Origin of the sequence: Phreatobacter sp. (assembly GCF_051860605.1) — a bacterium.
In the GTDB taxonomy this organism is placed as follows: domain Bacteria; phylum Pseudomonadota; class Alphaproteobacteria; order Rhizobiales; family Phreatobacteraceae; genus Phreatobacter.
Map to the genome: position 1 here is coordinate 277612 of NZ_JBHYDR010000005.1, position 56456 is coordinate 334067.

The following is a 56456-nucleotide window of genomic DNA, read 5'->3' on the forward strand; positions in this document are numbered from 1 at the left end:
CAATCAGAACCCACCAACGATCAGCTTCCGCGATTCGTCAAGACGAGCGCGAGTAACGGCCACAGCTTTCCGGGACATAAGGAAATCCTTATGCGGGAATATCTAGCCTTCCCTTGGGGATGACTTCCTGAACTTGCGACGTATCAGACGGATGCCGGCCTTGCGGAAGAAGCGCTTCAAGGTGGTATCAATCGCACCCGTGCGAGTCAGGCCGCCGATAGGTGAGACGCTTGCCCACGATGCCGGGGATCGAGGCTGAAAAGCGCTCGTAGTCGGTTACGGTGCGGTTGTTGTAGCGGAAGTCGAACTCCGCGAGATAGCGGTGCAGGTGGGCTTCCGAGACGTGGTGGAACGAGCCCGTGATGCCGCGTTTCACGAGGCTGAAATAGCTCTCGGCGGTGTTGATGTGGATGTAGCCGCCGAGGCGGGCATATTCGTTCGCTGAGTGGTTCACGGTGCTGTGGCTGGCGAACTTCTTGCCGATGCCCGGATAGACCGTGCTCTCGTCCGTCATCAGGGCCGTGGCCTTATCGACGTTGGCATTGATGATTGGGCCAAGGGTGGCTGCGGTCACAGCCGGGACATGGAACGAGCGGACCTTGCCGTCACGCTCGATGAGGGACAGCACGGGCTTCTTGGGTGCGGGCTCGCGAGTGACGCGGTTCTTGGCCTTGCCGCCAACCCACGTCTCGTCAGCCTCAACGGTTTTGCCGCCACCGCCGAGGGGGCCGGTGTGGACCTCGCGCAGGCTCTCGCGGATACGGTGGCAGAGGAACCAGACGGTCTTGTAGGGCTTGCCGATCATGCGGCTGATCTGCAGGGCTGACATGCCCTTCTTCGACGCCATCATGAGGTGAGTGACGGCCAGCCACGTATGCAGCGGAACCTTGGAGCGCTCATAGAGCGTGCCCACGGTGACCGTGAAGGGTTCGCGGCAGGCATTGCACTGGTAGAGGCCGGGACGGTGGCTCTTGCCCTTCATGAGGGTGGCGCGATTGGCCTCTTTGCAATGAGGGCAGACCGGGCCGTTCGGCCAAACCCGTGCTTCAAGCCACTCGCGGGCTTTGGTCTCGTCGTGAAAGATCGGGTTGGACAGGTTCGACATGGATAGGCTCCGGTATTGAGCCCATCATACAGGTAGAGCCTACTACGTCAAGGTGATAATTGCCAGTATACGTCTTGGTTTTCGGACGATGAAAAGTATAATGATTTAAGAAAGATGCCAGAATACTTGAAATTAAAACAAGAATTCGGCGAGTCGTTCCAAGAGCAGAGGGGCATTGCGCAGATGACCGAATATGGCCGGAACTTAGCCAAAGCGGTCAGCTAAATAGCATCAGGCCACCGCTTCGCGGGCCTTCTCGGCGCGCTTGCGGTCGTTCGGGTCCAGATGGGTCTTGCGCACCCGGATCGACTTCGGCGTCACCTCGACCAGTTCGTCGTCCTGGATCCAGGCCAGCGCCTTTTCCAGCGTCATCCGGATCGGCGGGGTCAGGCGCACCGCCTCGTCCTTGGAGGTCGTGCGGATATTGGTGAGCTTCTTGCCCTTCAGCACGTTCACTTCGAGGTCGTTGTCGCGGTTGTGGATGCCGATGATCATGCCGCGATAGACCTTGACGCCCGGGTCGATGATCATCGGGCCGCGGTCCTCGAGGTTCCACATGGCATAGGCGACGCTCTCGCCGATGTCGTTGGAGATCAGGACGCCGTTGATCCGGCTCGGAATCTCGCCCTTGTAGGGCTCGTAGGCCTTGAACAGGCGGTTCATGATCGCGGTGCCGCGGGTGTCGGTGAGAAGCTCCGACTGGTAGCCGATGAGGCCGCGCGTCGGGGCGTGGAAGACCAGGCGCAGGCGGTTGCCGCCCGAGGGCTTCATCTCGACCATCTCGGCCCGGCGCTCGCTCATCTTCTGCACGACGACGCCGGAATGTTCCTCGTCGACGTCGATCAGCACCTCCTCGACCGGCTCCAGCGTCTCGCCGCCCTCGCCCTTCTGGAAGACGACGCGCGGCCGCGAGACGGCGATCTCGAAGCCCTCGCGGCGCATGGTCTCGATCAGGATGGCCAGCTGCAATTCGCCGCGGCCGGAGACGAAGAACGTGTCCTTGTCCGGGCTTTCCTCGATCTTCAGCGTGACATTGCCCTCGGCCTCCTTGAACAGGCGGTCGCGGATCATGCGGCTGGTCACCTTGTCGCCTTCGGTGCCGGCGAGGGGCGAGTCATTGACGATGAAGCCCATCATGACGGTGGGCGGGTCGATCGGCTGGGCCTGGATGGCGGTGTCGACCGAGGGGTCGCAGAAGGTGTCGGCGACCGAGCCCTTGGACAGGCCGGCAATGGCGACGATGTCGCCGGCGACGCCTTCGTCGATGGGCTGCCGCTCGATGCCGCGGAAGGCGAGGATCTTGGAGACGCGGCCGGTCTCGATCAGCGAGCCGTCGCGGGCCAGCACCTTGACCGACTGGTTCGGCTTGATGCTGCCGGACGCGATGCGGCCGGTGATCATGCGGCCGAGGAAGGGATTGGCCTCCAGCAGCGTGCCGAGCATGCGGAACGGGCCGGGCTCGACATTCGGCTCGGGGACGTGGCGCAGCACCAGGTCGAACAGGGGGGAGAGGCCCTGGTCCATCGGACCTTCCGGCTTCTCGGCCATCCAGCCGTCGCGGCCGGAACCGTAGAGGATCGGGAAGTCGAGCTGGTCGTCGGTGGCATCGAGCGCCGCGAACAGGTCGAAGACCTCGTTGATGACCTCGATGTGGCGGGCGTCCGGACGGTCGATCTTGTTGATCGCGACGATCGGCTTCAGGCCGATCTTCAGCGCCTTGCCGACCACGAACTTGGTCTGCGGCATCGGCCCCTCGGCCGCATCCACCAGCACGATGGCGCCATCGACCATGGAGAGGATGCGCTCGACCTCGCCGCCGAAATCGGCGTGGCCCGGCGTGTCGACGATGTTGATGCGCGTGTCCTTCCAGACCACCGAGGTGGCCTTGGCGAGGATGGTGATGCCGCGCTCCTTCTCCAGGTCGTTGGAGTCCATGACGCGCTCGGCGACGCGCTGGTTCTCGCGGAACGAGCCTGACTGCTGCAGCAGCTTGTCGACGAGCGTGGTCTTGCCATGGTCGACATGGGCGATGATGGCGATGTTGCGCATGCTCATGGGGGCGGCGTCCGGTCGCTGGAAAGCAAAGCGCGGGCCCCCGTGAAACGCGGACCCGCATGCTCGTGTTGCGCTGCACTTATAGGAGGGGCGGCCCCATGGCAACGGAAACGGCACGGACCGTGGCAATGGCGTGCGGTCTCGCGTTCTGCAAGGCCATTGCAGAATGCATCGGTCAGAGCGGGAGAGGCCCGGGCGGGGGCAGGGCCCCGCGATCAAGATATTGATGGGGACGCTGCGCCAATCACCATATGCGGTGTTGGCACGGCTCATGGCCGCTCTGGCACCGGTCCTGCTGAATAGGTTGCGAACCGGCGTCAGGTATTGCGTTGCCGGATCACTGGCTCGGACGGGAGGGGACCGCAATCTGCGACCCCTTGAACGTGGTCTCCTCCCGCTCCACCCTGCCGCCGCGCCCATTTTGGGCGGCCCGGACGGCCAATGCCACCCTGCATTTCGCGTCGATTGCGCAAAGTCTGCGGCTCCGCAGCTGACCTAGGGTCATTACGGGCTTGCGGCAGGATGCCGCTCTGGTTCACACTCCGGTTTGGAATCGTTCCATGTGGCTGCATGCGCAGCCGCGACGGGAGCATGTGATGACCGATCAGAAACCCAAGAAATCGCTGGCGAAGCCCGCCCCCGAGGGTGGCGTGGAGCCGAAGCTCGACCGGCGCCTGTTCATGTTCAAGACGCTCATGGGCGGCGCAGCCATTGCCGCCGCAGCCACCGTGACCACGGCGACGCCGGCCGAAGCGCAGCGGCGCCGGGTGACCGACAGCGACCCCTATGACCGTGAGGGCCGCGGCCGCGGCCGCGTCGTCATCCGCCGCGGCACCGACAGCGACCCGTGGGACGATCCGGGCCGTGGCCGGCGCCGCGTGATCCGCCGCCGCGTGCGGGTGACCGACAACGATCCGTGGGATGCACAGGGCCGCGGTCGCGGCTGGTAGGCGCCCGGCAGGCGGTCGGATCATGACGCTGGCAGCGGATGCGTTTGCGCTCGCCTTCGGGCGGATGTCGGTCGAGGACGGGTTGCAGCTGCGGGAGGCCTGCGCGCCGCGCCACCTGAAGTTCAGGAGCGCCAGGCGGTTTGCGCAGGTCCTGTCGATCGCCGATCTCGACGGGTTCCTGAACACGGATGCCGCCCAGGCGCCGCGCGTCGCCATGGCCGACAGCGGCCGCAACGGCAGCGCGGCCGTGCCGGACGAGGACTTCACCCACGAGGATGGCCGGGTCGACCCGGTGCGCCTGTTCCGCCTGTTCGATGGCGGAGCGACGCTGATCGTCTCGCAATTCCACGAGTTGCACCGTCCGCTTGCCGGCTTCTGCCGCGGGCTGGAGCGGGTGTTCCTGCATCCGGTGCAGGCGAACATCTATCTGACCCCGCCCGGCGCGCAGGGTTTCCGCACCCATTTCGATTCACACGACGTGCTGGTGCTGCAGGTCTCGGGCGAGAAGAAGTGGCGCTACTGGGACCATCAGCCGGTCCCGTTCGCCACCAACCGCACGCCCTGGGACGGACAGGCCTATGCGCCGGACGCCTCCAAGGCGAAGCATCTGACGCTGAAGGCGGGCGATGCGCTCTACCTGCCGCGCGGCGTGCTGCACGATGCCGCCGCGCAGCCTGGAGGCGAGCCCTCGCTGCATATTACCGTCGGGCTGATGGAGCCGACCTGGGGCGATGCGCTGAAGGCCATGATCGACCAGCTCGAGGCGACGACCCCGGCGCTGCGCGAGGCCTTCCCGGTCTGGCGCCTGGCGGAGGAAGCGCCGCGGGCGGCGCTGGCCGGCCTTGCGGCCGAGCGGCTGCAGGGACTTGCCACCGACGAGTCGCTTGACCTCGCCTCTATGTTCTTCCTCGAGCGCCTGGCGCTGGATCGCCTGCCGCTGCCGGGCCGGGGGCTGGTCGTCGCCGATCCAAAGGCCTCGGAGCGGCTGGTTCTGGCCGATTCGCTCCACCACTATGTCGTGCCGCTCGGTGATGGCGCCGAACTGCGATGGGCCGGCGGAACCGTGCCGCTGACGGCCGTCGAGCTGGGCTGGCTGCAGAAGCTGGAAACGGGTGCAACCGCCAAGGCGCTTGGCGGCGCCGCCGCCCTGGACTTCTGCAAGCGGCTGGTCAGGCAGGGCATTCTCGTGCGGGCAGTCTAGGCCGGCCTAGGCTGGCCATGCGCCGGCCGCTTGTCCGGCCATCCTTCGCGAGCCTCTTGCGATCCGCGCCATGACGCGCCAAGTTGCGCCGCGCAGGGCACCCCGGCGGTCGCACTCTGTCCGGACGGGACAGGGGCAGGCCGCGGGCAGGCCTGCCGGCCGGAGAGGCGGAAATCCGGACCCTATCGTGCCTGCCAGGCAAGCGTGATCCTGGCCACCCCCACCGGTGCCGTCCGTCCGGCGGCACAGGGGCCTTGGAGCATTGACCGTGTCCAGTCCCGTCCGGCGCGTGATCGCCGTTGTTCTTCTCGCCGGGCTTGCTGCCGGCGGGTATTATCTGTGGACGTCCGGACACATGGACCGCCTGGTGGCGTCCGTGGCCCAGACCCGCGCCTCGGCGCCGGCCGCGCCGCCGGCCGCCCCGCCGCCGCCGGAAGTCGGCGTCGTCGAGGTGACGGTCGAGAACGTGGCGCTGCCGGTGCAATATGCCGGGCGTGTCGCCGGCTTCCGGGTGGTCGAGGTCCGGGCCCAGATCGGCGGCATCCTCCTGAAGCGGGAGGTGCCCGAGGGCGCCACGGTGTCGGTCGGCGATATCCTGTTCCGCATCGACCCGCGCCCCTACGAGGCCGCGCTGCAGCGCTCGCAGGCCCAGGCCGCGCAGGCGCAGGCCTCTTTGCGCCTCGCCGAGGAGAATTTCACCCGCATCGAACAGCTCGTTCAGCGGCAGACGGCAACGCCGAAACAGCTCGACGATGCCACCGCCGCGCGCGACCAGACGCGGGCCGCCCTCCAGGTGGCCGAGGCCGATGTCGCTACGGCACGGCTGAATCTCGAATATACGGTGGTCAAGGCGCCGGTCGCCGGTCCGACCAGCCTCGGCATGCCGCCCGAGGGCACGCTGGTGCAGGCGCAGCAGACTCTGCTGACGACGATCACCCAGCTCGACCCCGCCTATGTGAACTATTCGACCACTGACCGGGAGTTCCGCGAGTTCCAGGAGATGGACCGGCAGCGTGCCTCGCCGCTGGTCTGGGAGGATCTCGCCGTCCGCCTGCAGTTCGGGGATGGCGCCGTCTATGGCCAGCCGGGGCGCCTCGACACCCGCTCGCGCACGGTCGATCCGCGCACCGGTACCATCCAGATCCGGGCGGTGTTCCCCAATGCCGGCGGCGAGCTGCTGCCCGGCCAGTTCGTCCGGGTCAATATCGAGGGCGTCACCATGCCCAATGCGGTGAAGCTGCCGAAACGGGCGATCAATCAGGGTCCGCAGGGGCCCTTCGTCTATGTGGTCGATGGCCAGTCCAACGCGCAGGTCCGACCCGTGCGGCTCGATCGCGAGCTGAATGACGGCTGGGTGTTGCGCGAGGGCCTGAAGGCCGGCGAGCGGATCGTCGTCGACGGCGTGATCCGCGTCCGGCCCGGCGGTCCGGTCCGGCCCGTGCCCTACGCGCCGCGGCCGCCGGGTGCCGCCACCGCCGCGGCGGGGACCCGGCCATGATGTCGCGCTTCTTCATCGACAGGCCGGTTTTCGCGACCGTCCTGTCGGTTGTCATCGTGCTCGCCGGCCTCGTCGCGATGCGCGCGCTGCCGGTCTCGCAATATCCGCAGATCGTGCCGCCCGACGTGGTGATCACCGCGAACTATCCGGGCGCGACCGCCGAGACGGTGGCAACCACGGTCGCCGCGCCGCTGGAGCAGCAGATCAACGGCGTCGAGCGCATGCTCTACATGCGGTCGACCTCGACCGGTTCGGGCACGATGAGCCTGACGGTGACCTTCGAGATCGGCACCAATCCGGATCAGGCCGCCATCAACGTCAACAACCGCGTGCAGCGCGCCATGGCGGCCCTGCCGGCCGAGGTGACGCGCCAGGGCGTCACCGTCGCCAAGCGCTCGACCTCGATCCTCCAGGTCATCACGCTGTCCTCGCCCGGCTCCCGCTTCGACACGATCTTCATGTCGAATTTCGCGCTGGTGAACATCATGGACGAGCTGCGGCGCGTGCCCGGCGTCGGCGATGCCCAGCTCTTCGGCGCCTCGGACTATTCGATGCGCATCTGGCTGCGGCCGGACAAGGTCGCCCAGTATGGCCTGACCCCCAGCGACATTGCCGCCGCCGTGCGCGAGCAGAACTCGCAATATGCCGCCGGGCGCTTTGCCGAGGAGCCGCTGACCCAGGCCCAGGCCTTCACCTATTCGGTGACCACGCCCGGCCGGCTGGTGGACCCGGCCCAGTTCGAGAACATCATCATCCGCTCGGACGAGAATGGCGGGGCGCTGCGCCTGAAGGATGTGGCGCGGGTCGAACTCGGCGCGCTCTCCTATGGCTTCACCGGCACATTCAACGGCAATCCGGCCGTGCCGATCGGCGTGTTCCTGCAGCCCGGTGCCAATGCCCTGCAGGTCGCCGAGGCGGTGCGCACCACGATGGAGACCATCGCCCGGCGCTTCCCGGAGGGCCTTCGCTACGACATTCCGTTCAATACCACGCGCTTCGTCGAGGTCTCGATCCGGGAGGTGATCAACACTTTCATCGAGGCCATCGTGCTGGTCACGCTCGTGGTGTTCATCTTCCTGCAGAACCTTCGGGCCACCATCATCCCGATCCTGGCCGTGCCGGTCTCGATCATCGGCACGTTCGCCGGCATGTTCATGCTTGGCTTCTCGATCAACCTCCTGACCCTGTTCGGGCTGGTGCTGGCCATCGGCATTGTCGTCGACGACGCCATCGTGGTGCTGGAAAATGTCGAGCGCATCATGCGCACGCAGAACAAGGGACCACGCGAGGCGGCCATCCAGGCCATGGAGGAGGTGACGGGGCCGATCATCGCCATCGTCCTGACGCTGTGCGCCGTGTTCATCCCGGTCTCCTTCCTCGGCGGCCTTGCCGGCGAGCTCTACCGGCAGTTCGCCGTGACCCTGTCGGTCTCGGTCACGGTCTCGGGCATCGTCGCGCTGACCCTGACGCCGGCGCTCTGCGCGCTGATCCTGAAACCTGGTCATCAGGAGCCCTGGGCGCCGTTCCGCTGGTTCAACCGTGGCTTTGACTGGGTGACCAACCGCTATGTCGCCGGCGTGTCGTTCTTCCTGCGCCGCGCGGCCGTGGGGGTGATGCTGTTCGTCGTCCTGCTCGGCAGCCTCTGGCACCTGTTCCAGAGGGTGCCGTCGGGTCTCGTGCCGAACGAGGACCAGGGCTATGTCTTCCTCGTCACCGTGCTGCCGCCGGCCGCCTCGATCTCGCGCACCCGCGAGGTGACCGGCATCGCCAACCGCGAACTGCAGCAGAACCCGGCCGTGGCGGCCGTCGTCACCTTCGCCGGCTTCGACCTGCTGTCCGGCGGCCAGAAGACCAATGCCGGCATCTCCTTCGTGACGCTCAAGGACTGGGCGCAGCGCCGCGACCCCGCCCAGGACGCGCGCAACCTCGCTCCGCGCCTCGGAGCCATCAACGGCCAGTTCCGTGACGGCATCGTCATCGGCTTCAATCCGCCGCCCATCCAGGGCATGAGCACGACGGGCGGTTTCGAGTTCTACCTGCAGGACCGCACCGGCGGATCGCTGGCAAGCCTTGCCGACGCGGCCGGCCGGCTGGTTCAGGCGGCGGCCCAGCGGCCGGAACTGGCCGGCGTGCAGAACATGTTCTCCACCTCGGTGCCGCAGTACCAGATCACCGTCGACATCGAGAAGGCCAAGGCGATCGGCATTCCGATCGCCACCATCTTCGAGACCATGCAGTCCTCGTTCGGCAGTCTCTATGTCAACGACTTCTCGCTGTTCGGGCGGACCTACCGCGTCAGCCTGTCGTCCGAGGCCGATTTCCGCATGACGCCCGACGATCTCAGGCACGTCTTCGTCCGCTCCAGCACCAGCGCGATGGTGCCGCTGAGCGAGCTCGTACGGGTGGAGCGCATCGTCGGTCCCGACCAGGTCGACCGCTTCAACATCTTCCCCTCGGCCAAGGTCATGGGCCAGCCGGCGCCCGGCTATTCGTCCGGACAGGCGATCGCGGCCATGCAGGAGGTGGTGCGCCAGACCCTGCCGGCCGAATACACGATCGGCTGGACCGGCTCGGCCTATCAGGAACTGGCCACCGCCGGCACCGGCTATCAGGGCTTCATCTTCGGCCTGATCATGGTGTTCCTGATCCTTGCCGCGCAGTACGAGCGCTGGTCGCTGCCGCTCGCCGTCATCACCGCCGTGCCGTTTGCGGTCCTCGGCGCCTTGCTGGCGGTGTGGGCGCGCGGCCTGGAGAACGACGTCTATTTCCAGATCGGCCTGGTCACGCTCATCGGCCTGTCGGCGAAGAACGCCATCCTGATCGTGGAGTTCGCACTGCAGCGCTACCAGCAGGGCCTGAGTGTCTATGACGCGGCCATGGAGGCGGCCCGCCTGCGGTTCCGGCCGATCATCATGACCTCGCTGGCCTTCATCCTCGGCGTGGTGCCGCTTGCCATCTCGACGGGCGCCGGTTCTGCGAGCCGGCATTCCATCGGCACCGGCGTCATCGGCGGCATGCTGGCGGCGACCTTCGTCGCCATCCTGTTCGTGCCGATGTTCTTCCGCCTGCTGACGCGCGAGCGGAAGCGGCCGGAGGTCAAGGCGGGTCCGGCGCAGGCGGGCCAAGCGGCGGAATAGCCCCGACGGAACGGCTGATTTAAGCCGATCTTAGGGTTTCCGGCGCACGGATGAAGGGGAGTCTTCCCTAAGGTCATCGCGTGCGTTCCCCGCGTTCGAAAGCGCCCGTCCTGCCGCATCGTGCGACGATCGTCGTCGCCGACGATCAGGCGTTCGCCCGCCGTCTCGTGCGCGCATCGCTGGCCGGGCTGGGGCGCATCATCGAATGCCGCACGGGCTTCGAGGCGCTGGAGGCGACCGAACAGCACCGGCCCGCCGTGCTGGTCATGGCGCGTCAGCTCTACGGGCTCGACGGCTATGAGGTGACCCAGTTCCTGCGCCGGACCAGCGGCGATGTCCGGTTCACGCCCGTGGTGCTGGTCAGCGGCGACACGCGCTATTCCTCGGTGATGGGCGCGCTCAGCGCCGGAGTCCACGAATTCGTCGCGCGGCCGTTCAGCCTCACGGGCCTGCGCCTGCGGGTCGAGAAGGTGCTGCGCGAGGCCCGGCCCTTCGTCCGCACGGGCTCGTATTTCGGGCCGGTTCCGCGTTCCAAAACGGTGGTTTCCGAGATGCTGCCCGGAGGTGACAAGGCGCTCGACGCACTCACCTGCGTGCTGCGCCGCGAGCGGGCGACCCCGGCCAGCTGCCCGCTCGGCAGCGCCTGCAAATGCCGTCCGTTCTCGCGGCAGACGCCGGACCTGGTCGAGCTCTAGGTCTTCCGCTCAGCCGGTCGCGGCACGCCCGCCGGGCAGCGCGATGCGGCTTGCCAGCCAGTCCTCCAGCGCGGCTGCGGGCAGGGCCGGAGAGAACAGGAAGCCCTGCAGGACATCGCAGCGCAGGGCCTCCAGGAAGCGCCTCTGGGCGGCCGTCTCCACGCCCTCCGCAACCACCGTGAAACCGAGGCTGCGGCCGATGCGGATGACGGTTGAGGCAACCTCGCGGGCGTTCCGGTCCGTCTCCAGGCCCTGCATGAAGCTGCGGTCGATCTTGATCTCCTCGATCGGCAGGCGGGTGATCGAGCCGAGGCTCGAATAGCCGGTGCCGAAATCGTCGAGCGACAGGCGCACGCCCAGATCGTGGATCGCCCCGACGGTGGCGGCCGTGGTCGGGCAGTCGTCCATCATCAGGCTTTCGGTGATCTCCAGCGTCAGGGCGCTCGGCCTCAGCCGGTGGCGGTTCAGCGCCTCGGCCACCTGGATCGGCAGGTCGCGGCTGCGGAAGTTGAGCGGCGACAGGTTGATGGCCACTCCCGGAATATCCAGCCCGCGCAGATGCCAGTCGGCAAGCTGGCCGCAGGCCTCGTCGATCGCCCACAATCCGATGGCCTCGACCAGACCCATTTCCTCGGCAAGCCCGATGAAGCGCGACGGCGGCACGTCGCCGAAGACGGGATGGCGCCAGCGGGCCAGCGCCTCGACCCCGTGGATCCCGCCGGTCTCGCCGCTGATCTGGGGCTGATAGGCCAGCGTCAGCTGCCGCTCGCGCACCGCCTCCTTCAGCGCCGAGCCCATGACAAGACGCTCCTGGGCGATCACGTTCATGGCAGGGCTGAAGAAGCGATGGGTGCCGCGCCCCGAATTCTTGGCGTCATACATGGCCGTGTCGGCATGTTTGAGCAGGGCTTCCCGGTCCTTGCCATCCTCCGGATAGAGGCTGATGCCGACGCTCGCCGAGACCGGCAGCGCCATGCCTTCCACCGTCACCGGCACAGCCAGGGCCTGGCGGATGCGTGCGGCGATGCCCGATGCGTGATCGGCCGAGCAGTCGGCGAGCAGAACGACGAATTCATCGCCGCCGAGGCGGCTGACGAGATCGCCGGTGCGGGTCTGGGCCTTCAGCCGCTGGGCGATCTCGATCAGCAGCGTGTCGCCGGCCGAATGGCCAAGGCTGTCGTTGACGTCCTTGAAATGGTCGATGTCGAGGAACAGCAGCGCAAGCGAGCCGTCGGCACCGGCTTCCGCGATGGACTGGTCGATCCGCTCGCCGAGCAGCGTGCGGTTCGGCAGGCCGGTCAGCGTGTCGTAATAGGCGAGCTGGGCGATGCGTTCCTTGGCCTCGTGGCGCTCGAGGGCGAGGGCGCACAGGTGCACGCAGGATTCCACCAGCCGCTCGTGCCAGGCGCTCGGGCCGCGCTTCTCCCGGAAGTAGAAGGCGAAGGTGCCGGCGACGCGGCCATCCTTGAGCTTGATCGGGCTGGACCAGCAGGCCAGCAGCCCGAGTGGCAGCGGCAGTTCCTTGTAGGGCGCCCAGAGCGGATCGGTCTCGATATCCTCCACCAGCACGGGCTCCCCGCGCCAGGCGGCCGTGCCGCAGGAGCCGACATCCGGGCCGATGGCAAGGCCGTCGAGGGCATCGGAATAGAATTGCGGCAGGCTCGGCGCCGCCATCGGGCGGACCTTGCACTCCTCGTCGATCCGCAGGATGGAGCAGACGACACCCGGCGCGATGGTCTCCACCTGCCGGCAGACGATCTCGCCAATATCGGCCAGGCTCCGGTCATTGGCGACCGCCTCCAGCACCGCCTGCTGGAGCAGCTGCATCTGGCGGGTCTCGGTGATGTTGGCGATGAGCGAGACCGAGTGGCGGAACGTGCCGGCCTGGTCGTGGATGGGATTGACCGTAACCGAGATCCACAGCTCCCGCCCGGCCTTGTCATAGGCCATGGCCTCGACATGCAGGCCGGACTGCATCTGGCGCAGGGTGTTCAGCCGCTGGAGGATCGAGGGATCGGTGTGCCGGCCGGACAGAAGCTCGGTCGGCCGCTGTCCCCTGACCTCCTCAACGCCGTAGCCGAACATGTCTGAGAAGGCGCGGTTGCAATAGACGATGCGATGCCGGTCGTCGGTGATGATGACGGCCCGGTCCGTCTCGTTGGCAACGAGGGAGAGGAGATAGAGCTCCTCGCGCTGCGCCACCTCCGCGGTCACGTCCTGGACGAAGGCCGAGTAGAAGGTGCGCCCGTCGATCTGGACGCGCGACAGCGACAGCGAGCCGTGGCGCAGCGTGCCGTCGGGGCGCTCGATCGGCACTTCCAGGCTGGTGCCCACCAGCCTGTCGGCGCGGCCATTGCGGTTGTGCGCGATGTGGGCGTCGTGATCGGGCCGGACGGCCTCCGGCACCAGCGCCTTGACATTGCGACCGATGACCTCGGCGCGGCTGCGGCCCCACAGCTTCTCGGCCGCGGCGTTGAAGAACACCACGTCATTGGTGTCGTCGATGATGACGACGGCGTCGACGGCCTGCTCCAGGACAGGCGCCAGCAGGCTGGCGCACGCGATGGCGCCAAGGCTCCCGTGCGCCCTGGATGCGGCGCGGTCGAGATCGGTCAATCCGACGTGCTCGTCCATGCGGTGATGGCGCTCCGGCTGAACTGCCCGGCACCCTGAAAGTGCCTGCAGACCTGTCTCAAGACTGAATGAGAGCCCAAACAGGTAAACAAAACCGCCATTTTGGCCCGCGCCTGCCCGAATTGGTTGCCGGGCGATGAACGCGCGACTGCTGGTGGCAGGGGGATGCAGCGGGTCCTCAGATACCAGTTGACAGATAGTCATATTCGTATATTTGAATAACATATAACCAAAAGCGGAGACCTGATCATGCAGAATGTCGGTGGCGCAGATCGCCTTGCCCGGATCGTCCTCGGGCTCGTCCTGCTCGTGGCGCCGTTCCTGCCCCCCGTGGCAGCGGCGCTGTCGGGCCTTGGCACGTTCCTCTGGGTGGTTCCGATCATCGGCATCGTGATGGTGCTGACGGCCCTGTTCCGGTTCTGCCCGGCCTACACGTTCTTCGGAATCAACACCTGCCGGCGCTGAAGGGCAGGCGCACTACACGTCACAGGAGGTCTGTGGGAACCATGTCGATCGGATCAACAACCTATTCACCGGCGGGGGATCGCGAGAGCCTCGCCATCGACTGGACGCCCTACCTGATCGGCGCCGGGATCGGCGTGCTGAGCTGGGTGGTCTTTGTCGTCGTCAACACTCCGCTGGGCATCACGACGGCGCTGTCGCAGGTGGCCGGCGGGGCCGCCACGCCCATCCTCGGTGCCGAAACGGTGGCCCGCAACAGCTATTGGGCGCGCAACGCCTTCGTGCTCGACTATGGCACGCTGTTTCTGGTCGGCACGCTGATCGGCGGCTTCCTCTCGGCGGTCCTGTCCGGCCGCTTCCGGTTCGAGCAGGTGCCGACGGTCTGGGCCGAGCGCTTCGGTCCTTCGCCGGCCAGGCGCTATGCGGTCGCCTTCCTCGGGGGCGCCATCGCCATGTATGGCGCGCGCCTCGCCAATGGCTGCACCAGCGGCAACGGCATATCCGGCGGCCTGCAGCTGGCGCTGAGCGGCTGGGTGTTCCTCGCCGTGATGTTCGCCACCGGCATTGTCACCGCCTTCGCCCTCTACCGTCCAGCCAGCCGCTGAGAAGGACCTCGCCATGACTTTTCCTGTCACGGGCAGTTTCGCCCTCGTCCTCGCGGTCGTCTTCGGCGCCGCCTTCGGCTTCCTGCTGCATCGCGGCCGGGTGGCCGACTACAACACCATCGTGCGCCAGTTCCTGTTCCGGGACTTCACGGTGCTGAAGATCATGATGACCGCCATCATCGTCGGCGGCGTCGGGGTCTTCCTGCTGACCCAGGCGGGCTATGCGAAGTTCCACATCAAGCCGGCTGACCTGCTTGCGGTCAGCCTCGGCGCCGCGCTGTTCGGCATCGGCATGGTGCTCTACGGCTACTGCCCGGGCACGGCGCTGGCCGCCATCGGCGGCGGCAGCCTGCATGCCCTGGTCGGCGCCTTCGGCATGATCGCCGGCGGCATCGCCTATGCCCTGACCTTCGACTGGGTGAAGGCCACGATCCTGCCGGTCGGCGCGCTTGGGCGGGTCCAGCTTCACCAGCTGCTTGGCATCAGTCCCTGGCTGATCTTCGCGGCGCTGGCCGTCATGGCCCTGGCGATGTTCGTCGCCGTCGAGCGCACCGCCGCCGTCCGGCGCTGACACTCAGGCCGGCGCTCCTCCCCGCAACTGCCGGCCGACGAAGGCGCCGTTCCGACAGGGGCGGCGCCTTCAATCCATGTGATTGCATACAATAGATCACGACTGATCATTTATTGGGCATAATGGGTGGCTGTTTGTGCGGCCAGCTCCACCATATGCCGTTGGAACGGGCCTTGCTGGTGTCCGTCCAGTCTTCGTCCAGGTGGTCTGGATCGACGCAATGACAGGACGCGGGCCGTGCGTGCATTTCCAGCCATTGCCGAACTGCATGGGCGCTACGCCGGGGGCGAGGCTGCGGCCGACGTGATTGCCGCCGCTTATGCCCGTCTCGCCGAGGTGAACGATCCGGGCATCTTCATCCACCTCGTTCCCGAGGCGGAGGCGCGCGCCGCCGCCGATGCGCTGGGCACGTTCGACCCTGTCGACAAGCCGCTCTGGGGCATTCCCTTCGCGGTCAAGGACAATGTGGATGTCGCCGGCCTGCCGACCACCGCTGCCTGTCCCGCCTTCACCCATGTGCCCGGCACCACCGCCTTCGCCGTGCAGCGCCTGATCGAGGCCGGGGCCATCCTTCTCGGCAAGACCAATCTGGACCAGTTCGCCACCGGCCTCGTCGGGGTCCGGACCCCCTGGCCGGCGCCGCGCAATGCGGTGGATCCGCGCTATGTGCCGGGTGGGTCAAGCTCCGGATCGGCGGTTGCCGTTGCCCATGGCATCGTCAGCTTCGCCATCGGCACGGACACGGCGGGGTCGGGGCGGGTGCCGGCCGCCCTCAACAACATTGTCGGCCTCAAGCCCTCGGTCGGCAGCCTTTCGGGCCGCGGCATGGTGCCGGCCTGCCGGACCCTCGACACGCTGTCGGTCTTTGCCGGCACCGTTCAGGACGCCGATCGCGCCTATCGCGTCATGCTCGGCTATGACGGTGCCGACCCGTTCTCGCGCAACCTGCCGGTGGGGCCGGTTCCGGAAGCCTTGCCGGACGGACTGCGCGTCGGCGTGCCGGATGCGGCCGGGCGGCGCTTCGGGGGCGACAGCCTGTCGGAGGCAGCCTTCAACGCCGCGCTCGGCGATGTCGCGACGGTCACCGGGGCTGCGCCCGCCGCCGTCGACATGGCGCCCCTGTTCGAGGTGGCCGCGCTCCTCTACCAGGGGCCGTGGGTTGCCGAGCGCTACCAGGCCATCCGCTCGATCATCGAGACGCGGCCGGATGTCCTCCACCCCACCACCCGAGCGGTGATCGGGGCTGCCGCCGGCATGAGCGCGGCCGATGCCTTTGCCGGCCTCTACCGTCTCGCTGAGCTGAAACGGGCGGCCGAGCCTTTATGGGAGACCATCGACGTGCTGGTCGTGCCGACCTATCCGCGGCCGCGCACCGTGGAGGCCCTGCAGGTGGATCCGATCGGGCCGAACAGCGAACTCGGCACCTACACGAATTTCGTCAACCTGCTGGATCTCTGCGCACTCGCCGTTCCCGGCCGGCTCCGCGCGGACGGCTTTCCGTTCGGCGTGACGCTGATCGCTCCGCGCGGGCACGACGGGCTGCTGGCCGCCGTCGGCAGTCGCCTTCATGCAGCCTCGGGCGCGGGGATCGGCCCCCGCCGCCATGCCCTGCAGACGATTTGAGCCGACCTGGACGATCAGCGCGCCTGGCGCGCGATGATCCGGGCCTGAATGTCGTCATAGACGTTCTGGGGGATGATGGAGCGGCGGGTCAGCTCGTCCTTGCCGCGATACGGACGGCCCCGGATGATCGCATCCGCGCGCGCCTCGCCGATGCCGCGCAAGGCCATCAGCTCCTGCCGGGTGGCCGTGTTGATGTCGATCAGCGTGGCCGGCTGGGTGGCGGGCGCTGGCGTCGTCGCCGGCGCGGACGGGCGGGTCGCCGGCTGGGTGGCGGTCTGGGCGAGAGCCGTGCCGGCTGCAAGGCTGAGTATCGTGGCGGCGATCAGGCTCTTGAACATGTGTCGGGCTCCCTCGGTGCAGTCCGGCTGCGGCATCCGCCCGTGCGACGCGTCATGCGCTGGCGGGAGAATCGGCCGGACGATCGGGACCCATGCAATCATCGACACGTCGGTGGCTCAAGCGCCCGGTGGCGCGCGCTCTCCAATCGACCGAACTGTGACGGGCGTCACAGCCTGCCGGCCGGCTGTGCGCCATTGTGCAGAGGTCGGACGGACGGAGCTTCCAACGCCCCCGGGTTCCTCCCCTGACACCAGGTCGAGCCGGGAGATTGCGGACTGGGTCCCCGCTTTCTCCCGGCCGATCCATTTTCGCCCCAGGAGCACGCCGGGCCGCGTTAACTGTTCGCCAATCTGTCTGATAAAAGCGAACGTTCATTCTTTTTTGCATTGCACTATGCAGTGGTTCCGGTTATGGGAACCTCGGTCAACCCCGGACCCCTTCCATGCCACGTATCGACGACGTCCAGCGGACGGATCGCAAATCGGCCATCCTCGATGCCGCCGAGCGCTGTTTCGTGCGCTCCGGATTCCACGGCGCCTCGATGAGCGAGATCTGCGCCGAGGCCGGCATGAGCCCGGGCAACCTCTACCGCTACTTCCCCTCCAAGGAAGCCATGATCGAGGGCCTGTGCGAACGGGACTTCGACGAGGTGGGCGACCAGTTCTCCCAGCTCGAACGGGCGTCCGACATCTGGCAGGCCTTCGAGGCGATGGCGCGCCATCACCTCGTCGAGGAGCCGCGCGAGCACTGCGCGATGTGGATCGAGACCATGTCGGAGGTGGCGCGCAATCCGCAGATCGCGGCGCTGCGGGAGAAGGTCGACAGCTTCATCCACGACAAGATCTACGGCGCGCTCGACCTTGCACGCTCGCGCGGGCAGACCTCGCCGCATGCCGATATCGAGCGGACGGCGCAGTTCCTCATCACCTTCGCCGACGGGTTGATGCTGCGCCGCGCCCGCGATCCCGGCTTCGATCCCGTGCCGCATGTCGACATCATGTTCTCCGTGCTGCGCGACATGCTTCTGCAGCGGCCCCCCGCATCCAACGACAACAAGACCTGAGCCCTTCCGATGGTTCGCATCGCGTCCCCCGTCCTTGCCCTTGCCGCGCTGATCGCAGCGGGGCTGCCCGCCACCGCCCAGCAGCCGGCCGCCCAGGCGCCGTCGGTCACGGTCGCCACCGCCGTCCGCGACACGATCCGCGAGGTGGTCGTGGCCTCCGGTTCGTTCGTCGCCCGCGACGAGGTGCTGGTCCTGCCCGAGGTCGATGGCCTCGCCATCATCGCGATCCTCGCCGAGGAGGGCGACCGCGTGACGGCCGGCCAGGTGCTGGCCCGCCTCAACCGCGAGATGCTCGACGTCCAGCTGGCCCAGAACGCGGCCCAGATATCCCGCGCCGAGGCGGCGATCGCGCAGACGCGCGCGTCTATCGCGGAGGCCACCGCCTCGCGGGCGCTGGCCGACCAGCAGCTTGACCGCACCCGCCAGCTCCAGCGCAGCGGCGCGGCCACGGTCGATGTCCTGGACCAGCGCACCATGGCGGCCACCACGGCCGCCGCGCGGGTCGAATCGGCGACCAATGCGCTCGCGCTTGCCGAGGCCGACCTGACGCTTGCCCGCGCCCAGCGGCGCGACATCGAACTGCGCATCAGCCGCACGGAGATCCGCGCCCGCGTGGGGGGCAGCGTGTCGCGCCGCACGGCCCGGCTCGGCGCGCTGGCCATGGCGGCCGGCGAGCCGCTGTTCCGGATCACGGCGGATTCCGCGGTCGAACTGGAGGCCGAGGTGCCGGAAACGACCCTCGCCCGACTGCGTCCCGATCAGGCGGCCCCGGTCGAGGCCGCCGGCTTCGACGCGGCCCTTGAGGGCAAGGTGCGGCTCGTCGCGCCCGAGGTCAGCCGCACCAACCGGCTCGGCCGGGTGCGGATCGCGGTGATCGCGGAGCGGATGCCGCCGCTCGGCTCCTTCGGCCGCGCAACCGTCGAGGTGGCACGCACCGAAGGCGTTCTGGTGCCGCTGTCGTCGGTCATGTTCGGTCGGCAGACTTCGGTCCAGGTGGTGAAGGACGGCGTCGTCGAGACGCGGCCGGTCGTGACGGGCCTGCGGGCCGAGGGACGCATCGAGATCCGCGAGGGGCTGAAGGAAGGCGAGCAGGTTGTTGCCGTCTCCGGCAGCTTCGTGCGCCATGGTGACCGGGTGACACCGGTCGCGCTGGCGGCGCGCTGAGGGGGCGGGCGATGTCGTTCAACGTCTCCGCCTACTCGATCCGCCAGCCGGTCCCCTCGATCGTGCTGTTCGTGGTGCTCTGCTTCCTCGGCTGGATGAGCTATCTCAACCTGCCGGTGACGCGCTTTCCCAATATCGACGTGCCGCTGATCCAGGTGACGGTCGTGCAGGCGGGTGCCGCTCCCGCCGAGCTGGAGACACAGATCGCCAAGAAGGTCGAGGACGCGGTCGCCAACATCACCGGCGTCAAGAACGTCATCTCGAACCTGACGGACGGCCAGTCGACGACCATCGTCGAGTTCCGCCTGGAGGTGAACACCGACCGCGCGCTGAACGACGTCAAGGATGCCATCGCCAAGGTCAGGGCCGATCTGCCGCGCAACATCGAGGAGCCGATCATCGAGCGGCTCGACGTGGAGAACCAGCCGATCATGACGGTGGCGGTGGCGTCGCCGTCGAGCACGCTGGAGCAATTGTCCTGGTTCGTCGACGACACGGTGAAGCGCGAGTTGCAGGGCCTGCGCGGCATCGGCCGGGTCCAGCGCAACGGCGGCGTCGCCCGCGAGATCCGCATCTCTCTGGACCCCGACCGGCTGATGGCGCTCGGCATCACGGCCGGCGAGGTCAATGCGCGCGTGCGCGCGACCAATGTCGACCTGGCCGGTGGCCGCGGCGATGTCGGCGGGCAGGAGCAGTCGATCCGCACGCTCGCGGGCGCGCGAACGGTCGAGGATCTTGCCAATACCCGCATCGTCCTGTCCGGCGGGCGCGAGGTGCGGCTCGCCGATCTCGGCAAGGTGGAGGATCTCTACGAGGAGCCGCGCGCCTTCACCCGGCTCAACGGCGAGACGCCGACCGTCGCCTTCCAGGTGTTCCGCTCCAAGGGCGCCTCGGACGTGCGCGTCGCCGCGCTGGCGCGCGCCAAGATCGACGAACTGCGCAAGGCCCATCCCGGCATCGCCTTCAGCGAGATCGACAATTCGGTCAACTACACCGCCGGCAACCACAAGTCGGCCATGACCATGCTGATGGAGGGCGCCGGCCTCACCATCATCGTGGTGTTCCTGTTCCTGAGGGACCTGAGGGCGACCATCATCTCGGCCATCGCCCTGCCGCTGTCCATCATCCCGACCTTCTGGGTGATGGAGCTGATGGGCTTCTCGATGAATCTCGTCTCGCTGCTGGCGATCATCCTCGTCACAGGCATCCTCGTCGACGATGCCATCGTCGAGATCGAGAACATCGTCAGGCACATGAAGATGGGCAAGTCGCCCTATCGGGCCTCGATGGAGGCGGCCGACGAGATCGGCCTCGCCGTCATCGCCATCTCGCTGACCATCGTCGCGGTGTTCGCGCCGGTCTCGTTCATGGGCGGCATTGCCGGGCAGTATTTCAAGCAGTTCGGCCTCGTGGTGGCCGTGGCGGTGCTGTTCTCGCTGCTCGTCGCGCGCCTCATCACGCCCATGGTGGCGGCCTATTTCCTCAGGCCCCATGCGCACAAGGAGCCGAAGGACGGCCTGCTGATGCGCGGCTACCTGCGCTTCCTGTCAGGAACGCTCCGGTTCCGCTACCTGACGCTGCTGGCGGGCATCGGCGTTTTCGCCCTGTCGATCTGGGCCATCAAGTTCCTGCCCACCGGCTTCATCCCCTTCCCGGACGAGGCGCGCTTCGTGATCTCGGTGGAACTGCCGCCCGGCTCGACGCTGGACGACACGCGCCGGCGCACGGACGAGCTTGCCAAGCTGATCCGCAAGGAGATCGCGGAGGTCGAGTCCGTGCTCACCATCGGCGGGTCCAATCCCGTGGGGACGCGCGAGATCCGCCGCGCGACGATGATCGTGCGCCTGTCCCACAAGACCAAGCGCGAGCGCAAGCAGCGGGAGATCCAGCAGGTCACCTCGCCGCTGTTCACCCAGGTGCCGGACATCCGCGCCTGGTACGTCAACGACCGCGGCGAGCGCGAACTCTCGATCATCGTGCGCGGCACCGATACCGACAACCTTGCGCGGGCCGTCGCCAATATCGAGGCGGAGATGCGCCAGATTCCCGGCTTCGTGAACGTGGCGGCGACGGCCGGCCTCGAACGGCCGGAGATCCGCGTCGTGCCCAAGGCCGACGAGGCGGCGCGCTATGGCGTGACCACCGACCAGATATCGGAAGCGGTGCGCATCGCCACCATCGGCGACGTGGCGGCGAACCTTGCCAAGTTCAATGCGGGCGACCGGCTGGTGCCGATCCGCGTGCAGCTCGACACGGATGCCAGGGCCCAGCTCGACCTGATCACCGCCCTGTCGATCACCACCACGACCGGCCAGCAGGTGCCGCTGACCGCGGTCGCGGATGTCTCGTTCGGACAGGGGCCCTCGTCGATCGAGCGCTACAACCGCGTGCGCCGCGTCAATATCGGCACGGACCTCGCGATCGGCCTGGAGATCGGTCCGGCCCTCGAACAGGTCTTCGCCCTGCCGGCGGCGCGCAGCCTGCCGCCGGGCGTCTCGTTCCAGCGCGGCGGCGATGCCGAGGTGATGGAGGAGGTGTTCCAGGGCTTTGCCATCGCCATGGGCACGGGCCTGCTCATGGTGCTCGGCGTGCTGGTGCTGCTGTTCCACTCGGTGTTCCAGCCGCTGACCATCCTCATGTCGCTGCCGCTGTCGCTGGGCGGCGTCATCATCGGGCTGCTGCTCACCGGCAATGCCATCTCCATGCCGGTGGTGATCGGCATCCTGATGCTCATGGGCATCGTCACCAAGAACGCCATCATGCTGGTGGATTTCGCGGTGGAGAAGGTGCGCGAGGGCGTCGACCGGAAGACCGCGATCCTCGATGCCGGCCGCAAGCGCGCCCGCCCGATCATCATGACGACGCTCGCCATGGGCGCCGGCATGATCCCGCCGGCGCTCGGATCGGGCGACGGCGGCGAGTTCCGCGCGCCCATGGCCATTGCCGTGATCGGCGGCCTTCTGGTCTCGACCGTGCTCAGCCTCGTCTTCGTGCCGTCCTTCTACACGGTGATGGACGATGTCAGCCGCTTCTTCTCCTGGGTCTTCGGCCGCTTCGTCGGACCCGTCGACGAACCGGACGATGAGGCCGCTGCCGGCCACGGCCGGCCGCACGGCCATCCGCCGGCACCGGTAACCGTGCAGCCATCACCGCCACCACCGATCCGCGTCGCCGCGGAATAGGATGGGCTGGTTCCGCACATCTGTACGGAACCAGCCCGAGCCCGGCGTCGGGGGTCCGCCCCCCCGACGCCGGGCTCCCTTTTCGAGGGCTGACAGGCCGCGCATCCTCTCCTAGAGCTTGGGGATGCGGGAGGGTTCGATGGGCGACCATATGGAAACCGGCAGGCCGGTGATCAGCCTGCGGATCGACTTCGCGCCGGGCGTGCGGCTCGGCCCCGGCAAGGCCGATCTGCTGGACGGCATCCTCGCGACCGGGTCGATCGCGGCGGCGGGCCGGCGCATGGGCATGAGCTACAAGCGCGCCTGGCTGCTGGTGGAAACCATGAATGCGATGTTCGCCGAGCCGCTGGTGACCTCGTCCAAGGGCGGGCGTGCCGGCGGCGGAGCGGAACTGACCGCACTCGGCCAGCAGGTTCTGGGATGCTACCGGCGGGTGGAGGCGCGCACCCGCGCAGATGGTGCGGCGGACCTTGCCTGGCTGGATCAGGTGTCGCGCAAGGGCGATTGACAGGGCGCAGGGGGAAAGCGATATTTCCGTCCGTACATATCGAATGGATGGCCCCAATGATCCTCTCGCGTCGCCTGTCCACTGCCCTTGCCGGCCTTGCTCTCGCCCTGGCCGTGGCTGTTGCCTCTCCGGGGCTGGCGCAGCAGGGACAGGTCATCGCCGTTGCGGCCAGCGCCAAGCCGGCCATGGATGACCTCGTTGCCGCGTTCCGCGCCGAGACGGGCCGCCTCATCACGCCGGTCTATGGGTCGTCCGGCAATATCACGCGCCAGATCCGGCAGGGCGCGCCGTTCCAGCTGTTCCTGTCCGCGGATGAAGGCTTCGTCTTCCAGCTGTCCGATGCGGGCCTGACGGAGGATCGCGGGGTGATCTACGCCGAGGGCCGGCTGGTGCTGTTCGTGCCGAAGGGCTCGCCACTGAAGGCTGATGCGGCCCTGGCCGATCTGCGCGCCGCGCTGGCCGACGGGCGCCTCACCCGCTTCGCCATCGCCAGTCCGGAACATGCGCCCTACGGCCGGGCTGCCGAGCAGGCGCTCAAGAGTCAGGGCCTCTGGGACGCGATCCAGCCGCGGCTGGTAATCGGCGAAAACATCGCCCAGGCGACCCAGTTCGCCACGACAGGCGCCGCGCAGGGCGGGATCGTCGCCTATTCGCTGGCGCTGACACCGCAGGTGCGGGCACTTGGCGACTTCGTGCTGCTGCCGGCCGACTGGCATGTGCCGCTGCGCCAGCGCATGGCACTGCTGAAGACAGCCGGACCGGATGTCCGGGCCTTCTACGCCTATCTGCAAAGCCCCGCGGGACGCGTGATCTTCCGGCGCCACGGCTTCCTCGTCGCCGGCGAGAGTTCCTGAGCCCGGCCATGGACTGGACGGCGCTTTCCCTGTCGCTCCAGCTGGGGGCGGCGACCGTTGCCGTGCTCGGGCCGCTGGCCTTCGTCGTCGCGCGCTGGCTCGCCTTCCGTGCGGCTCGCGGGCGCGGGCTGGTGGAGGCGCTTCTCGCCCTGCCGCTGGTGCTGCCGCCGACCGTGCTTGGCTACTACCTGCTCGTGGCGCTGGGCGCGGCCTCACCAGTCGGCCAGCTCTGGCAGGCCCTGTTCGGCCGGCCGCTGGTGTTCAGCTTCGAGGCCCTGCTCGTCGCCTCGGTGATCGCCAACGTGCCGTTCGCCGTTCAGCCGATGGTGCAGGCGTTCCGCGCCATTCCCGCCGAGGTGCGCGAGGCAGCGGCGGTGTCGGGCATGGTCCCGGGCACCGTGCTCAGGCGGATCGACCTGCCGCTGGCCTGGCCCGGCATCGTCACCGGCATGATCCTCACCTTTGCCCATACGCTCGGCGAGTTCGGCGTGGTGCTGATGGTCGGTGGCTCGATCCCCGGCGAGACGCGGACGCTGTCGATCGCCATCTATGACCGTGTGCAGGCCTTCGACGACCGGGGCGCCGGGATCATGTCGGCGGTGCTGATGGCGGTCTCGGTTGCCGCCCTGCTCGCGACCACGCGCCTCTCGGGACGGGTTGCGCGACGCCATGGCTGAGGCATCCGGCATTGCCATCACGCTCCGACAGGATCACCCGATCCCGCTCGACGTCTCGCTCGCCTGTGCCACCGGCGAAATGGTCGCGCTGGTCGGTCCCTCCGGCAGCGGCAAGACCACCACGCTGCGCGCCATCGCCGGGCTCTACCGTCCGGCTGGCGGGCTGGTCAGGGCCGGCGACGCGGTGTGGCTCGATACGGCGGCCGGGATCAACCTGCCGCCGCATCTGAGGCGGGCCGGTCTTGTCTTCCAGAACCATGCCCTGTTTCCGCACATGACCGCGCTCGGCAATGTCATGGCCGCGATGGGCCATCGGCCGAAGATGGAACGGCGCGAGGAGGCCCTGCGCCTGCTCGCCCTGGTCGATCTCCATGGCCTCGACGGGCGCTTTCCGGCGGAACTGTCGGGAGGGCAGCAGCAGCGGGTGGCGGTGGCGCGCGCGCTCGCCCGCGAACCCGAGATCCTGCTGCTGGACGAGCCGTTCTCCTCCGTCGACCGGCGGGTGAAGCGCACCCTTCATGCCGAGCTCAAGGCCCTGCGCGAGGCCATCGCCGTGCCGATCCTGCTGGTCACGCATGATCTGGACGAGGCGGCCGGCCTCGCCGACACGATGGCCGTCATCGATCGCGGAGAGATCATCCAGACGGGGCCGCCGGCAGAGCTGCTGCGCCATCCGGCCAGCGCCCGGGTCGCCGAGGCACTCGATCTGGATCTGACGGACAGGGCCGCCCGGCCGCGCCGCGTCTAGCCGAACAGTCCGCCCGCGGCCGCGACCTCCTCGACCAGGAAGCGATAGGCCTCGTCGATGCGGGCGATGCGGCGGGTATCGACATGGGCGACGAGGTGGTAGGTCCGGCGGATGACAAGGTCCGGCAGCACGCGCTTGAGGCCGGCGCTGTCGCGGGCGGCGTAGTCGTGCAGCACGCCGATGCCGACGCCGGCCTTCACGGCCTCCATCTGGGCGAGGACGCTGGCGCATTCGAACCGGCGCTGGGTGGCCGCGAAGGCGGGCGGGTAATAGGTCAGCGATTCCGAATAGTGCAGTTCCTGCACCGAGGTGACCATCAGGTGGCGGGCGAGGTCGTCCGGGACGGACGGTGTGCCGTGGCGCGCCAGATAGGCCCCGCTCGCATACATGCCGAGGCCGTAATCGGTCAGCTTGCGGACGGTCAGGCGGCCATCGGCCGGCGGGTCGATGACGACGGCCAGATCCGCCTCGCGCTTGGATAGCGACATGGTCCGCTGCAGCGGCACGAGCTGGATCGTCAGGTCCGGATGCCGGCCGGCCAGCCGGCCGAGGCGTGGGCTGAGGAACAGCGCGCCAAATCCCTCCGGCGCGCCGATCCGGACGGTTCCCGAAATCACCCGGTCGACCTGCGAGATGCCCGCCTGGGCGTCGAGCCAGGCCGTCTCCATCGCCTCGGCGGCGCCGAGGAACTTCTCGCCGGCCAGCGTCAGGGCGATGCCGGCTGTGGAGCGGGCGACGAGCTGCGTGCCGAGCGCCTCCTCCAGCAGCGAGATGCGGCGGGCGACGGTGGCGTGGTCGAGGGCAAGCGCACGGCCGGCGGCCAGGAACTGGCCGGAGCGTGCCACCGCGAGAAAGACCCGGACATGATCCCAGTTTGGCGTCATCCGCCGATCTTACGCCAATTTGCGCACAACGCATGCGCCAACTTGGCTCTTGGTCGGCGGAGGGCTCCGCACTAGGGATGGCGTCAGCCACAGGAACATCCAAGGGAGACAAGGTCATGCGCAGCTACGGTCATTTCATCGGCGGCAAGCATGTCGCCGGCACGTCCGGCCGCACCGCCGAGGTGTTCCAGCCGCTCGACGGTTCGGTCTTTGCGCATGTGGCCCTCGCCTCCAAGGCGGAAGTCCGTGCGGCGGTGGAGAACGCCAAGGCCGCGCAGCCCGCCTGGGCCGCGACCAATCCGCAGCGGCGCGCCCGCGTGCTGATGAAGTTCCTGGAGCTCTGCGCCCGCGACAACGACAAGATGGCCGAACTGCTGGCCCGCGAGCACGGCAAGACGATTGCCGATGCCAAGGGCGACATCCAGCGCGGCCTCGAAGTGGTCGAGTTCGCCATCGGCGCACCGCAGATGATGAAGGGCGAATACACGGAAGGCGCCGGCCCCGGCATCGACATCTATTCGATGCGCCAGCCGCTGGGTGTCTGCGCCGGCATCACGCCGTTCAATTTCCCGGCCATGATCCCGCTGTGGAAGGCGGGTCCCGCGATCGCCGCCGGAAATGCCTTCGTGCTGAAACCCTCCGAGCGCGACCCGGGCGTGCCGCTGATGCTGGCCGAGCTGTTCCTCGAGGCCGGCCTGCCGCCGGGCATCTTCAACGTCGTCAACGGCGACAAGGAAGCGGTCGATGCGGTGCTCGACGACCCGGACATCAAGGCGGTGGGCTTCGTCGGATCGACCTCGATCGCGGAGTATGTCTATTCGCGCGGCTGCGCGGCCGGCAAGCGGGTGCAGTGCTTCGGCGGTGCCAAGAACCACATGATCATCATGCCCGACGCGGACATGGACCAGGCGGCCGATGCCCTGATCGGCGCCGGCTACGGCTCGGCCGGCGAGCGCTGCATGGCGATCTCGGTGGCGGTGCCGGTCGGAGAGGAGGCCGCCAACCAGCTGATGCAGCGGCTGATCCCGCGCGTCGAGAGCCTCAAGATCGGTCCCTCGACCTCTGCGGATGCCGATTTCGGCCCGCTGGTCACCGCCCAGGCGCTGGAGCGCGTGAAGGGCTATGTCGATATCGGCGTGAAGGAAGGCGCCAGCCTCGTCGTCGATGGCCGCGGTTTCAAGATGCAGGGCTACGAGAGCGGCTTCTACATGGGCGGCTGCCTGTTCGACAACGTCACGAAGGACATGCGGATCTACAAGGAAGAGATCTTCGGGCCGGTCCTCTCCGTCGTGCGCGCCAAGACCTATGGCGAGGCGCTCTCGCTGGCCAACGACCACGAATATGGCAACGGCGTCGCGATCTACACCCGTGACGGCGATGCCGCCCGCGACTTCGCGGCGAAGGTCGAGGTCGGCATGGTCGGCATCAACGTGCCGATCCCCGTGCCGCTGGCCTATTACACGTTCGGCGGATGGAAGCGCTCGGCCTTCGGCGACCTGAACCAGCACGGCCCGGACGCCTTCCGCTTCTACACCAAGACCAAGACGGTGACCTCCCGCTGGCCTTCCGGCATCAAGGACGGCGCGAGCTTCGTCATCCCGACCATGGGCTGACGGGCGACCGTTCGCATCGTTTCCGGGCGGCCGGAACCCTCGCCCTCGCCGGCGAGGGTTCCTGTCGTTGCGGCATTGCGGGCGTGCGTGCGACGCCGTGTGCCGCTTCCCGTGACTGTTCTCGCGCTGCGCGACCGGCTATGCCTCTGCCGCCGGATGGGTCATCCCGACGGGAGTCGGATCGCCCGGCACAGCTTTCTCGACAAACAGATGAACAGGATCGCTGCGGCAGGCGTTACGTCCTGCAGCCGTGATGATGGAGCCCCCCGGACATGCGCCGCCCCCTTCTTGCAACGACCTGCCTTGCCATCGCCTGCATCGCCCTCGCGGGCGTGGCCTCGCCGGCCCAGGCCCAGGCTCCCGATCCAGGCTCCTATTACAAGCTGAGCACGCAGTTCCGCGGCGCGGGCATGCCCATGGACGTGTTCAATGGCGGGCGACGGAACAATCAGGCCCGGCTCGACACCGCCCAGAATGTCACCGGCCAGAACTGGCAGTTCGTGCCCGTCGGCAACGGCTCCTACCGCCTGCGCACCGAGTTCCGCGGCCCCGACATGTGCCTCGACATCAATCCGCCGACGAACCGGCCGGAACTGCGCGACTGCGGCAATTATACCGGCCAGTTCTGGCAGATCGTGCGGGCCGGCGAGTGGGTACGGCTGACCACGACCTTTCGCGGGCGTGACATGTGCCTCGATATCGATCCGGACAGCAACCAGCCGGAGCTGCGCAGCTGCGGCAATTATTCCGGCCAGTTCTGGCGTCTGGAGCGGACCGGTCGCCAGGTCCGCTGACGCCCGACGGTGTCGTGACAGTGGCTGCATCGCAGGCAAGCCGGCGCGGGGGATGACAGCCCCTGCGCGGGCGGCAAAGAATGCCCGCCCTTTCCACGCAGAAGGTTCCCCATCATGCGCATCGCCGTCGGCGGCTTCATGCACGAGACCAACACCTTCGTCCCGGAGCCGACGCCCTGGGCCATGTTCAACCAGGAGGGCGCCTGGCCGGGCTTCACCCGCGGCCCCGAGGTGCTGACCAAGTTCCGGCCCTTCAACATCGCGGTGTCAGGCTTCATGAAGGTGGCGGAGGCGGCCGGCCACACGATGGTGCCGCTGTCCTGGTCCTTCGCCCAGCCCTCGGGGCGGGTGGAGGACAAGGTGTTCGAGCGGGCGGCCGCCTACATCCTGGCCGACATCGCCGATGCCGCGCCTGACGCCGTGTTCCTTGAACTGCACGGGGCCATGACCACCGAGACCATCGAGGATGCCGAGGGCGAGCTGCTCGCCCGCGTGCGCCGCCTCGTCGGGCCGGATGTGCCGATTGTCGCGTCCCTCGACCTGCACGCCAATGTCACGCAGCAGATGGTCGACAATGCCTCGTTCATGTCGGCCTACCGCACCTATCCGCATATCGACTGGCGGCAGACCGGCGAGCGCGTGGCCGAATGGTTCGACCGGGTCGTGGCCTGGGGGCCGCACCCGGCCCGGGCCTTCCGCCAGATGCCCTTCCTCATCCCGATCGCCTCCGGCTGCTCGATGATCGAGCCGATGAAGGGGCTCTACGCGCTGCTCGGCACGATCGAGGCCGAGACGGGCGTGCACCTGTCCCTGTGCCCGGGTTTTCCCTCTGCCGACATCTTCGACATGGGTGCGACGGTCATCGGCTATGGACCGGACCCGGATCAGGTCGACGCGGCCGTCGGCCGTCTGACCGAGGCGGTGCTGCGCGCCGAAGCCGCGTTCCTCGAGCATCTGGCCAAGCCGCAGAACGAGGCGATCGCGCTCGCCTTCACGCGGGCGGGCCCCGTCTCCAGGCCGGTCATCATCGCCGACACGCAGGACAATCCCGGTGCAGGTGGGTCCTCGATCACCACCGGCTTCCTCAAGGCCATGATCGGGCGAGGCGCCAGGAACACGCTCATGGCGCTCTATCACGAGCCGGAAATCGCCCTGGCCGCGCAGTCGGCGGGTCAGGGGGCGACGATCGAGGTCACGTTCGCCGCCCAAGGCAAGGGGCCCGGCGAGGAGCCACTGACGACGAAGGCGGAGGTCGTCGCCGTCTCGGACGGGCGGTTCACCGGGACGGGGCCGATGGTGGGCGGCCAGCCGATCAATATGGGACCTTCGGCCTGGCTGAGGATCGGCGGCATCGACGTCGTGGTCGGATCCGTGCGCCAGCAGCCGCATTGCGTGGCGGTCTGCACGCATCTGGGCATCGACATCACCGGCTACGACGTGGTCGTTCTGAAGAGTTCCGTGCACTTCCGCGGCGACTGGCAGCCCTATGCCGATTCGGTGGTGGTCGGCGCCTCGCCGGGCGCGGCGCTGGACGATACCGGGGTGATCCCGTTCCAGCACCTCAGGCCGAACGTGCGCCGGCGGCCGATGTCGAACCAGTAGCGGTGAGCGAGGCGCCCTGCATTCCGGCAGTGCGTCCTTCGAGGCTCGGCTATCGCCTCGCACCTCAGGATGAGGAGGCGAGAGAATCGCATCGAGGGGGCCAGAGACCACGACGGCAACTGTCTCTGCGCCCACGGCAGGCCACCGGCTCCCTCATCCTGAGGTGCGAGGCGATAGCCGAGCCTCGAAGGACGCAGTCAGGTCGTGCAGGACGACGGGCGGCTCGGATGGTGTTCTCCGCGCGCCGGCCTCACACCTTGACCGGCGGCCGGCTGACCGCCGCGTCGAGCGCGCGCAGCAGCGGCAGCACCCCGTCGATGGCGGGCGTCGGAATCTCGTTCTCCCGGCCGAAGGCCTGGAGCTGCCCGACAATGGCCTCGACCTCCATGGGCCGACCGGCTTCGGCGTCCTGCAGCATGGATGGCTTGCCCCCCGGACGCCCCGGCCGGGCCGGAACGGCGGCGACGGGATCGACCTCCTCAGTCAGGTCCCAGCCGAGGGCGCGGGCGACGTCGAGCATCTCGCGGATGAGCGTGACGCCAAGCTCGCCGATGCCGGGCACCTCGTGCCAGCGCCCGAGCGGCAGGCGCGAGAGCGCGCAGAGCGGGTTGGCCGCGATGTTCAGCACCAGCTTCTGCCACATGGCCCGGCGGATGTCGGGGGAGACCTCGCCCACCAGCCCGGCCTCTCGGAAGACCTCGGCCGCAGCATCGGCGCGCGGCGAGATGTCGCCGGTCGGCTCGCCGATGATCCAGCGGTTGCCGGCCGTATGGGTGATGACGCCGGGCTCCGTCACGGCGTTGGCCGAGTAGACAACGCCGCCGAGAACGCAGTCCGGCCCGAGATCGCGCCACAGCCTGCCTTCGGGGTCGAGGAGAGCCAGCGAACCATCCTCGCTGAGGCCGTGGTTCCACCACCAGGGCACGCCGTTGGTGAAGAACAGCACCGCCGCGCCCGGCTTCAGCAGCGCCTTGAGCTGCGAGGCGACGGTCGGCAGCGAATGAGCCTTCAACGTGACCACCACCAGATCCTGCGGCGGCAGGCTTGCCGGATCGTCGGTTGCCGCATGGGGCTTGCCGCCGAGCGTCTCGCCATCGGCGTGGAGCGTCAGGCCGGTGTCGCGGATGGCGTCGAGATGGGCGCCGCGGGCCACCACCGAGACCTCGGCCCTGCCGGCGGCAATCAGTCTTGCCGCGGCATGGCCGCCAACAGCTCCGGCGCCGAAAATGCAGACCTTCATCGGGAAACCTCCGGGGGCAGGGATCGGGACAATGCCTCAGATCACGTTGAGTTCGCGCACGGGCGCGTTCGCGAGGATGCGGTCGAAACCGAAGACCGACAGGTCCAGGCTGCGCCAGCCGCCATGGACGATGTGTTCGGCCACGGCCCGGCCGGCGGCCGGGGCCTGCTGCAGGCCGTGGCCGGAAAAGCCGTTGATGAACATCAGATTGGCGATCCCGGGATGGGGGCCCAGAATGGCGTTGTGGTCGAGCGTGTTGAAGTCGTAGTGCCCGGCCCAGGCGCGGATCTGGCGCAACTGCTCCATGGCCGGGACGCGGGCGGCGAAGGCCGGCCAGACATGAGCCTCGAACTCGTCATGGGCCGGCTCAAAATCGCCATGGGCCGGCGGATCCGGGTCGTCCTCGCCCGGCCCCCAGCCGCCGATGACGAGATCGCGCTCGGGCCGCATCCACACGCCCGAGGGGTCAACGATCAGCGGCATGCCGGGGAAGACCTGCGGGCATTTCACCACGAAGACCGTGCGCTTGCGCGGCTCCACGGGCAGCGGCACGTCAATGGCATTGGCGAGGCGCCCGGACCAGGCGCCGGCGGCCAGCACCAGCGTGCCGCACTGACGAGTCGCGCCATTGGACAGCGTGGCGCCGGTGATCCGGTCGCCGGCGCGGGTGAGGGCGGCAACCTCGGCCTTCTCGTAGGTGGCGCCGGCGGCGCGCGCCGCCTTGCGGAACAGGTCGAGCAGCATGGCCGCGTCGAACCAGCCTTCTCCCGACTGACCGAAGGCGCCGAGCGCGAGGCCCTCTGTCGACAGCCAGGGAAAGCGCCTGCCCATCTCGTCCGGGCCGAGCAGCACGATGTCGGCGCCCTCGGCGGTCTGGATGCGCCAGTTGGTCTCCAGAACCGGCCGGCCCTCCTCGCTCGCGAGGATCAGATAGCCACCCTCGCGAAAGCCGATATCGGCGTCAGCTCCGAACCGTTCCTTGAGTGAATGGATGACCTCGATGCCGAACCGGCTCATCCGGATGTTCTCCGGCGTGGAGAATTGCTGGCGGATCGAGGCGGCCGAGAGGGTGGTGGACGCCTCCGCATAGGTCGGATCGCGCTCGATGACATGCACCGAGCCGGCATAGCCAAGCTCCTTCTTGAGAAAATAGGCGGTGCAGGAGCCCATGATCCCGCCACCGACGATCAGCACATCCGACCTGTCCACGCCCTGCCCGCCCGTCCCTCTGGACCATCAGCCTCGTTCTCAAGGACGATGGCACCGATGCTGCAATGCAGCTAGCCTCGCGGCCACATAGCCCGTCTTCAGGTGATCCGCCATGGCCGTCCGTCCCCGTCGCTCTGTGCTCTACATGCCCGGCTCCAATGCCCGCGCGCTGGAGAAGGCCCGTTCGCTTCCCGCCGATGCCGTCATCCTCGACCTTGAGGACGCGGTTGCGCCCGACGCCAAGGAGACCGCCCGCGGGCAGGTTGCCGAGGCTGTGCGGCAGGGCGGCTTCGGCCACCGTGAGGTCATCGTGCGCATCAACGGATTGGCAACCCCCTGGGGTCGCGACGATCTCGATGCCGTGGCGGCCACCGGCGCGGATGCCATCCTGATCCCGAAGGTCGATGACGGTCCCGACCTGATCGCCTTCGGGCGGGCCATCGCCGGCGCCGGCGCGCCGGACAAGACCGTCGTCTGGGCCATGATGGAGACGCCGCTGGCCATGCTGAATGCCGGCGCCATCGCCGCCGCGGCGAAGGATCGCACAACGCGGCTCGCCGCCTTCGTCATGGGCACCAACGATCTGGCCAAGGAGACCGGCGCACGCATCGTTCCCGGCCGGATGCCGATGCTGCCCTGGCTGATGATGTCGATCGCGGCCGCGCGCGCGCATGCACTCGCCATCATCGACGGCGTGTTCAACGACATCGCCGACGAGGCCGGCCTTGCCCGCGAATGCCAGGAGGCGCGCGAGATGGGCTTCGACGGCAAGACGCTGATCCATCCCAACCAGATCGGCCCGTGCAATGCCGCCTTCTCGCCGGGCGAGGCGGAAGTGGCCTGGGCGCGCACGGTGATCGCCGCCTTCGACCGGCCGGAAAACGCGGCAAAGGGCGCCCTGCAGGTCGATGGCCGCATGGTCGAGCGGCTCCATGCGGAGATGGCGCGCCGGCTGGTGGCGGTCGCCGATGCGATCGCCGCCCGCGCGGCCTGATCCTGCTGGCCCGGTTGCCCTCGTCCGGTCTTCGTGACAGAGGGATCACAGACGGGAAACGCCATGGCGGAGACGGCCACCGAAAGCGACGCGAAGCGCCTGCGCGAGGCCCTGGGGGCCCGCTCGGTCGTGCTCGTCGGACTGATGGGGGCCGGAAAGTCCTCCATCGGCCGGAGACTGGCCCATCGCCTCGGCCTGCCCTTCGTCGATGCCGATACCGAGATCGAGCGGGCCGCCGACCTGACCATTCCGGAAATCTTCGAGCGCCACGGCGAGGCCTATTTCCGCTCCGGCGAGGTGCGCGTCGTCTCGCGCATCCTCGATAGCGGACCGCAGGTGCTGGCCACCGGCGGTGGTGCCTATGTCAACCCGGAGACCCGCGCGCGCATCCGCGAGAAGGGCATCGCGGTCTGGCTGAAGGCGGAGTTCGACGTGCTGATGAAGCGGGTCCGCCGGCGCAACGATCGCCCGCTGCTGAGGGCGGACAATCCCGAGGCGGTGCTGCGCCGCCTGATGGACGAGCGCTATCCGATCTATGCGGAGGCCGACCTGACCGTGCTTTCGCGGGAGGCCTCGCACGAGGAGATCGTGGAGGACGTGCTGGCGGCCCTTTCGGCGCATGTGTCGGCGAGCGGGCAGGGGGACGCTGTGGGATGCACGACATGATGACGGCGGTCGAACCTGCCGAGCGTGTGGCGGTCGCGCTTGGTGCGCGCGCCTATGACATCCTCATCGGCCCCGGCCTTGTCGCCTCGGCAGGCGCCGAGATTGCCCGCCGCTTTCCGGGCCGGGCGGTCGGCATCGTCACCGACGCGACGGTCGGGCCGCTGCATGCTCCGGCCGTGGAGGCCGGCCTCGAGGCTGCCGGCATCCGCGCCGTGCGCATCACCGTGCCGGCCGGCGAGGCCACGAAGCGCTTCGCCATGCTGGAAGAGGTGGTCGACCAGATCCTCGCCCACAGGCTGGAGCGCGGCGACCTCATCCTCGCCCTCGGCGGGGGGGTGGTCGGCGACCTGGCAGGCTTTGCCGCCGCCATCGTCCGGCGTGGCATGGCCTTCGTGCAGATGCCGACGAGCCTGCTGGCGCAGGTGGATTCCTCCGTGGGCGGCAAGACCGGCATCAATTCGCGCCATGGCAAGAACCTGATCGGCGCCTTCCACCAGCCGGGCCTCGTCATCGCCGATACCGACGTGCTCGACACGCTGTCCACGCGCGAGTTCCGCGCCGGCTATGCCGAGGTCGCCAAATACGGACTGATCGACGATCCCGGCTTCTTTGCCTGGCTGGAGGCCAACTGGCGCGGCGTGTTCCAGGGCGGGCGCGACCGCGTCCAGGCGATCGCCACCTCCTGCCGCGCAAAGGCGGCGGTGGTGGCCCGCGACGAGACCGAGACCGGCGATCGCGCCCTGCTCAACCTCGGCCACACGTTCGGCCATGCGCTGGAGGCCGTCACCGGCTATGACAGCGCCCGGCTCGTCCACGGCGAGGCGGTGGCCATCGGCATGGCGCAGGCCTTCCGCTTCTCGGCCCGCCTCGGCCTGTGCGATGCGCAGGTGCCCGTGCGCGTCGAGGCGCATCTGAAGGCGGTCGGCCTGCCGACGCGGCTTGCCGACATTCCCGGCGGGGCGGGCGAAGCCGGCACGCTGATGGCCGCCATCGGCCAGGACAAGAAGGTTGCGCGCGGGCGGCTGACCTTCATTCTCGCCCGCGGCGTCGGCGAGAGCTTCATCGCCCGCGACGTCGATGCGGCGGGCGTCGAGGCCTTTCTCGCCGACGAACTCGCCGGACGCTAGCGGCGGGACAGGCGATGGCAGCCGACGTGATCATCCGCCCGGCGGGGCCGGCCGATGCGCCCGCCATGGCCGACCTGCTCAATGCCATCATCGCGAGAGGCGGCACCACCGCGCATCGCACTCCGTTCAGCGCGGAGCGGATGGTCGCCCACTATGTCGCGCCGCCGCGCGCCATCAGCTGCATGGTCGCGGAGGCCGATGGCCGCATCCTCGGTTTCCAGCCGCTGGAATGGTGCGATCCGGACTGGACCGGTCCCCATCCGCTGCCCGCGGACTGGGCGGTGATCGCGACCTTCGTCGCCATCGGCACGCAGGGGCAGGGGATCGGCGCGCGGCTGTTCGCCGCAACGCGGCAGTCGGCAAAGAAGGCCGGCGTGAAGGCGATCGACGCCACCATCCGCCGGGAGAATGCCGGCGGGCTCGCCTTCTACAGCCGCATGGGCTTTCAGGACAGCTGGTCGGACGCGACTGTGGTCGCGAAGCTGCGCGCGCCCTGAACCGCCGCGCCGGCCCGCTGCCGGTATCTCCCGCCGCTTCCTTTGCGAAGCCGGGCAAAAGCATTAGGTCTAGGGAGGGGGAGGACGGTCCTTCCCGATCGCGACAGGGAACCGGGCAGCTGCGGCCCGGATCATCATGGACGACCTCGGCATCAATCCCTTTCTGGCCCTCGGGCTGATCCTGTTCTGCCTGCTGCTCTCGGCCTTCTTCTCCAGCGCCGAGACCGCCATGTCGGCGGCCTCCAAGGCCCGCATGCTGGCGCTGGAAGGCGCCGGCGACCACCGGGCCGGCATCGTCAGCCGCCTTCTCGACACCCGCGAACGGCTGATCGGCGCCATGCTGGTCGGCAACAACATCGTCAATGTCGGCGTCTCCGCCTTCGCGACGACCCTGTTCGTCGCGGTGCTCGGCGCCGAAGGCGTGCTCTGGGCCACGGCCGTCATGTCCGTGCTGCTGATCGTCTTCGCGGAGGTGCTGCCGAAGACCGTGGCCATTGCCCGGCCGGAGCAGATGGCGCTTGTCTATGCGCGTCCGGTCTCCTGGGCGGTCGCGCTGTTCGGACCGGTGCTGGTCGGGGTGGAGGCGGTCGTGCGGCTGGCGCTCCGGCTGTTCGGCCTGCGCATCGACGAGAACCAGAACGTGCTCACCGGCGCGGAGGAACTGCGCGGCACTGTGGATCTCATGCACAAGGAAGGCTCGTTCGAGAAGCTGGACCGCGACATGGTGGGCGGCATTCTCGACCTGAAGGATCTCACGGTCTCGGACATCATGGTCCATCGCACCAAGATGGTGACGATCGACGTCGGCGACCCGTCCGACAAGGTGGTGCGCGACGTGCTGGCGGCGCCCTATACCCGCATCCCGCTCTGGCGCGACAACCAGGACAACATCATCGGCGTGCTGCACGGCAAGGATCTCCTGCGCGCGCTGGCGGCGGCCGGCGGGGATACGACGAAGATCGATCCGGAGAGCCTGGCCCTGCCGGCCTGGTTCGTGCCGGAATCGACCAGCCTGCAGGAGCAGCTCAAGGCCTTCCTGCGGCGCAAGACCCATTTCGCGCTGGTGGTGGACGAATATGGCGTGGTGATGGGCCTGGTGACGCTCGAGGACATCCTCGAGGAGATCGTCGGCGATATCCGCGACGAGCACGACGTGCATGTCTCGGGCGTCCGGCCGCAGGCCGACGGGTCGGTCAATGTCGACGGCTCCGTGCCGGTGCGCGACCTCAACCGGGCGATGGACTGGCGGCTGCCCGACGAGGAGGCGACCACCATTGCCGGCCTCGTCATCCACGAGGCACGCTCCATTCCCGAGGCCGGGCAGACCTTCACCTTCCACGGCTTCCGGTTCCAGGTGGTGCGCAAGCAGCGCAACCGCATCACCGTGCTGAAGATCACGCCGCTGGAGCGCAAGGCCTGATCCGGCACGGGCCGCTCGGCCGAACGGCCGCTCGCATGACCTGCATCATCCGGGGCAGGATTGCCGGGCCAGCCGCCAGGGAGACGGGGACATGAGCGGGATCATCGACGCCTGGGGCCAGCATCCGACCCTGAGGATGCTGAACGAGGACATGCTGTCCTCGCTGCGTCGCTGGACCGGCGATGCCATGCCGACCGCCGAGCTGCCGGTGGCGACGACCCTCGCCGCAATGGACGCCGCCGGCGTCCACCGGATGCTGATCAGCGCCTGGAGCGCGCCCTACCGCACGCTGATCTCCAACGACGAGGTGGCGGAGTTCTGCCGGCAGTCGGGCGGGCGGCTCGTCGGCGTCGGCTCGGTCGACATCTCGAAGCCGATGAAGGCGGTGGCCGAGATCCGCCGCTGCATCACCGAACTCGGGTTCCGGGCGATCCGCGTCCTTCCCTGGCTGTGGGAGGCGCCGCCCACCGACCGGCGCTACTATCCCGTCTATGTGGCCTGCTGCGAACTCGGCGTGCCGTTCTGCACGCAGATCGGTCATGCCGGCCCGCTCATGCCCTCCGAGGTCGGCCGGCCGATCTATCTCGACCAGGTGGCGATCGACTTCCCCGACCTCGTCATCGTCGGCGGCCATATCGGCTATCCGTGGACCGAGGAGGCGGTTGCGGTCGCGACCAAGCACCGCAACGTCTACATCGACACCTCGGCCTATACGATCCGCCGCTATCCGCGCGAGATCGTCGCCTATCTGAAGGCGCACGGGCGGCGGAAGGTGCTGTTCGGCTCCAATTATCCGATGATCCAGCCGGCGAAGGCGCTGGAGGAGCTCGACGGCCTCGGCCTCGATGTGGAGACGCAGCAGTTGTTCCTGTCGGGCAATGCAGAACGGGTCTATCGGCTGTAGGGTGGCCCCATGACGGACCCTGCCGGCCGCGCCATCGCGCTGATCGCCCACGACCAGAAGAAGCCGGACCTGCTGGCCTGGGCCAGCCGGAATCTCGACAGGCTGCGCCGGCATCCGCTGGTGGCGACCGGCACGACCGGCTCGCTGATCGCCAGGGCCCATCCGGGCCTTGCCATCACCCTGATGAAGAGCGGGCCGCTGGGCGGGGACCAGCAGATCGGCGCGCTGATCGTCGAGGGCAGGATCGGGCTACTGGTGTTCCTCGTCGATCCGCTGTCGCCGCATCCCCACGACGTTGACGTCAAGGCCCTGACGAGGCTTGCCGTGGTCTATGACGTGCCGATGGCCTGCAATCTGGCGACGGCCGACATTCTCATCGGGCAGTTCTGAGGGGGACTGATGGTCTCTCCCTCCCCGCTTCGCGGAGAGGGGACGACCGCGTCGCGCATCATCTCGTCCGGTGGTGCCAGGCACCGCGGAGGACAGCCGGGACGGGAGGCCATAGTCCCCCTCTCCGCGCGGAGCGCGGGGAGGGTAAGGGTGGGGCATCGTCAATCAAGGCAGCGACCCGGAGGAATCAAGCCAGCGACCCGGAGGCGTGCGCCCCTATTCGCCCGGCGCCCGCGCCTCGATGGCGAGGGCATGGACGCGGCCCTTCAGTTCGGCATCGAGCGCCTGGTTGATCATCCGGTGGCGGTCGATGCGGGACTTTCCGGCAAAGGCCTCGGAGACCAGCTTCACCCGGAAATGCGTCTCGCCGCCCTCGCGCCAGCCGCCATGGCCGCGGTGGTTCTCGCTCTCGTCGATCACCGCGAGGGAGACGGGGGCGAAGGCTGCGGTGAGCTTGTCGGTGATGGTGCCGTGAACGGTCATGATCTGCCTCCGGTGACCGTGCATAGGGCCTGCGGGGGCACGGCTGCAAGCCGGTGGCGCTCAAATGCAGGACCGGCCGCCGTCCGGCCGCCTTGCCGCAGCCATCGCCCCTCTGTTACATGCCGGCAACGACCATCAGGGGGAAACCCATGCAGAAATTCACCGTGCTGACCGGGGTGGCCGCGCCGATGCGCACCATCAATGTCGATACCGACATGATCATCCCGAAGCAGTATCTGAAGACCATCAAGCGGACCGGCCTCGGCAAGGGCCTGTTCTCGGAGATGCGCTACAACGACGACGGTTCGGAGAACCCGGATTTCGTGCTGAACAAGCCGGCCTATCGCAATGCGCAGGTTCTGGTGGCCGGCGACAATTTCGGCTGCGGCTCCTCGCGCGAGCATGCGCCCTGGGCGTTGCTCGACTACGGCATCCGCTGCGTGATCTCGACCTCGTTCGCCGACATCTTCTACAACAACTGCTTCAAGAACGGCGTCCTGCCGATCACGGTCTCGCCGGAGGACCTGGAGAAGCTGTTCGAGGACGCCGACCGCGGCTCCAATGCCACGCTCACCGTCGATCTCGAGGCGCAGGAGATCCGCGGTCCCGACGGCGGCACGATCACGTTCGACATCGATCCGTTCCGCAAGCATTGCCTGCTGAACGGCCTCGACGACATCGGCCTGACCATGGTCAAGGCCGAGGCCATCGACAGCTTCGAGAAGACGGCCGCGACCGCGCGCCCCTGGATGTGATGCCGGAGAACGCCATGGAACGCCGCCTCATCTCCACGGGCTCCCCCTTCGAGAAGACGGCCGGCTATTCGCGCGCCGTCGTCCAGGGCGGCTTCGTCTTCGTCGCCGGCACCACCGGCTACGACTATTCCACGATGGTGCTTCCCGCCTCGGTGGAGGAGCAGACGCGCAACTGCTTCAGGACCATCGCGGCGACCCTCAAGGAGGCCGGCACCTCCATGGCGGACGTGGTGCGCGCCACCTACTACATCACCGATCCCGCCGATGCCGAGAAGGTGTTCCCGATCTTCGGCGAGATCTTCGGCGATATCCGTCCGGCCTCGACGCTGCTCGTCGTCGCCGGCCTGTTCAAGCCCGAAATGAAGATCGAGATCGAGGTGACCGCCGCCATGCCCGGCATCGCCTCGGCCGGCGCCCTGTTCTCCTGACCCGAAGCCGGACATGACCCAGCCCAGCCTCTCCGACCTGCGCGCGGAGATCGACCGCATCGACGATGCCATGCACGACCTGCTCATGGAGCGGGGCCGCATCATCGAGCAGCTGATCGCGGTGAAGCAGACCGCCGAGACGGGTTCGGCTTTCCGGCCGGCCCGCGAGGCCGATGTCGTGCGCCGGCTGCTCGGGCGGCATACCGGGCGCCTGCCCGCCGAGCTCGTCGTGCAGATCTGGCGGCAGATCATCTCGACCTTCACCTATATCCAGGCGCCCCATTCCATCCATGTGCTGATGGGTCCCGAACAGGAGAATGCGCGCGAGTTCGCCCGTTTCCATTTTGGCTTCGGCGTGCCGCTGGTGCGCCATTCCTCGCCCGCCTCGGTGATGGATGCGATCCTGCGCGACCGCGGCGATCTCGGCCTGATCGGTCTCGGGCCGGCGCGCGAGGCCTGGTGGGAGCGGCTTGGCCGCGACGGCCAGCCGGTGGCCATGGCGGCGGCACCGGCGGTGACGCCGGCCGGCCTTGCTCGGCTGCCGCAGGCCCTCGTCATCGGCCATCCCTCGATCGACACGGCCGGGCTCGATACGCAGCTGGTGGCCGCCGTGCTGACCGGGGTGTCGGAGGGCCATGACGGGGCCATTCTGGCGAGCTCGGGCGAGGGCGGCCGGCACCACGTGCTGGTCTGGGGCGAGCGCGAGGCCGATGCGGTTGCCATTGCCGCGGGGATTGCCGGCAGTGTCGCTGTTGAAGAGGCCCGAACGGTCGGCTACACGGCTAGGCCCATCGCCGCCTGATCGTCTTCCGCGCGGCACAAGCGTTCCGGTGCTGACATGACCTCGCAAGCCTCGCGTCCCGTTCCCCGTCCCGGCGTGCTGGCGATCGACGCCTATGTGCCGGGCAAGTCCGGCGCGCCGGGCGTCGCCAAGGTCTACAAGCTGTCCTCCAACGAGACGCCGCTCGGGGCGAGCCCTAGGGCCATCAGGGCGTTCCAGGACCTTTCGGCCCATCTGGAGCTCTACCCGGAGGGCTCCTCGGCGGTGCTGCGCGAGGCCATCGGCCGGCTCTACGGGCTCGACCCCGACCGCATCCTGTGCGGCTCCGGCTCCGACGAATTGCTGTCGCTGCTGACCAATGCCTATCTCGGGCCGGGCGACGAGGGCGTGTTCACCGAGCACGGCTTCCTCGTCTACAAGATCGCGATCCTGGCGGCCGGCGGCACGCCCGTGATCGTGCCCGAGACGAACCTCACGGCCGATGTCGATGCCATCCTGAAGGCGGTGACGGACCGCACGAAGATCGTCTATCTCGCCAACCCGAACAATCCGACCGGCACCTACCTGCCGTTCGACGAGGTCAAGCGCCTGCATGCCGGCCTGCCGAAGCATGTGCTGCTGGTGCTGGATGCCGCCTATGCCGAATATGTCCGGCGCAACGACTACGAGAGCGGGCTGGAACTGGTGGCCACCAACGAGAACGTCGTGATGACGCGCACGTTCTCGAAGATCTACGGCCTTGCCGCCCTGCGCATCGGCTGGATGGTCGGCCCTGCGCACCTGATCGATGCGGTCAACCGCATCCGCGGACCGTTCAACGTCAATGCGGCGGCGATCGCGGCGGGCGCGGCCGCCATCGAGGATCAGGCCTTCCTGCAGCAGGCCATCGAGCACAACGAGCGCTGGCTGCCGTGGCTGACCGCCGAGATCGAGGCCCTTGGCCTCAAGGTGACGCCCTCGGTCGGCAATTTCCTGCTCATCCATTTCCCGAAGGATGCCGGCCGGACAGCCGGCGAGGCCGACGCCTTCCTGGTCTCGAAGGGGCTCGTGCTGCGCAGGGTCGGCGCCTATGGGCTGCCGGACGCGCTTCGCCTGACCATCGGGACCGAGGAGGCGAACCGCCACCTCGTCGCATCCCTCGCCGAGTTCATGGGCCGGTGACCGGCGAACCGCATTTCGGCAAGGTCACGCTGATCGGCATCGGCCTGATCGGCTCGTCGATCGCGCGCGCCCTGCGCCAGTTGCCGCTGGCCGGAACGGTGGTGGCCGCCGACCGGTCGGAGGAAGTCATCCAGCGGGTGCGCGAGCTCGGCTTCGCCGACGAGGCGACCACCGACATGGGGGCCGCCGTCGCGGATGCCGACCTCGTCATCGCCTGCGTGCCGGTGGGAGCCATGGGCGCGGTGGCGGAGGCTATCGGTCCGCATCTGAAGGCGGGCGCCATCGTGTCCGATGTCGGCTCCACCAAGGGATCGGTGGTCGCGCAGATGCAGCAGCACCTGCCGGCCGGCGTGCACTTCATCCCGGCCCATCCGGTGGCCGGCACCGAGCATTCCGGTCCCGATTCCGGCTTTCCCGAGCTGTTCCACGGCCGCTGGTGCATCCTGACCCCGCCGGAGGGCGAGGATGCCGCGGCGGTGGAGAAGCTCGCCGCCTTCTGGCAGGCGCTCGGCTCGAAGATCGAGGTGATGAGCCCTGAGCATCACGACCTGGTGCTGGCGATCACCAGCCACGTGCCGCACCTCATCGCCTACAACATCGTCGGCACGGCCTCGGATCTCGAACAGGTCACCGAGGGCGAGGTGATCAAGTTCTCGGCCGGCGGCTTCCGCGACTTCACGCGCATCGCGGCTTCCGATCCGACCATGTGGCGCGACGTGTTCCTGCACAACAAGACCGCCGTGCTGGAGGTGCTGGGGCGCTTCACCGAGGACCTGATCGCGCTCCAGCGGAACATCCGCTGGGGGGAGGGGCAGGAACTGTTCGACCTGTTCACCCGGACGCGGGCGATCCGCCGGTCGATCATCGATCAGCGGCAGGACACGGCCGATCCCGATTTCGGCCGCGGGCGCAAGTGACAGCCTCCACCATGACGGCTTCCACCATGACGGCTTCCAGCATGACCGCAGACGAGATCATCGCCCTGCTCGGCCTCAAGCCCCACCCGGAAGGCGGGCATTTCCGCGAGACGTTCCGCGACGAGGCTGCGACCGGCGGCCGCGCGGCCTCCACCGCCATCTACTTCCTGCTGAAGCGCGGCGAGCGCTCGCACTGGCACCGGGTCGATGCGGTCGAGGCCTGGCACTGGCATGCCGGCTCGGCTCTGAGGCTGTCGCTGGCCCCGACCGATGCCGGGCCGGTGACGCATGTCACGCTCGGGGCCGACCTTGCCGCCGGCGAGCGGCCGCAAGGCATCGTGCCTGCCCATCACTGGCAGGCGGCCGAGAGCCTCGGCGACTGGACGCTGGTCGGCTGCACGGTGGCGCCCGGCTTCGATTTCGCCGGCTTCACGCTGGCCCCGGCCGGCTGGGCGCCCGGATCGTGAGCGGTGGCGTGGCCGAGATGGACCTGGCCGCGATGGACCTGGTTCTCGTCCAGGCGCTTGAAGAGCGCATGTTCAACGCCTGGCCGGCGCTTCAGACCATCTACATGGACGGCTGGCTCATCCGCATGGCGGGCGGCCACACCAAGCGGGCCAACGCCGCCAGCGCGTGGGTGCCCTCCGATCTTGCGCCCGATGACCTGATCGCGGCGGTGCGCCGCCTCTATGCGAAGGCCGGCATCGAGCCGATGGTCCGCATCACGCCGCTCGCCTCGCCCGGTGTCGATGCGGCGCTGGAGGCGGCCGGCTGGACCTTCTACGACCCGACGCTGGTCATGGCGGCGCCGCTCGGCGAGAGCGTGGCGATCGGGGGCGATGCGGCGGCGGAGGTGCTGCTGGAGGACGCGCCCTCCGATGCCTGGGTGCGGGGCGCTGCGATCGCCTATGAACTGGCCGACTGGCAGCGCGACATTCTCGGGCGCATCGTCGCCAGCATCCGCGTCGATACCGCCTTCGCCACCGTGTCCCTGGACGGCGAGGCGCTGGGCTATGGCCTGGCCGTTGCGGAGCGTTCCCATGTCGGGCTCTACGATCTGGCCGTGACACCGGCCGCCCGGGGCCGGGGCGTCGGGGCGCGGATGGTGACCGAACTGCTCGCCTGGGGCGTGGGTCACGGCGCAAGGACCGGCTACCTGCAGGTCCGCGAGACGAATACCGGGGCGCAGGCGCTCTATCGGCGGCTCGGCTTCGCGGATGTCTATCGCTACTGGTGCCGCAAGCCGCCCAAGGCCTGATGTCCTTTTGTAGGATTATGTGCCTTGACAGCGTGACGATGGTTTGGTAGTTTCCCGCTATGTTCGAAAGCTGCGCCTGCTGCCCGGGCCGGTGGTTTCGAACCCCCCTGACGTGTCAGATCCGGGGGAAATAGCCTCGCGGGTTTTGCGTCCTTCGAGGCTCCTTCGCTCCGCTCTCTCGCACCTCAGGATGAGGAGGTCGGTGTCCGGCATCCAGGGTGTCGAGGCGTGTTGGGGCAGAGGGCGGAGGGCAGAGTTGAAGGCGGTCGTGCCAACCTCCCGCTTCCTCATCCTGAGGTGCGAGCGAAGCGAGCCTCGAAGGACGCAGAGCCGGCGTGCAGGCCGCCGGACCCTCAGCGTCGCAGCAGGTCCTTCGAGGCGATCAGCGAGCCGGCAACGATCAGAACCACCGCCGCGGCCAGCGCCGCCGTCGCCGCCGCAAAGCCCGCGGCCACCAGAGCCACGGTCGAGAGGACCGGGGCCGCATAGCTCGCCGCGCCGAGCACCTGGAGCTCGCCCTGCTTCATGGCACGGTCCCACAGGTAGAAGGCAGCCCCGACCGGGCCGATGCCGAGGGAGAGAACCGCCAGCCACTGCCCGGCGCCGTCCGGCCAGACCGTCGTCTCAAGCGCCAGATGACAGGCCAGCGCCAGAACGGCTGTCGCGAGGCAGAAGCCGGCGACCGCTCCGGTCGGTACCGCGGGCAGGAGGCGCGCGGTGACCGAATAGATTGCCCAGACCAGGGCGCAGCCGGCCGCCGCCGCATAGCCGAGGGCATGGCCCGCCTCGAAGCCCGCGCCGAGGCCGCCACGCGCCGCAATGAGCACCACGGTGCCGGCAAGGCCGAGCAGGGCACCCGCCACATGATGCGGCTTCAGCCGCTGACCGGGCAGGAACGCCGAGAACAGGACGATGAGCAGCGGCCAGAGATAGTTGAGCAGATTGGCCTCGGCCGCCGGGGCATGGCGCAGGGCGGTGAAGTAGAGGGCGTGATAGCCGAACAGGCCGGCAATGCCGTGCAGCCAGACGACCGGCGGCTGGGCGAGCAGCTTCAGGCCGTCGGGGCGGGTCGCCACCACGGCAAGGCCGAGGCCGCCGCCGATCGCGAAGGTCATCGCGGTGAGCTGGAACGGCGGCACGCGGCCGGAGGCGGCCGTGAACAGGGCAAGCAGGCCCCACAGCCCGATGGCCCCGAAGCCGAGGAAGGTCGCGGTGCGGGAGGTCGCGGTGCGTGAAGTCGCCGGGCGGGATGTCATGGCAGCCCGCGTGTCGGGCGGGGGGAACGGCCCGGCAGCGCTGCGGGCCGCACGGGGTCGAGGCCGGGCCGGCTTGTGCCGGCCGGCAGGGCTTAGCGCCGGCGCGGCGGGCCGCCGGGACGGGCGCCACCGGGGCGCATGCCGGGAGGCGGGGAATCGCCCTTGTGGCGGAAGACGAGGCGGCCCTTGTCGAGGTCGTAGGGCGTCATTTCCACCGTGACGCGGTCGCCGACCAGCGTCTTGATGCGGTTCTTCTTCATCTTGCCGGCGGTGTAGACGACGACCAGATGGCCGTTGTCGAGCTCCACGCGGAACCGGGCGTCGGGCATGACCTCGATCACCTTGCCCTCAAAATTCAGGACGTCTTCCTTCGCCATCGACTGGCTTCTCCCTGATGCGCCGAAACGGGCAAACCCCGGCGAAGCGGTTGTACCGCCCGGCGCCAGGGGATCGCTCATACAGAATTTGTCGACGCGCGACCACCCTCTTGCCGCCGTTACATCCGCGGTCGGCCAGATGAGGGGGTCTCGCGTCGGGAACCGGGCATCCGGAAGCGTCGTCCGCTCCCGCGAGCCTTGCAGGTTCCGGGGGACAAGTGCCGGTGCCCGTGAGGGCCGTCCGGCGGGCAAGGCATGCAGATGCCATCGCCCAGTCCCTTGAGACGAGAGATGGGGGCGCGGCGCGACAATGCAAGGGGTTACCCGCGGAGCAGGCTCGTGATGACGATGGCGAGACCGCCGATGACGATCACCGCCTCCAGCATCAGGGTGTGCAGGCGCACCGGCATCACGTCGAGGAGCCGCTTGGCGACGAACCCGCCGGGAACGGTTGCAAGGCCCACCAGCAGGGCGAAGACGAGAAGCGGACCGGGCAGTGCCCCGTTCCAGCCGAAGGTCGCGGCCTTTGCCAGGCTGATGACGATGGAAATGGCGGCGTCGGTGGCGATCACCGCCTGCCCGGTAAGACCGGAGGCCATGAGGAACGAGATGAGGATGACGCCGGCGCCGGCCGTGCCGCCGGTCACCAGGCCGTAGGTCGCCCCGGCCGGGACAAGCTGCCAGCCCTGGAGGCGGAAGCCCCGCCTCGCCAGCCAGCGCCGCAGCGGCACCAGCACCACGAGCACCGTGCCGATGAGCAGGCCGGCCCCGCGCGAATCGAGCAGCGTGAAGCCGAAGGCCGAGACAACGACCATCGGCACGGACGCGGGGATCATGATTGCCACTTTCGGCCAGTCGATGCTTCGCCACATGGCGGCAAGGCGGCCGAAATTGATGAACAGGGATGCCACCGCGATGACCGGCACGACGTTCTCGGCGCCAATGACCGGAACCAGCACCAGCGGCAGCAGCAGCCCCGTGCCGTAGCCTGCCATGCCGCCGATGACGGCGGCGCCAAAGGCCGTCCCGGCGACAAGAACCGCCTGGGCGAGGCTGATATCGGCGAGTTCGAAGGCCATGAGGCGGAAGCTCTCCGGGGGGCCGGAGCCTCGGGTGAGGAGCCCGGGTGCAGGGCGCCGGGGCCTGCCGGTGGACGGGCGGGCAGGGGGCGTTCTAGGCTCCGGCCGGTTTCCCGTCCATCGTCACCAGCGATTCGCCGCCATGCGCGCAAGCGCCGCCCCGTCGTCGTCCGATAGTCCGCTGGAGACGCTCACCGGCACGATCGAACGTGTCACGTTCCACTCGCCGGCCACGGGCTTTGCCGTGCTGAAGGTCAGGGTGCGCGGGCGGCCGCAGCCGGTTGCCATCGTCGGTAACGCGGCCCAGGTCGCCGCCGGCGAGATGATGACGGCGGAAGGCAGCTGGGTGAACGACCGCACCCATGGCCTGCAGTTCAAGGCCAGCCGCCTCGTCATGGCGCCGCCAGCCTCCAGGGACGGCATCGAGAAGTACCTTGCCTCCGGCGCGATCAAGGGCATCGGCATCGCCACGGCCCACAAGATCGTGCAGGCCTTCGGCAAGCGCACCTTCGAGGTGCTGGATGCCGAGCCGCACCGGCTGAAGGAGATCCCCGGCCTCACCGAGGCGCGCATCCGGCGGATCTCCGAGAGCTGGGCCGAGGATCGCATCGTGCGCGATCTCGGCGTGTTCCTGCAGGAGCATGGGCTCGGCCCCGGCCAGGCGGCACGGGTGTTCCGGGCGCTCGGACCGCAGGCGATCGGGCTGATCCGGCAGGACCCCTACCGGCTCGCCCGCGACGTGCGCGGCATCGGCTTTCTCACCGCCGACGGGGTGGCGACCTCGCTCGGCCTTGCCCGCGACGCACCGGAGCGGCTGCGGGCCGGCATCAGTTTCGCGCTCCAGCAGGCGCGCGACGACGGCCATACCGGCCTGCCGCGCGAGGAGGCCATCGCGCTGGCCGCCCGGCTGCTCGACGCCGACGAGACCCCCATTGCCGAGGCGGCGGGGGCCGAGGTCGCCGCGCGCAACCTCGTCGCCGACACGATCGGCGGCGAGCCGCACCTGTTCCTGAAGGACCTCCACCGGGCCGAGACCATCATCGGCGAGCGGCTGCGCGACCTTGCGAAGGGCACGCCGCCCTGGGGCGCCATCGACCTGGAGGCGGAGGTTCCGAAGGTGGAGGCGCGCACGGGCAAGGCCCTCGCCCCGTCCCAGCGGGAGGCGCTGGCGACCGTGCTCTCCGCCAAGGTGTCGGTCATCACCGGCGGGCCGGGGGTGGGCAAGACGACGCTGCTCGACACGGTGCTGAAGATCCTGTCGCGCCAGGATGTGTCGGTGACGCTCGCCGCCCCGACCGGCCGGGCCGCCAAGCGCATGACCGAGCAGACCGGGCTGGAGGCGAAGACCATCCACCGCCTGCTCGAGATCGACCCCGAGTTCGGCGCCTTCTCGCGCGGCCGCGAGAATCTTCTGACCTGCGACCTGCTGGTGGTCGACGAGACCTCCATGGTCGACGTGCCGCTGATGCTGGCGCTGGTCGAGGCCCTGCCGGCCGGCGCAGGCCTGCTGCTGGTCGGCGATGTCGACCAGTTGCCGTCGGTCGGGCCCGGGCAGGTGCTGGCCGACATCATCGGCTCGGGGCTGGTGCCCGTGGCGCGGCTGACCGAGGTGTTCCGCCAGGCGGAGGCCAGCCGCATCATCGCCTCGGCGCACCGGATCAATCGCGGCGAGATGCCGGACCTGCCGGCGGCAGGCGAGGACAGCGACTTCTACTGGGTGGAGATCAGTTCGCCCGAGGACGGGCTCGCCAAGATCATCGAGATCGTGAAGGAGCGCATTCCGCGCCGCTTCGGCCTCGACCCGATGCGCGACGTGCAGGTGCTGGCGCCGATGAACAAGGGCACGCTCGGCGCGCGCAACCTCAATATCGAGCTGCAGAAGGTGCTGAATCCGCCGCAGGGACGCTCGGTGGAGCGGTTCGGCTGGACGTTTGCCGCCGGCGACCGGGTCATGCAGACCGCCAACGACTATGACCGCGACGTGTTCAACGGCGATCTCGGCTCGGTGCTGCGCGTCGATCCGGAGGAGGGCGAACTCGTCGCCCTGTTCGACGGCCGGCAGGTGTCCTATTCGTTCGCCGACATGGAAAACCTCATGCCGGCCTATGCCACCACTATCCACAAGAGCCAGGGCTCGGAATATCCGGCGGTGGTGATCCCGGTGACCACCCAGCACTATGCCATGCTGGCGCGCAACCTGATCTACACGGCCGTGACGCGTGGCCGGTCGCTGGTGGTCATGGTCGGCGAGACGCGGGCGCTCAGGATCGCGGTGTCGGGCGGGCGGGCCAAGCCGCGGATCACCAAGCTGAAGGAATGGCTCTCGGCATGAGCGGGGTTCCGCCAGCCGTGCCGGCCTGCTAGGCGAAGAGGCCCCGGAGTGCCGCCATGCGCCTGATCCTCACCCTTGCCCTCTGCCTTGCCGCCGGGACGGCCGTTGCCGCCGAGCCGCCTGCGGTCGCGATCGCCAACCATTCGGTTCCGACCCTCTGCGCGGAAGAGGACAATGTCGATATCCGCCTTGCCTCGGCTTCGGTGCGCCGCTTCCGGCTGGAAGCGGTCCATCCGGCGGCCATCGGCACCATCGTGAAGGACATCACGGCCCCTGACTTCACCGATTGCACCATCACCGACCGCGAGGATTTCCGGTTCACGCCGCGCGACGTGGTCATGTTCGAGGACGAGCGGATCAAGGTGCTGGGCATCACCTTCGACAAGTTCTGGCGGCCCGAGCAGGTGCCGTTCTCGATCGCCGGCGGGCGCACCGAGAGCGGATTCCACCTCGTCCAGCTCTACCGCAAGGAGCCGGGCCGCGCGCCCTACGAGGCGCTGGTCATCTATCCGGTCGACGGCTACTGGCGGCTCAAGCCCCGCCCGCCCGAGCACCTCACCGACATCGTCTATGGCACCTCGGCGCTGATCGGGCCGATCGAGGTGATGCAGCGGCCGGTGGTCAACATGAGCGCGATCCGCTTCGATCCGGCGACGCTGACCTTCACGCTGGCCTTCCGCATCGGCGGAACCGCCGAGGTGAAGGTCGTCGCCATCGACCGCGAGCGCACCGCGCTGGAGGTCGCCTTCGACCGGCCGGTGGAGGGCCGCCCCTTCGCCGGGTTCCGGTCCATGTATGTCACCGAGACCAATGCCGACAGCGCCCGCCTGGAATGGCGCGCGCGCGGCGGCCGGCGCTGGCGCGAGAGCCCGGTCATGGACTTTGCCGGTGCGCAGGCCGTCGAGATGCGCCTCGGCCGCAGCGTGCCGAGCCGGCACAACACCTCGGCGCCCGACCACCGGGTGTTCGGCTTTTCGGAATGACCGGCCGGACAAGGGCCGGGACAATGCGGATGGCCTGACGTGCAACAGCACGATATGAGGGAAATCACGTCGCGGAGGAGAGCGCCATGAAGGCTGCCATCATCGAAGGGTTCGGCGATCCTGCCGCCACCATCCAGCTGAAGGACGTGCCGGAGCCGGCGTCGCCCGGCCCCGGCGAGGTCACCGTCGAGATGCTGGTGCTGAACATCAACCCGTCCGATCTGCTGCAGATCCAGGGGCTCTACGGCGTGTCGCGGCCGCCGCTGCCGCTGACCCCCGGCGGCGAGGCCGTGGGGCGCATCGCGGCCGTCGGCGAGGGCGTCACCGGCCTTGCCGTGGGCGACATCGTCTCGCCGATGATCCTCTCCTGCTGGGTGGAGCGGGTGACGATGAAGGCCTCGCTGGCCATGAAGCTGCCGGCCGGGATCGACCTGAAGCAGGCAGCGATGCTGAAGGGCAATCCGGCCACCGCCGAGGCGCTGCTGGCCGACCAGTTGGACCTCCAGCCGGGCGACTGGCTGATGCAGAATGCCGCCAATTCGGCGGTCGGCACGTTCCTCGTCAGGCTGGCGCAGCAGCGCGGCATCAACACGCTCAACATCGTCCGGCGCGAGAGCGCGGTGGAGGCGGTGAAGGCGGCCGGCGGCACGGCGGTGATCGCCGATGCGCTCGACGATCCGCGCGCCTTTCGCAAGCGCGTGCGCGAGGCGGTGGGGGACGCGAAGGTGCGGCTGGCCATCGATGCCATCGGCGGCGGTGCCACGGGGCTGATGGCCAACCAGGTGGCCGATGGCGGCACGGTGGTGAACTACGGCCTGCTGTCCGGCGAGCAATGCCGGATCGACGCCCAGCACCTCATCTTCCGGAAGGTCACGCTGAAGGGCTTCTGGCTGATCCACTGGTTCCAGGAGATCGGCCGGGCGCGGCTCGCCGAGACCTACGGGCGGATCGCGGCCGGCATGGCCGACGGCACGCTGACGACCCCGGTAGCCGATGTCGTCGCCTTCGCGGAGGTGAAGGAGGCGCTGCGTCTTGCCGGCGAAGGCGGCCGTTCCGGCAAGGTGCTGATGGTGACGGAGGCGGGGCGACAGGCCGGGGTATAGGGCGGCCGGAGCCGGGTCTGCACGCGCGGCCGGGCAGGCCCCACCCTTACCCTCCCCGCTGCGCGGAGAGGGGGACTTTGGCGTCCCGGCCGCTCTTCAACCGACATGCCTGGCGCGACCGTATTTGCCCAAGCGCGACGCGGTCGTCCCCCTCCCCGCGCAGCGGGGAGGGTAAGGGTGGGGACTACGTTCGCTCGCCGCCGCCCTGCAGTCCGGTCGATGCGTCCTTCGAGGCTCGCTGTCGCTCGCACCTCAGGATGAGGATGGTGGTGGATGGCATGGCGGTCAGGCGAAACGCGGCGGACAAGCTCCGATTGAGGCAGATGCAGCGCACCACCTCCTCATCCTGAGGTGCGAGCGCGAAGCGCGAGCCTCGAAGGACGCACAGGCCGCCATGCAAGGCGTGATGCCGCGAGACCGCGGACCCCTCACGCGTAGAGGCGTTTGATCGCGTCCGCGTATTTCGCCTCGATCGCCTTGCGGCGCACTTTCATCGTAGCCGTGACCTCGCCGTCGTCGTGGTCGAGTTCCTTGTCGAGGATCTCGAAGCGGCGGATGTTGGCGACCTGGGCCAGCGTCTCGTTGGCCTTGTCGACCGCCTGCTGGACGAGTTCCACCACCTGCGGGGCCTGCGACAGGTTCTTGAAGTTGGTGAAGGGGATGCCCTTCATCTCGGCCCATTTGCCCACCGTCTCCATGTCGATCTGGATCAGCGCAGCGACATATTTCTGCCGGTCGCCGAAAACGATGCATTCCTTGATGAAGGGGCTGGTCTTGACCGCATGCTCGATCTCGGTCGGCGACAGGTTCTTGCCGCCGGCGGTGATCATGATGTCCTTCTTGCGGTCGACGATCCGGAAATGCCCGTTCTGCATCTCGCCGACATCGCCGGTGCGCAGCCAGCCATCGACGATGGTCTGGGCGGTGGCCTCCTCGTTGCGGTAATAGCCCTCGAAGATGGTCGCGCCGCGGGCCATGATCTCGCCGTCCTCGGCGAGCTGGACCTGGGTGCCCTTCATGGGCTGGCCGACCGTGCCGGCGACGACGTCATCGGTGAACTGGCCGAGAATGCCGCCCGAGGTCTCGGTCATGCCGTAGATCTCCACCAGCGGCACGCCCATGGTGCGGAAGAAGCGGATCACCTCCGGCGAGATGGGCGCGGCGCCGGTGAAGGCGACCCGGCAGCGGGTTAGGCCGATGGCGTTCTGCAGCGCGCGGAACACGGCGGCATAGGCCAGGGCGTATTTGGCCCGCTCGGCCAGCGACCATTTCGACCGCGGCTTGTCGGCGAGGGGCTCGCACCAGGAAAAAGCCGTCCGGTAGAGCCATTGCTGCAGCGGCCGGGCCTCGTACATCTTCACGCGGATGCCGGAATGCATCTTCTCCCAGATGCGGGGCACGCCGAGGAAGCTCATCGGGGCCACCTCGCGCAGGTCCTCCTGCACGGTGCGCAGGGATTCGCCGAAATTGACCTGGCTGCCGGAATAGAGCGGGCCGAACACGGTCGTGGCCTGTTCGGCGACATGGCAGAGCGGCAGGTAGGACAGGGTCGACCAGCCCTGGCCGATGCCGTAGCGGTCGATCAGCCCGTTCGCCCCGGCGCGGATGTTGCGGTAGGACAGCATCGCGCCCTTGGGCTTGCCGGTGGAGCCCGAGGTGTAGATGAGCAGCGCGATGTCGTTGAGCGCGTGCTCCTTCATCAACTCGTCGACGAGGCCGGGATTCTTCTCGTATTCGGCCCGGCCCAGTGCCTCCATCTCGTCGAAGGTCATCACCAGCCCCGGCTCGTAGCCGGCAAGGCCGCGGTTCTCAAGGGCGATGATCCTCGTCACCTTCGGCAGGTCGGCACGGGCCTCCACCACCTTGTCGATCTGCTCCTGGTCCTCGCAGACCACGATGGCGCAGTCGGCATGGTCGAGGACATAGGCGACCTCGTTCGACGGGCTGGTCGGATAGACGCCGACGGTGACGGCGCCGAGTACGCCGGCGCCCATCTGCGAGAGCACCCATTCGATGCGGTTCTCGGAAATGACGCCGACATGGCTCCTGCGCGTCAGCCCGAGCGCGCGGAAGCCGAGCGCGACGTGGCAGGAGCGCAGCCAGTATTCGGCAAAGGTGGTCGGTTGCCAGATGCCGAAGCGCTTCTGGCGCAGGGCCACCTCGGAGCCGCGCTCGGCGGCGTGCTTCTTCAGCATCTGGACGACCGACAGCGGGGGCAGGGCCGCGGCCGGGTCGGCGGCGGCGGGGCTTGCCGCCTCGCGGGCCAGATCGAGCGGAAGGACGGTTGCGGTCATGACAGCCACCTCTTGCGCCGCTTGTAGTGCTTGATGTCGCGATAGCTCTTGTGGGCGAGGCCCAGATAGAATTCCTGCACGTCCCGGTCGGCGGTCAGCTTCTCGGTCGGCCCGTCGATGACGATGCGGCCGGTCTCCATGATGTAGCCGTAATGGGCGATGGAGAGGGCGACCGAGGCGTTCTGCTCGACGAGCAGCATGGACACGCCCTCCTCGGCATTGATGCGGGCGATGATGGCAAAAATCTCCTCGACCAGCAGCGGGGCGAGGCCGAGCGAGGGCTCGTCGAGCAGGATGACGCGGGGCCTGGCCACCAGCGCGCGCCCGATGGCGAGCATCTGCTGCTCGCCGCCCGACAGGTAGCCGGCGATGGACTTGCGCCGCTCGGCAAGGCGCGGAAAGTAGCGGTAGACGATCTCGAAATCGGGCCGGACACCTTCGCGCCCGGTGAGCGCATAGGTCGCGGCGGTCAGGTTTTCCTCGACCGTCAGGTCGCCGAAGATGCGCCGGCCCTCCATGACATGGAACAGGCCCTGGCGGACCAGCCGGTGCGGCGCGTGCTGCTCGACGATATGGCCGTCGAACATGATCCGGCCCTCGGTGACGAGGCCGTTCTCCATGGGCAGCAGCGCAGAGACGGCCTTGAGCACGGTGGACTTGCCGGCACCGTTGGAGCCCAGGAGCGCGACGATCTTGCCCTTCGGCACGGCGAGCGACAGGCCGCGCAGGGCCTGGATGGCCTTGTTGTAGACCACCTCGATATTGTTCACCTCGAGGATGAGATCGCCGGTCTCTGCCATGTCGTCACCGTGGCCGGAAGAAGGTGGCGGCCCCGCGGCTGCGGGACCGCCGGTCTCGGCTCAGCTCGCGGCCGAGATGGAGATCCAGTCGGAGGCCGGCTTCAGCGCCTTGTCGGCGGCCGAGAACTGATAGACGCGGCCGACCGGGAAGGAATTGTTCGTCATCGTGACCGGCACGCCGAAGATGCCGCCGGAATCGAAGTTCCGGATCGCGCGGGCATGCTTCATCATGTTGACCGCGTTCAGCTCCTCGTTCGCCGTCAGCGTCCGGCGCAGCACTTCCAGCGCCAGCATGGCGTTGGTCCAGCCCTGGTAATAGGCGTGGGTGCGGGTCTTGCCGACATTGGCGGCCTTGATCGCGTCGATCTGGGTGCCGGTGGCGGCCGGATCGAAGTTGTAGCAGGACACGCCCATATAGCCGTCGGCGGCGGCGCCCGCGCGGGTCATCAGCACCGAGTCGGTGGAGTAGAAGGTGCCCATGAACTTCGAGGTCATGCTGGCCTGGCGGGCCTGGGCCATGAACTCCGGGATCGGCTGCAGGACGTAGCCGTGGAAGATCACGTAGTCCGGGTTGCGGCGGCGGATCTTCAGCACGTCGCCAGAGACGTCGACCGAGCCCGGCTGGGTGACGATCTTCTCCACCAGGTTGAGCTCGAGCCGCTTGGCCTCGGCCTCGCCGGCGGCGATCGGGTCGCGGCCGAACTCGGTGTCCGAATGGACGAACACCACCGAGGCGCCCTTCTTCTGGCTGGCGATGTAGCGCAGCAGCACGCGCATCTGGTCGGAATAGTTGGGACCCGGGATCCACTGGTTCGGGAAGGCCTGGGGATTGTCGATCTCGGAGGCGAAGGAGGCGCCGGCCATGACCGTGGTGCCGCGCCGGTTCAGCTCCGGATTGATCGCCTTCTGGAAGCCGGTGGAATCGCCGAAGAACACCGGCACCTGATGCTGCGAGGTGATGCGGGTGAAGATCGCCACGGCGTTGTCGACCCGGTAGCCCGAATCCTCGTTGACGTAGCGGATGCGCCGGCCGGCGATGCCGCCGTTGCGGTTGACCCAGTCGAAATGGTCGCGGCCGCCCTCGAAGCCCTCGACGCCGGCGAAGGCGAAGACGCCGGACATCGGATTGGCGGCGCCGATGACGAGTTCGGGGGCCTGGGCGAAGGCGCGGCCGCTGCCCGTCGAGACGAGGGCGGCGCCGAGGCCGAGGGCGTTGAATGCACGGCGTGACAGTCTGGTCATGAAGGTCTCCTCAGGGTGTGAAGGCCCGCCTTGGCGGCGGTTATGTCTGTTGGGCTCAGGTCCGGAACGGCCACAGGGCGAAATAGCGGCGCGTGCGGCGCCACATCTCGGCAAGGCCCATGGGTTCGAAGATCAGGAAGCCGATGATCAGCAGGCCGAAGATGATGTTGCGGACGGGGGCGAGATAGATCGACGCATCCGGAAACCACGGCACCAGCGCGGTGGCCGCCAGCTTCAGGAATTCTGGGATGAGGGTCATGAATACGGCGCCGAAAATGCCGCCGATGATGGTGCCTGCCCCGCCGACGATCACCGCGGCGAGGAAGAAGATGGAAGCGAGCGCCGGGAAGCTCTCCGGTGTCACGACGCGGAACAGATAGGCCCACAGGCCGCCGGCAACGCCCGCATAGAAGGACGAGATGGCGAAGCTCATCAGCTTGTAGCGCAGCAGCGAGATGCCGATGATCTCGGCAGAGATGTCGCGGTCGCGGATGGCGATGAAGGCCCGCCCGACGCGGGTGCGGAACAGGTTCTTGGCGGCCAGCACCATGACCACGGTGAGCGGCATGACCAGCCAGTAGAGCCGGTCGGGGGTGGCAAGCTCGATGCCGAGGATGCGGGCTGTCGGCACGTTGAGGCCGCGAAGGCCGCCGGTCACTGGCGTCCAGTTGAGAAAGATGAAGCCGAGGATGACCGCCGCCGCCAGCGTGGCAATGGCGAGGTAGAGCCCCTTGATGCGCAGCGAGGGCAGGCCGACCAGATAGCCGATGCCGGCCGCCACCGCGCCGGCCAGCAC

50 protein-coding genes and 1 pseudogene (1 of these 51 running past the window's edge) are annotated in these 56456 nt (G+C 68.4%); 36 read left to right on the forward strand and 15 right to left on the reverse strand.

The genetic code is table 11. From position 1 onward, the window contains the following. Positions 1-187 precede the first annotated feature (187 nt). Both ACTIFS_RS11200 and typA read right to left on the reverse strand, forming a co-directional pair. Positions 188-1105 carry an IS1595 family transposase gene (locus ACTIFS_RS11200; RefSeq protein WP_439574172.1) on the reverse strand — a complete coding sequence of 306 codons (918 nt, stop codon included), beginning with the start codon at positions 1103-1105 and terminating at the stop codon, positions 188-190. A 231-nt stretch (positions 1106-1336) separates the two neighbouring features. Next, entirely contained in the window at positions 1337-3160 is a 1824-nt protein-coding gene (gene typA / locus ACTIFS_RS11205; protein WP_439574173.1) for a translational GTPase TypA, read from the reverse strand. A gap of 596 nt (positions 3161-3756) precedes the next feature. On the opposite strand from typA, the gene ACTIFS_RS11210 reads away from it, so the two are divergent. The 5 genes from ACTIFS_RS11210 (at position 3757) to ACTIFS_RS11230 (ending at position 10641) form a co-directional block, all read left to right on the forward strand. After that, positions 3757-4110 carry a hypothetical protein gene (locus ACTIFS_RS11210; RefSeq protein WP_439574174.1) on the forward strand — a complete coding sequence of 118 codons (354 nt, stop codon included), beginning with the start codon at positions 3757-3759 and terminating at the stop codon, positions 4108-4110. 22 nt (positions 4111-4132) lie between these two features. Next, positions 4133-5311 carry a cupin domain-containing protein gene (locus ACTIFS_RS11215; RefSeq protein WP_439574175.1) on the forward strand — a complete coding sequence of 393 codons (1179 nt, stop codon included), beginning with the start codon at positions 4133-4135 and terminating at the stop codon, positions 5309-5311. Positions 5312-5579: 268 nt separating this feature from the next. Further along, positions 5580-6809, forward strand: a complete 1230-nt coding sequence (locus ACTIFS_RS11220) for an efflux RND transporter periplasmic adaptor subunit (protein ID WP_439574176.1) — start codon at positions 5580-5582, stop codon at positions 6807-6809. After that, the gene (locus ACTIFS_RS11225) at positions 6809-9946 is read left to right on the forward strand and encodes an efflux RND transporter permease subunit (protein ID WP_439574266.1); all 3138 of its coding nucleotides are present in this window, start codon (positions 6809-6811) and stop codon (positions 9944-9946) included. The genes ACTIFS_RS11220 and ACTIFS_RS11225 overlap by 1 nt, the downstream gene beginning before the upstream one ends. Before the next feature lie 80 nt (positions 9947-10026). Beyond that, the gene (locus ACTIFS_RS11230; RefSeq protein WP_439574177.1) at positions 10027-10641 is read left to right on the forward strand and encodes a response regulator; all 615 of its coding nucleotides are present in this window, start codon (positions 10027-10029) and stop codon (positions 10639-10641) included. Between the two features lie 9 nt (positions 10642-10650). Here the strand turns inward: ACTIFS_RS11230 and ACTIFS_RS11235 are convergent, their stop codons facing one another. Then, positions 10651-13275, reverse strand: coding sequence for an EAL domain-containing protein (locus ACTIFS_RS11235; protein WP_439574178.1), 2625 nt, complete (start codon positions 13273-13275; stop codon positions 10651-10653). A gap of 249 nt (positions 13276-13524) precedes the next feature. Between ACTIFS_RS11235 and ACTIFS_RS11240 the strand changes: the two genes are divergently transcribed. From ACTIFS_RS11240 to atzF, 4 genes and pseudogenes are all read left to right on the forward strand, one after another. Continuing rightward, entirely contained in the window at positions 13525-13740 is a 216-nt protein-coding gene (locus ACTIFS_RS11240; protein WP_439574179.1) for a YgaP family membrane protein, read from the forward strand. A gap of 41 nt (positions 13741-13781) precedes the next feature. Further along, positions 13782-14342, forward strand: coding sequence for a YeeE/YedE thiosulfate transporter family protein (locus ACTIFS_RS11245; RefSeq protein ID WP_439574180.1), 561 nt, complete (start codon positions 13782-13784; stop codon positions 14340-14342). A 13-nt stretch (positions 14343-14355) separates the two neighbouring features. Then, positions 14356-14913: a YeeE/YedE thiosulfate transporter family protein gene (locus tag ACTIFS_RS11250; RefSeq protein WP_439574181.1), complete on the forward strand. Its 558-nt coding sequence runs from the start codon at positions 14356-14358 to the stop codon at positions 14911-14913. Positions 14914-15150: 237 nt separating this feature from the next. Further along, a pseudogene (gene atzF / locus ACTIFS_RS11255) lies at positions 15151-16506 on the forward strand (allophanate hydrolase); the annotation flags it as partial. A 44-nt stretch (positions 16507-16550) separates the two neighbouring features. On the opposite strand, the gene ACTIFS_RS11260 reads toward atzF, so the two are convergent. Continuing rightward, on the reverse strand, positions 16551-16874 hold the full coding sequence (locus tag ACTIFS_RS11260) for a ComEA family DNA-binding protein (RefSeq protein ID WP_439574182.1): 324 nt from the start codon (positions 16872-16874) through the stop codon (positions 16551-16553). A gap of 443 nt (positions 16875-17317) precedes the next feature. Between ACTIFS_RS11260 and ACTIFS_RS11265 the strand changes: the two genes are divergently transcribed. The 7 genes from ACTIFS_RS11265 (at position 17318) to ACTIFS_RS11295 (ending at position 25071) form a co-directional block, all read left to right on the forward strand. Beyond that, positions 17318-17938, forward strand: a complete 621-nt coding sequence (locus ACTIFS_RS11265; RefSeq protein WP_439574183.1) for a TetR/AcrR family transcriptional regulator — start codon at positions 17318-17320, stop codon at positions 17936-17938. Between the two features lie 9 nt (positions 17939-17947). After that, on the forward strand, positions 17948-19102 hold the full coding sequence (locus ACTIFS_RS11270) for an efflux RND transporter periplasmic adaptor subunit (RefSeq protein WP_439574184.1): 1155 nt from the start codon (positions 17948-17950) through the stop codon (positions 19100-19102). A gap of 11 nt (positions 19103-19113) precedes the next feature. Continuing rightward, positions 19114-22284 carry an efflux RND transporter permease subunit gene (locus ACTIFS_RS11275; protein WP_439574185.1) on the forward strand — a complete coding sequence of 1057 codons (3171 nt, stop codon included), beginning with the start codon at positions 19114-19116 and terminating at the stop codon, positions 22282-22284. A 139-nt stretch (positions 22285-22423) separates the two neighbouring features. After that, positions 22424-22792 (forward strand): winged helix-turn-helix domain-containing protein, encoded by a 369-nt coding sequence (locus ACTIFS_RS11280; RefSeq protein ID WP_439574186.1) that lies wholly within the window; start codon positions 22424-22426, stop codon positions 22790-22792. A 56-nt stretch (positions 22793-22848) separates the two neighbouring features. Continuing rightward, positions 22849-23646 (forward strand): molybdate ABC transporter substrate-binding protein, encoded by a 798-nt coding sequence (modA, locus tag ACTIFS_RS11285; RefSeq protein WP_439574187.1) that lies wholly within the window; start codon positions 22849-22851, stop codon positions 23644-23646. 8 nt (positions 23647-23654) lie between these two features. Further along, complete coding sequence (gene modB, locus ACTIFS_RS11290; RefSeq protein WP_439574188.1) at positions 23655-24323, forward strand: molybdate ABC transporter permease subunit; 669 nt, start codon at positions 23655-23657, stop codon at positions 24321-24323. Then, positions 24316-25071: a sulfate/molybdate ABC transporter ATP-binding protein gene (locus tag ACTIFS_RS11295; RefSeq protein WP_439574189.1), complete on the forward strand. Its 756-nt coding sequence runs from the start codon at positions 24316-24318 to the stop codon at positions 25069-25071. Before modB ends, ACTIFS_RS11295 begins: the two co-directional genes overlap by 8 nt. Here the strand turns inward: ACTIFS_RS11295 and ACTIFS_RS11300 are convergent. Then, on the reverse strand, positions 25068-25955 hold the full coding sequence (locus ACTIFS_RS11300) for a LysR family transcriptional regulator (protein ID WP_439574190.1): 888 nt from the start codon (positions 25953-25955) through the stop codon (positions 25068-25070). The genes ACTIFS_RS11295 and ACTIFS_RS11300 overlap by 4 nt on opposite strands. Positions 25956-26071: 116 nt before the next feature. Here ACTIFS_RS11300 and ACTIFS_RS11305 point away from each other — a divergent pair, with 116 nt between their 5' ends. The 3 genes from ACTIFS_RS11305 (at position 26072) to ACTIFS_RS11315 (ending at position 29964) form a co-directional block, all read left to right on the forward strand. Next, entirely contained in the window at positions 26072-27568 is a 1497-nt protein-coding gene (locus tag ACTIFS_RS11305; protein ID WP_439574191.1) for a CoA-acylating methylmalonate-semialdehyde dehydrogenase, read from the forward strand. Between the two features lie 272 nt (positions 27569-27840). After that, on the forward strand, positions 27841-28362 hold the full coding sequence (locus ACTIFS_RS11310; protein WP_439574192.1) for an RICIN domain-containing protein: 522 nt from the start codon (positions 27841-27843) through the stop codon (positions 28360-28362). Between the two features lie 114 nt (positions 28363-28476). After that, entirely contained in the window at positions 28477-29964 is a 1488-nt protein-coding gene (locus tag ACTIFS_RS11315) for a M81 family metallopeptidase (RefSeq protein ID WP_439574193.1), read from the forward strand. A gap of 250 nt (positions 29965-30214) precedes the next feature. Here the strand turns inward: ACTIFS_RS11315 and ACTIFS_RS11320 are convergent, their stop codons facing one another. Both ACTIFS_RS11320 and ACTIFS_RS11325 read right to left on the reverse strand, forming a co-directional pair. Continuing rightward, on the reverse strand, positions 30215-31204 hold the full coding sequence (locus tag ACTIFS_RS11320) for a ketopantoate reductase family protein (RefSeq protein ID WP_439574194.1): 990 nt from the start codon (positions 31202-31204) through the stop codon (positions 30215-30217). 36 nt (positions 31205-31240) lie between these two features. After that, positions 31241-32413, reverse strand: coding sequence for an NAD(P)/FAD-dependent oxidoreductase (locus ACTIFS_RS11325; RefSeq protein ID WP_439574195.1), 1173 nt, complete (start codon positions 32411-32413; stop codon positions 31241-31243). Between the two features lie 112 nt (positions 32414-32525). On the opposite strand from ACTIFS_RS11325, the gene ACTIFS_RS11330 reads away from it, so the two are divergent. The 7 genes from ACTIFS_RS11330 (at position 32526) to ACTIFS_RS11360 (ending at position 38411) form a co-directional block, all read left to right on the forward strand. After that, positions 32526-33407, forward strand: coding sequence for an HpcH/HpaI aldolase/citrate lyase family protein (locus ACTIFS_RS11330; protein WP_439574196.1), 882 nt, complete (start codon positions 32526-32528; stop codon positions 33405-33407). A gap of 63 nt (positions 33408-33470) precedes the next feature. Beyond that, positions 33471-34073 (forward strand): shikimate kinase, encoded by a 603-nt coding sequence (locus ACTIFS_RS11335; RefSeq protein ID WP_439574197.1) that lies wholly within the window; start codon positions 33471-33473, stop codon positions 34071-34073. Continuing rightward, positions 34070-35200: a 3-dehydroquinate synthase gene (aroB, locus tag ACTIFS_RS11340; RefSeq protein ID WP_439574198.1), complete on the forward strand. Its 1131-nt coding sequence runs from the start codon at positions 34070-34072 to the stop codon at positions 35198-35200. Before ACTIFS_RS11335 ends, aroB begins: the two co-directional genes overlap by 4 nt. Positions 35201-35214: 14 nt before the next feature. Next, on the forward strand, positions 35215-35697 hold the full coding sequence (locus tag ACTIFS_RS11345) for a GNAT family N-acetyltransferase (protein ID WP_439574199.1): 483 nt from the start codon (positions 35215-35217) through the stop codon (positions 35695-35697). A 136-nt stretch (positions 35698-35833) separates the two neighbouring features. Next, positions 35834-37117 (forward strand): HlyC/CorC family transporter, encoded by a 1284-nt coding sequence (locus ACTIFS_RS11350; protein ID WP_439574200.1) that lies wholly within the window; start codon positions 35834-35836, stop codon positions 37115-37117. Positions 37118-37208: 91 nt separating this feature from the next. Then, on the forward strand, positions 37209-38021 hold the full coding sequence (locus tag ACTIFS_RS11355; protein WP_439574201.1) for an amidohydrolase family protein: 813 nt from the start codon (positions 37209-37211) through the stop codon (positions 38019-38021). Positions 38022-38030: 9 nt separating this feature from the next. Next, the gene (locus tag ACTIFS_RS11360; RefSeq protein ID WP_439574202.1) at positions 38031-38411 is read left to right on the forward strand and encodes a methylglyoxal synthase; all 381 of its coding nucleotides are present in this window, start codon (positions 38031-38033) and stop codon (positions 38409-38411) included. A gap of 216 nt (positions 38412-38627) precedes the next feature. On the opposite strand, the gene ACTIFS_RS11365 is transcribed toward ACTIFS_RS11360, so the two are convergent. Further along, positions 38628-38894 (reverse strand): BolA family protein, encoded by a 267-nt coding sequence (locus ACTIFS_RS11365; protein WP_439574203.1) that lies wholly within the window; start codon positions 38892-38894, stop codon positions 38628-38630. Between the two features lie 149 nt (positions 38895-39043). Between ACTIFS_RS11365 and leuD the strand changes: the two genes are divergently transcribed. The 7 genes from leuD to ACTIFS_RS11400 are packed head-to-tail and all read left to right on the forward strand — an operon-like array spanning position 39044 to position 44194. Continuing rightward, on the forward strand, positions 39044-39649 hold the full coding sequence (leuD, locus tag ACTIFS_RS11370; protein ID WP_439574204.1) for a 3-isopropylmalate dehydratase small subunit: 606 nt from the start codon (positions 39044-39046) through the stop codon (positions 39647-39649). Between the two features lie 14 nt (positions 39650-39663). After that, positions 39664-40077, forward strand: coding sequence for a RidA family protein (locus ACTIFS_RS11375; RefSeq protein ID WP_439574205.1), 414 nt, complete (start codon positions 39664-39666; stop codon positions 40075-40077). 13 nt (positions 40078-40090) lie between these two features. Then, positions 40091-40879 carry a chorismate mutase gene (locus tag ACTIFS_RS11380; RefSeq protein WP_439574206.1) on the forward strand — a complete coding sequence of 263 codons (789 nt, stop codon included), beginning with the start codon at positions 40091-40093 and terminating at the stop codon, positions 40877-40879. A gap of 36 nt (positions 40880-40915) precedes the next feature. Then, positions 40916-42019, forward strand: a complete 1104-nt coding sequence (locus tag ACTIFS_RS11385) for a pyridoxal phosphate-dependent aminotransferase (protein ID WP_439574207.1) — start codon at positions 40916-40918, stop codon at positions 42017-42019. Continuing rightward, positions 42016-42936: a prephenate/arogenate dehydrogenase family protein gene (locus ACTIFS_RS11390; RefSeq protein WP_439574208.1), complete on the forward strand. Its 921-nt coding sequence runs from the start codon at positions 42016-42018 to the stop codon at positions 42934-42936. The genes ACTIFS_RS11385 and ACTIFS_RS11390 overlap by 4 nt, the downstream gene beginning before the upstream one ends. Before the next feature lie 26 nt (positions 42937-42962). Further along, positions 42963-43403, forward strand: coding sequence for a cupin domain-containing protein (locus tag ACTIFS_RS11395; protein WP_439574209.1), 441 nt, complete (start codon positions 42963-42965; stop codon positions 43401-43403). 17 nt (positions 43404-43420) lie between these two features. Continuing rightward, on the forward strand, positions 43421-44194 hold the full coding sequence (locus ACTIFS_RS11400; RefSeq protein WP_439574267.1) for a GNAT family N-acetyltransferase: 774 nt from the start codon (positions 43421-43423) through the stop codon (positions 44192-44194). 353 nt (positions 44195-44547) lie between these two features. On the opposite strand, the gene yddG is transcribed toward ACTIFS_RS11400, so the two are convergent. The 3 genes from yddG to ACTIFS_RS11415 form a co-directional block, all read right to left on the reverse strand. Next, a complete protein-coding gene (gene yddG, locus ACTIFS_RS11405; protein ID WP_439574210.1) occupies positions 44548-45450 on the reverse strand; it encodes an aromatic amino acid exporter YddG in 903 nt (300 codons plus the stop codon). 92 nt (positions 45451-45542) lie between these two features. After that, positions 45543-45827, reverse strand: a complete 285-nt coding sequence (gene infA / locus ACTIFS_RS11410; protein ID WP_439574211.1) for a translation initiation factor IF-1 — start codon at positions 45825-45827, stop codon at positions 45543-45545. A gap of 320 nt (positions 45828-46147) precedes the next feature. After that, complete coding sequence (locus ACTIFS_RS11415) at positions 46148-46906, reverse strand: TSUP family transporter (RefSeq protein ID WP_439574212.1); 759 nt, start codon at positions 46904-46906, stop codon at positions 46148-46150. A gap of 142 nt (positions 46907-47048) precedes the next feature. Here ACTIFS_RS11415 and recD2 point away from each other — a divergent pair, with 142 nt between their 5' ends. The 3 genes from recD2 to ACTIFS_RS11430 all read left to right on the forward strand — a co-directional run bounded on the left by recD2 (position 47049) and on the right by ACTIFS_RS11430 (position 51324). Continuing rightward, positions 47049-49238, forward strand: a complete 2190-nt coding sequence (gene recD2 / locus ACTIFS_RS11420; protein ID WP_439574213.1) for an SF1B family DNA helicase RecD2 — start codon at positions 47049-47051, stop codon at positions 49236-49238. Positions 49239-49294: 56 nt separating this feature from the next. Next, positions 49295-50221, forward strand: a complete 927-nt coding sequence (locus tag ACTIFS_RS11425; RefSeq protein WP_439574214.1) for a hypothetical protein — start codon at positions 49295-49297, stop codon at positions 50219-50221. A gap of 86 nt (positions 50222-50307) precedes the next feature. Beyond that, positions 50308-51324, forward strand: a complete 1017-nt coding sequence (locus tag ACTIFS_RS11430) for a zinc-dependent alcohol dehydrogenase family protein (protein ID WP_439574215.1) — start codon at positions 50308-50310, stop codon at positions 51322-51324. Between the two features lie 428 nt (positions 51325-51752). Here ACTIFS_RS11430 and ACTIFS_RS11435 read toward each other — a convergent pair whose 3' ends face one another. The 4 genes in view from ACTIFS_RS11435 to ACTIFS_RS11450 are tightly spaced (at most 60 nt apart) and all read right to left on the reverse strand, a layout consistent with a single transcriptional unit that may run on beyond the window. Further along, on the reverse strand, positions 51753-53618 hold the full coding sequence (locus ACTIFS_RS11435; protein ID WP_439574216.1) for an AMP-dependent synthetase/ligase: 1866 nt from the start codon (positions 53616-53618) through the stop codon (positions 51753-51755). Further along, a complete protein-coding gene (locus ACTIFS_RS11440; RefSeq protein ID WP_439574217.1) occupies positions 53615-54418 on the reverse strand; it encodes an ABC transporter ATP-binding protein in 804 nt (267 codons plus the stop codon). The genes ACTIFS_RS11435 and ACTIFS_RS11440 overlap by 4 nt, the downstream gene beginning before the upstream one ends. 60 nt (positions 54419-54478) lie before the next feature. Then, the gene (locus ACTIFS_RS11445; protein WP_439574218.1) at positions 54479-55660 is read right to left on the reverse strand and encodes an ABC transporter substrate-binding protein; all 1182 of its coding nucleotides are present in this window, start codon (positions 55658-55660) and stop codon (positions 54479-54481) included. A 55-nt stretch (positions 55661-55715) separates the two neighbouring features. Further along, positions 55716-56456, reverse strand: partial view of a branched-chain amino acid ABC transporter permease gene (locus tag ACTIFS_RS11450; RefSeq protein ID WP_439574219.1) — the 3' portion only. It continues 303 nt past the right edge of the window; only the last 741 of its 1044 coding nucleotides appear in the window; its start codon lies beyond the right edge, outside the window; the stop codon is at positions 55716-55718.

Coding starts and splice junctions, on each gene's coding strand:
- ACTIFS_RS11310 (WP_439574192.1), top strand. CDS start 27,841: ATGCGCCGCCCCCTTCTTGCAACGACCTGCCTTGCCATCGCCTGCATC.
- ACTIFS_RS11360 (WP_439574202.1), top strand. CDS start 38,031: ATGACGGACCCTGCCGGCCGCGCCATCGCGCTGATCGCCCACGACCAG.
- ACTIFS_RS11345 (WP_439574199.1), top strand. CDS start 35,215: ATGGCAGCCGACGTGATCATCCGCCCGGCGGGGCCGGCCGATGCGCCC.
- leuD (WP_439574204.1), top strand. CDS start 39,044: ATGCAGAAATTCACCGTGCTGACCGGGGTGGCCGCGCCGATGCGCACC.
- ACTIFS_RS11200 (WP_439574172.1), bottom strand. CDS start 1,105: ATGTCGAACCTGTCCAACCCGATCTTTCACGACGAGACCAAAGCCCGC.
- ACTIFS_RS11440 (WP_439574217.1), bottom strand. CDS start 54,418: ATGGCAGAGACCGGCGATCTCATCCTCGAGGTGAACAATATCGAGGTG.
- ACTIFS_RS11355 (WP_439574201.1), top strand. CDS start 37,209: ATGAGCGGGATCATCGACGCCTGGGGCCAGCATCCGACCCTGAGGATG.
- ACTIFS_RS11260 (WP_439574182.1), bottom strand. CDS start 16,874: ATGTTCAAGAGCCTGATCGCCGCCACGATACTCAGCCTTGCAGCCGGC.
- modA (WP_439574187.1), top strand. CDS start 22,849: ATGATCCTCTCGCGTCGCCTGTCCACTGCCCTTGCCGGCCTTGCTCTC.
- ACTIFS_RS11395 (WP_439574209.1), top strand. CDS start 42,963: ATGACGGCTTCCAGCATGACCGCAGACGAGATCATCGCCCTGCTCGGC.
- ACTIFS_RS11320 (WP_439574194.1), bottom strand. CDS start 31,204: ATGAAGGTCTGCATTTTCGGCGCCGGAGCTGTTGGCGGCCATGCCGCG.
- recD2 (WP_439574213.1), top strand. CDS start 47,049: ATGCGCGCAAGCGCCGCCCCGTCGTCGTCCGATAGTCCGCTGGAGACG.
- ACTIFS_RS11270 (WP_439574184.1), top strand. CDS start 17,948: ATGGTTCGCATCGCGTCCCCCGTCCTTGCCCTTGCCGCGCTGATCGCA.
- ACTIFS_RS11330 (WP_439574196.1), top strand. CDS start 32,526: ATGGCCGTCCGTCCCCGTCGCTCTGTGCTCTACATGCCCGGCTCCAAT.
- ACTIFS_RS11335 (WP_439574197.1), top strand. CDS start 33,471: ATGGCGGAGACGGCCACCGAAAGCGACGCGAAGCGCCTGCGCGAGGCC.
- ACTIFS_RS11415 (WP_439574212.1), bottom strand. CDS start 46,906: ATGGCCTTCGAACTCGCCGATATCAGCCTCGCCCAGGCGGTTCTTGTC.
- aroB (WP_439574198.1), top strand. CDS start 34,070: ATGATGACGGCGGTCGAACCTGCCGAGCGTGTGGCGGTCGCGCTTGGT.
- ACTIFS_RS11430 (WP_439574215.1), top strand. CDS start 50,308: ATGAAGGCTGCCATCATCGAAGGGTTCGGCGATCCTGCCGCCACCATC.
- yddG (WP_439574210.1), bottom strand. CDS start 45,450: ATGACATCCCGCCCGGCGACTTCACGCACCGCGACCTCCCGCACCGCG.
- ACTIFS_RS11350 (WP_439574200.1), top strand. CDS start 35,834: ATGGACGACCTCGGCATCAATCCCTTTCTGGCCCTCGGGCTGATCCTG.
- modB (WP_439574188.1), top strand. CDS start 23,655: ATGGACTGGACGGCGCTTTCCCTGTCGCTCCAGCTGGGGGCGGCGACC.
- ACTIFS_RS11445 (WP_439574218.1), bottom strand. CDS start 55,660: ATGACCAGACTGTCACGCCGTGCATTCAACGCCCTCGGCCTCGGCGCC.
- ACTIFS_RS11245 (WP_439574180.1), top strand. CDS start 13,782: ATGTCGATCGGATCAACAACCTATTCACCGGCGGGGGATCGCGAGAGC.
- ACTIFS_RS11295 (WP_439574189.1), top strand. CDS start 24,316: ATGGCTGAGGCATCCGGCATTGCCATCACGCTCCGACAGGATCACCCG.
- ACTIFS_RS11225 (WP_439574266.1), top strand. CDS start 6,809: ATGTCGCGCTTCTTCATCGACAGGCCGGTTTTCGCGACCGTCCTGTCG.
- ACTIFS_RS11280 (WP_439574186.1), top strand. CDS start 22,424: ATGGGCGACCATATGGAAACCGGCAGGCCGGTGATCAGCCTGCGGATC.
- ACTIFS_RS11375 (WP_439574205.1), top strand. CDS start 39,664: ATGGAACGCCGCCTCATCTCCACGGGCTCCCCCTTCGAGAAGACGGCC.
- ACTIFS_RS11210 (WP_439574174.1), top strand. CDS start 3,757: ATGACCGATCAGAAACCCAAGAAATCGCTGGCGAAGCCCGCCCCCGAG.
- ACTIFS_RS11315 (WP_439574193.1), top strand. CDS start 28,477: ATGCGCATCGCCGTCGGCGGCTTCATGCACGAGACCAACACCTTCGTC.
- ACTIFS_RS11215 (WP_439574175.1), top strand. CDS start 4,133: ATGACGCTGGCAGCGGATGCGTTTGCGCTCGCCTTCGGGCGGATGTCG.
- ACTIFS_RS11235 (WP_439574178.1), bottom strand. CDS start 13,275: ATGGACGAGCACGTCGGATTGACCGATCTCGACCGCGCCGCATCCAGG.
- ACTIFS_RS11400 (WP_439574267.1), top strand. CDS start 43,421: ATGGACCTGGCCGCGATGGACCTGGTTCTCGTCCAGGCGCTTGAAGAG.
- ACTIFS_RS11250 (WP_439574181.1), top strand. CDS start 14,356: ATGACTTTTCCTGTCACGGGCAGTTTCGCCCTCGTCCTCGCGGTCGTC.
- typA (WP_439574173.1), bottom strand. CDS start 3,160: ATGAGCATGCGCAACATCGCCATCATCGCCCATGTCGACCATGGCAAG.
- ACTIFS_RS11275 (WP_439574185.1), top strand. CDS start 19,114: ATGTCGTTCAACGTCTCCGCCTACTCGATCCGCCAGCCGGTCCCCTCG.
- ACTIFS_RS11425 (WP_439574214.1), top strand. CDS start 49,295: ATGCGCCTGATCCTCACCCTTGCCCTCTGCCTTGCCGCCGGGACGGCC.
- ACTIFS_RS11435 (WP_439574216.1), bottom strand. CDS start 53,618: ATGACCGCAACCGTCCTTCCGCTCGATCTGGCCCGCGAGGCGGCAAGC.
- ACTIFS_RS11365 (WP_439574203.1), bottom strand. CDS start 38,894: ATGACCGTTCACGGCACCATCACCGACAAGCTCACCGCAGCCTTCGCC.
- ACTIFS_RS11265 (WP_439574183.1), top strand. CDS start 17,318: ATGCCACGTATCGACGACGTCCAGCGGACGGATCGCAAATCGGCCATC.
- infA (WP_439574211.1), bottom strand. CDS start 45,827: ATGGCGAAGGAAGACGTCCTGAATTTTGAGGGCAAGGTGATCGAGGTC.
- ACTIFS_RS11385 (WP_439574207.1), top strand. CDS start 40,916: ATGACCTCGCAAGCCTCGCGTCCCGTTCCCCGTCCCGGCGTGCTGGCG.
- ACTIFS_RS11305 (WP_439574191.1), top strand. CDS start 26,072: ATGCGCAGCTACGGTCATTTCATCGGCGGCAAGCATGTCGCCGGCACG.
- ACTIFS_RS11240 (WP_439574179.1), top strand. CDS start 13,525: ATGCAGAATGTCGGTGGCGCAGATCGCCTTGCCCGGATCGTCCTCGGG.
- ACTIFS_RS11300 (WP_439574190.1), bottom strand. CDS start 25,955: ATGACGCCAAACTGGGATCATGTCCGGGTCTTTCTCGCGGTGGCACGC.
- ACTIFS_RS11380 (WP_439574206.1), top strand. CDS start 40,091: ATGACCCAGCCCAGCCTCTCCGACCTGCGCGCGGAGATCGACCGCATC.